This is a genomic window from Bacillus sp. FJAT-49736 (assembly GCF_018343615.1).
Lineage (GTDB): Bacteria > Bacillota > Bacilli > Bacillales > Bacillaceae_C > Margalitia.
The window spans coordinates 1-43,997 of the sequence record NZ_JAGYPI010000008.1 but is presented as its reverse complement, the minus strand read 5'-3'; the positions used below and the strand labels follow the sequence as shown (position 1 = coordinate 43,997).

33 protein-coding genes are annotated in these 43,997 nt (G+C 39.0%); 27 read left to right on the top strand and 6 right to left on the bottom strand.

The features are described from left to right. The first annotated feature begins 130 nt into the window (after positions 1–130). From KHA87_RS21505 to KHA87_RS21470, 8 genes are all read left to right on the top strand, one after another. Positions 131–430 (top strand): PTS sugar transporter subunit IIB, encoded by a 300-nt coding sequence (locus KHA87_RS21505; protein WP_213094851.1) that lies wholly within the window; start codon positions 131–133, stop codon positions 428–430. Between the two features lie 371 nt (positions 431–801). Continuing rightward, a complete protein-coding gene (gene celB, locus KHA87_RS21500; RefSeq protein WP_213094850.1) occupies positions 802–2,112 on the top strand; it encodes a PTS cellobiose transporter subunit IIC in 1,311 nt (436 codons plus the stop codon). Positions 2,113–2,199: 87 nt separating this feature from the next. Then, positions 2,200–2,907 carry a chitin disaccharide deacetylase gene (gene chbG, locus KHA87_RS21495; protein WP_213094849.1) on the top strand — a complete coding sequence of 236 codons (708 nt, stop codon included), beginning with the start codon at positions 2,200–2,202 and terminating at the stop codon, positions 2,905–2,907. A 38-nt stretch (positions 2,908–2,945) separates the two neighbouring features. Next, positions 2,946–4,265: a 6-phospho-beta-glucosidase gene (locus KHA87_RS21490; protein WP_213094848.1), complete on the top strand. Its 1,320-nt coding sequence runs from the start codon at positions 2,946–2,948 to the stop codon at positions 4,263–4,265. A gap of 305 nt (positions 4,266–4,570) precedes the next feature. After that, positions 4,571–5,449 carry an ROK family protein gene (locus KHA87_RS21485; protein WP_213094847.1) on the top strand — a complete coding sequence of 293 codons (879 nt, stop codon included), beginning with the start codon at positions 4,571–4,573 and terminating at the stop codon, positions 5,447–5,449. Positions 5,450–5,561: 112 nt separating this feature from the next. Beyond that, positions 5,562–6,422: an ROK family protein gene (locus KHA87_RS21480; RefSeq protein ID WP_213094846.1), complete on the top strand. Its 861-nt coding sequence runs from the start codon at positions 5,562–5,564 to the stop codon at positions 6,420–6,422. A gap of 23 nt (positions 6,423–6,445) precedes the next feature. Further along, complete coding sequence (manA, locus tag KHA87_RS21475) at positions 6,446–7,393, top strand: mannose-6-phosphate isomerase, class I (protein WP_213094845.1); 948 nt, start codon at positions 6,446–6,448, stop codon at positions 7,391–7,393. A 181-nt stretch (positions 7,394–7,574) separates the two neighbouring features. Further along, a complete protein-coding gene (locus tag KHA87_RS21470) occupies positions 7,575–8,012 on the top strand; it encodes a hypothetical protein (protein ID WP_213094844.1) in 438 nt (145 codons plus the stop codon). 186 nt (positions 8,013–8,198) lie between these two features. Here KHA87_RS21470 and KHA87_RS21465 read toward each other — a convergent pair whose 3' ends face one another. The 3 genes from KHA87_RS21465 to KHA87_RS21455 form a co-directional block, all read right to left on the bottom strand. Beyond that, positions 8,199–8,672 carry a YjdJ family protein gene (locus tag KHA87_RS21465; RefSeq protein WP_213094843.1) on the bottom strand — a complete coding sequence of 158 codons (474 nt, stop codon included), beginning with the start codon at positions 8,670–8,672 and terminating at the stop codon, positions 8,199–8,201. Between the two features lie 304 nt (positions 8,673–8,976). Beyond that, positions 8,977–9,876 carry an alpha/beta fold hydrolase gene (locus tag KHA87_RS21460; RefSeq protein WP_213094842.1) on the bottom strand — a complete coding sequence of 300 codons (900 nt, stop codon included), beginning with the start codon at positions 9,874–9,876 and terminating at the stop codon, positions 8,977–8,979. A 118-nt stretch (positions 9,877–9,994) separates the two neighbouring features. Next, the gene (locus tag KHA87_RS21455) at positions 9,995–10,453 is read right to left on the bottom strand and encodes an SRPBCC family protein (RefSeq protein ID WP_213094841.1); all 459 of its coding nucleotides are present in this window, start codon (positions 10,451–10,453) and stop codon (positions 9,995–9,997) included. 142 nt (positions 10,454–10,595) lie between these two features. Between KHA87_RS21455 and KHA87_RS21450 the strand changes: the two genes are divergently transcribed. The 17 genes from KHA87_RS21450 (at position 10,596) to KHA87_RS21370 (ending at position 32,147) form a co-directional block, all read left to right on the top strand. Further along, positions 10,596–11,600, top strand: coding sequence for a sugar-binding protein (locus KHA87_RS21450; protein WP_349305587.1), 1,005 nt, complete (start codon positions 10,596–10,598; stop codon positions 11,598–11,600). Then, entirely contained in the window at positions 11,597–13,036 is a 1,440-nt protein-coding gene (locus KHA87_RS21445; protein ID WP_213094840.1) for a sensor histidine kinase, read from the top strand. The genes KHA87_RS21450 and KHA87_RS21445 overlap by 4 nt, the downstream gene beginning before the upstream one ends. 2 nt (positions 13,037–13,038) lie before the next feature. After that, positions 13,039–14,577: a response regulator transcription factor gene (locus KHA87_RS21440; RefSeq protein WP_213094839.1), complete on the top strand. Its 1,539-nt coding sequence runs from the start codon at positions 13,039–13,041 to the stop codon at positions 14,575–14,577. 128 nt (positions 14,578–14,705) lie between these two features. Beyond that, on the top strand, positions 14,706–15,563 hold the full coding sequence (gene liaG / locus KHA87_RS21435) for a LiaG family protein (RefSeq protein WP_213094838.1): 858 nt from the start codon (positions 14,706–14,708) through the stop codon (positions 15,561–15,563). Positions 15,564–15,773: 210 nt separating this feature from the next. Further along, positions 15,774–17,972: a sensor histidine kinase gene (locus KHA87_RS22545; protein ID WP_213094837.1), complete on the top strand. Its 2,199-nt coding sequence runs from the start codon at positions 15,774–15,776 to the stop codon at positions 17,970–17,972. Beyond that, positions 17,950–18,597: a response regulator transcription factor gene (locus tag KHA87_RS21425; protein ID WP_213094836.1), complete on the top strand. Its 648-nt coding sequence runs from the start codon at positions 17,950–17,952 to the stop codon at positions 18,595–18,597. The genes KHA87_RS22545 and KHA87_RS21425 overlap by 23 nt, the downstream gene beginning before the upstream one ends. A 229-nt stretch (positions 18,598–18,826) precedes the next feature. Beyond that, on the top strand, positions 18,827–20,056 hold the full coding sequence (locus tag KHA87_RS21420) for an MDR family MFS transporter (protein WP_213094835.1): 1,230 nt from the start codon (positions 18,827–18,829) through the stop codon (positions 20,054–20,056). Between the two features lie 16 nt (positions 20,057–20,072). Then, positions 20,073–21,860 (top strand): ABC transporter ATP-binding protein, encoded by a 1,788-nt coding sequence (locus KHA87_RS21415; protein WP_213094834.1) that lies wholly within the window; start codon positions 20,073–20,075, stop codon positions 21,858–21,860. A gap of 165 nt (positions 21,861–22,025) precedes the next feature. After that, positions 22,026–22,961, top strand: coding sequence for a class I SAM-dependent methyltransferase (locus KHA87_RS21410; RefSeq protein WP_249310402.1), 936 nt, complete (start codon positions 22,026–22,028; stop codon positions 22,959–22,961). A gap of 387 nt (positions 22,962–23,348) precedes the next feature. Then, positions 23,349–24,215, top strand: a complete 867-nt coding sequence (locus tag KHA87_RS21405) for an efflux RND transporter periplasmic adaptor subunit (RefSeq protein ID WP_213094833.1) — start codon at positions 23,349–23,351, stop codon at positions 24,213–24,215. 14 nt (positions 24,216–24,229) lie between these two features. Next, positions 24,230–24,907 (top strand): ABC transporter ATP-binding protein, encoded by a 678-nt coding sequence (locus tag KHA87_RS21400; RefSeq protein WP_213095185.1) that lies wholly within the window; start codon positions 24,230–24,232, stop codon positions 24,905–24,907. Further along, entirely contained in the window at positions 24,900–26,072 is a 1,173-nt protein-coding gene (locus KHA87_RS21395) for an ABC transporter permease (RefSeq protein WP_213094832.1), read from the top strand. The genes KHA87_RS21400 and KHA87_RS21395 overlap by 8 nt, the downstream gene beginning before the upstream one ends. Positions 26,073–26,320: 248 nt before the next feature. Next, positions 26,321–27,565, top strand: coding sequence for an ABC transporter substrate-binding protein (locus KHA87_RS21390; protein WP_213095184.1), 1,245 nt, complete (start codon positions 26,321–26,323; stop codon positions 27,563–27,565). 380 nt (positions 27,566–27,945) lie between these two features. After that, a complete protein-coding gene (locus tag KHA87_RS21385) occupies positions 27,946–28,851 on the top strand; it encodes a carbohydrate ABC transporter permease (RefSeq protein ID WP_481748373.1) in 906 nt (301 codons plus the stop codon). Positions 28,852–28,909: 58 nt separating this feature from the next. Continuing rightward, positions 28,910–29,662 carry a carbohydrate ABC transporter permease gene (locus tag KHA87_RS21380; protein ID WP_213095183.1) on the top strand — a complete coding sequence of 251 codons (753 nt, stop codon included), beginning with the start codon at positions 28,910–28,912 and terminating at the stop codon, positions 29,660–29,662. Between the two features lie 134 nt (positions 29,663–29,796). After that, a complete protein-coding gene (gene megL / locus KHA87_RS21375) occupies positions 29,797–30,972 on the top strand; it encodes a methionine gamma-lyase (protein ID WP_213094830.1) in 1,176 nt (391 codons plus the stop codon). A 212-nt stretch (positions 30,973–31,184) separates the two neighbouring features. After that, positions 31,185–32,147 carry a 2-hydroxyacid dehydrogenase gene (locus KHA87_RS21370; protein ID WP_213094829.1) on the top strand — a complete coding sequence of 321 codons (963 nt, stop codon included), beginning with the start codon at positions 31,185–31,187 and terminating at the stop codon, positions 32,145–32,147. A 27-nt stretch (positions 32,148–32,174) separates the two neighbouring features. On the opposite strand, the gene KHA87_RS21365 is transcribed toward KHA87_RS21370, so the two are convergent. Both KHA87_RS21365 and KHA87_RS21360 read right to left on the bottom strand, forming a co-directional pair. Continuing rightward, positions 32,175–32,840, bottom strand: a complete 666-nt coding sequence (locus KHA87_RS21365) for a DUF3995 domain-containing protein (RefSeq protein ID WP_213094828.1) — start codon at positions 32,838–32,840, stop codon at positions 32,175–32,177. Between the two features lie 516 nt (positions 32,841–33,356). Next, positions 33,357–34,844 carry an MDR family MFS transporter gene (locus KHA87_RS21360; RefSeq protein WP_213094827.1) on the bottom strand — a complete coding sequence of 496 codons (1,488 nt, stop codon included), beginning with the start codon at positions 34,842–34,844 and terminating at the stop codon, positions 33,357–33,359. Positions 34,845–35,409: 565 nt separating this feature from the next. On the opposite strand from KHA87_RS21360, the gene KHA87_RS21355 reads away from it, so the two are divergent. Further along, the gene (locus KHA87_RS21355; protein ID WP_213094826.1) at positions 35,410–39,756 is read left to right on the top strand and encodes a S8 family peptidase; all 4,347 of its coding nucleotides are present in this window, start codon (positions 35,410–35,412) and stop codon (positions 39,754–39,756) included. A gap of 2,314 nt (positions 39,757–42,070) precedes the next feature. On the opposite strand, the gene KHA87_RS21350 is transcribed toward KHA87_RS21355, so the two are convergent. Further along, the gene (locus KHA87_RS21350) at positions 42,071–42,997 is read right to left on the bottom strand and encodes a nuclease-related domain-containing protein (RefSeq protein WP_213094825.1); all 927 of its coding nucleotides are present in this window, start codon (positions 42,995–42,997) and stop codon (positions 42,071–42,073) included. 131 nt (positions 42,998–43,128) lie between these two features. On the opposite strand from KHA87_RS21350, the gene KHA87_RS21345 reads away from it, so the two are divergent. Continuing rightward, positions 43,129–43,997: aldo/keto reductase family protein (locus tag KHA87_RS21345; protein ID WP_213096156.1), on the top strand; the 869-nt coding region annotated here is incomplete at its 3' end.

The following is a 43,997-nucleotide window of genomic DNA, read 5'->3' as shown; positions in this document are numbered from 1 at the left end:
TTTTTTTTTTGGTGAAAGTTTATAAATAAAAAGTTCAACATGGTATAAAAGGGTGGACACTATGAATATAATTACCTATCAAATGAAAGCGCTTACCCACACACTTTTTATTTGAATTGGAGGATTGATCATGAAAAAAATTTTATTAGTATGTGCTGCAGGAATGTCTACGAGTCTATTAGTAAACAAAATGCTGGATCATGCCAAGGATATCGGTGAGGAAATTGAGATATTTGCTCTTCCGGTATCAGAATGCGGAACGGTTGCAGATCAGGTAGATATCGTTCTCTTGGGACCACAAGTACGCTATCAAAAGAAGCAAGTGGAATCGATTGTTAGGAAGGATATTCCCGTTGAAGTCATTGATATGCGTGAATATGGGACGATGAATGGAAAAGCAGTTCTTGAAAGGGCATTAAAGCTGCTCTAAGGGTGAAAAGAGAGTTATCTCTTATCATAAATCGAGACTCTATTCCTAGACTTGTGGCTTTTGGTGAAGAAAACCTTATAACAAACCTTTATTCATTTTAAGAAAAGATGCACCAAAGCCGAATCTATATTAGGATGGAGAACAATGTACGAAAAGCAACAAGTTGAAATCCGCTTTTGGATTTTAACAAAATAGGTGAAATCCGCCTAAATTGATTTGGATGGGTGGTGGTTCAGACAAAAACTTAAAAAAGAATAAGGTTGGATGGTTGCTATTATCCTTACATTTTTCTATTTAAGCCTTCCATCGAAATTGTTTCATCCCAAGAATTAAAAAAATTGGTGTGCCTTTTAAACAAAGGGGGAGAAATAATGAGTAAGGTAAATGACATTTTAGAAAATAAGGTGATGCCTGTCGCGGCAAAAATAGCAGGGCAGCGGCATTTGCAAGCATTGCGGGACGGTATTATTCTCACAATGCCGCTCATCATCATCGGCTCGCTGTTTCTGATTTTGGGGAACCTGCCGATTACTGGTTATCCGGAGTTTATGGCTAGGACCTTTGGAGATGCATGGAGAACAAAATTATCGTATCCGGTTGGTGCCTCCTTCGATATTATGGCTCTGATAGCTGCATTTGGTATTGCGTATCGGCTCGCTGAAAAATATAAAGTCGATGCACTATCAGCGGGTGCCATTTCCGTTGCGGCATTTTTGCTAGCTACTCCTTATAGCTTTATGTTCCAGGGAGAAGGCATGAAAAAAGCAATCGAGGTTTCCGGTGGGGTTCCTACAGCTTTATTAGGAAGTAAAGGCTTATTTGTTGCTATGATTATTGCGATGGTATCGACAGAGATTTATCGATTTGTCATTAAAAAGAATATCATTATTAAAATGCCGGATGGAGTTCCACCAGCAGTAAGTAAATCTTTTGTTGCATTAATACCTGGCTTTTTCGTCTTTCTAGTTGTCTGGCTAGCCAGACTTCTTATTGAACAGACATCCTTTGAAAGCTTGCATAATATTGTCGGTGAACTTTTACAAAAGCCGCTCGGAGTTCTCGGGGGAAGCCTCATCGGAGGTATTATTGCGGTTATATTTATCCAGCTCCTTTGGTCATGCGGGTTGCATGGTGCAGCTATAGTCGGCGGTGTCATGAGTCCTATTTGGCTTACAGCCATGGATCAAAATCGTATCGCATTTGAGGCTCATCAAGAACTGCCAAATGTCATTACTTCACAGTTCTTTGATATATTTGTGTATCTTGGCGGCTCTGGTACTACTCTTGGATTTGTACTTGCGATGCTCTTTTTCTCCAAGAGTCAGCAGTCCAAGCAGCTGGGCAGGCTTGCCATCGGACCAGGTATCTTTAATATCAATGAGCCTGTTGTGTTTGGAGCGCCGATTGTATTGAATCCGCTGCTGTTAATTCCATTTATCCTTACTCCAATTGTGATGGTTATTGTCACATATGTAGCAATGAGTACAGGAATTGTTCCAAAACCAGCGGGAGTAGCCGTTCCTTGGACGATGATTCCAATCATTGGGGGATATCTGGCTACTGGCGGAAAAATTGCTGGTGCTCTCCTCCAAATCGTGAATTTGGTGATTGCATTTCTGATTTACTTCCCGTTCTTTAAAGCATGGGATAAGCAAAATTATAAAATGGAGCAAGGCTCTTGATACCTTCATGAATTGTATAAGACGTGTGGAACAAGTATGGTTTTTGGATCATACTTGTTCCTTTTCTAAAAGGGGGTTTCTATACAGATGATCCGATTAATAGTAAATGCAGATGATTTTGGCTATTCCAAGGGGGTAAATCATGGCATAGTCGACGCATTTAAATACGGTATTGTAAATTCTACCACGATGATGATGAATATGGCTGGCACCGACCATGCCATAGAGCTTGCGAAAGAGAATGCTGATCTTCCAGTTGGGATTCATTTAGTGCTTACATGTGGTAAACCGCTTCTGTCCGATGTTCCTAGTTTAGTAGATGAAAAGGGGAATTTTAAAAGGTTATCCGTTTTACAATTGGAAAAGGATATAGATCTTGATGAATTGGAGCGTGAGTGGACAGCGCAAATAGAACGTTTTTTGGCATCTGGATTGACACCAACTCATTTTGATAGTCACCATCATACACATGGAATAAAGGAATTTTATCCGGTAGTGCAAAAACTGGCTGAACGTTATGGACTTTCCGTTCGAAAATCCGTCCTCGATGAATTTGCAGGTATCCCCTCCTACACGGATGAATTTGTGCATGACTTTTATGGAGAAACAGCAACGAAGGATTTCTTTTTGCAACTACTAAATAGAAACTTGGATGGAAAATCTGTAGAGGTAATGTGTCATCCTGCTTATTTAGATGCGGAAGTAATGAGTGGATCCTCCTACAATGTTGAAAGAATCAAAGAACTGGATATTTTGACGAATACGGTTCTGCCAGAGGGAATAGTCTTGTTATGAAAGCACTACATAAATCTGATTAGAAAGGATGTTTGATCATGAAAATCGTAACCATTGGCGGTGGATCAAGCTATACACCGGAATTAATTGAGGGATTTATAAAAAGATATGAGAGCCTGCCAGTTTCAGAGCTTTGGCTGGTTGACATACCAGAAGGAGAAGAGAAGCTGAACACAGTCGGAGCTTTGGCAAAAAGAATGGTGCAAAAGGCGAATGTGCCAATGGACATCTATTTGACAACGGATCGCCGCAAGGCATTAAAGGATGCCGACTTTGTGACTACCCAATTTCGCGTTGGAGGATTAGCTGCGCGGGCAAAGGATGAAAGTATCCCATTAAAGCATGGGGTGATTGGGCAGGAGACGAATGGTCCCGGTGGTTTATTTAAAGGCTTGCGGACCATACCGGTAATATTAGATATTATTCGTGATATGGAAGAGCTTTGTCCAAATGCTTGGCTGATTAATTTCACTAATCCGGCGGGAATGGTGACCGAGGCGGTTTATCGTCATTCCAACTGGAGGAAAATTGTCGGACTTTGCAATGTTCCCATCGGTATCCGGATGGGAATAGCAAAGATATTAGGTGTCTCTGCAGACAGGATAGCGGTTGATTTTGCTGGGCTAAATCATATGGTTTATGGCCTGGATGTGTATTTAGATGGAGTTTCAATTCTAGAGGAAGTCATTGACAAGCTATCCTCTCCAGATGGCAGTCTCACAATGAAAAATATCGCAAATCTAGGTTGGGATCCCGATTTTATAAAAGCATTAAAAGTGCTTCCATGTCCATATCACCGCTATTATTACCAGACAGAAAAGATGCTGTTGGAAGAGCTTGAGGCAGCTAAAACGGCGGGAACCCGCGCAGAGGTCGTACAAAAGCTAGAGGAAGACCTTTTTGAATTATATAAGGATCCGAACCTGTCTATTAAGCCACCACAATTGGAAAAGCGTGGCGGTGCTTATTACAGTGATGCAGCCTGCAGCCTAATCGATTCCATTTATAATGACCGCAAAGATATCCAACCGGTTAATACGATGAATCTTGGAGCAATAGCCAGTATTCCAGAGGACTCTGCGGTTGAGATTAATTGTGTTATTACAAAGGATGGACCAAAACCAATTGCCATTGGCGATTTGCCGGTTCCGGTGAGGGGTCTAGTACAGCAAATTAAATCCTTTGAACGAGTAGCCTCTGAGGCCGCTGTAACGAAGGATTATCACAAGGCGCTGCTTGCGATGACCATCAATCCCCTCGTTCCATCAGACACAAAAGCAAAGGTGATTTTAGATGAGATGCTGGAGGCGCATAAGGAGCATCTACCTGGGTGGAGTATTCCTGAAGTGGCGAAATAGTAATGGCAGCCCCTATTAATAGGGGCTATTTTTGTAGGACTTCTGACTTAAATCGGGCAATTTTGAATTAGTATCGGGCCATTTTGCAGGGGATTCGTGCCAATTGAAACGGATTTCGTGCTATTAATCGCAAATTAGTACATCAAATGAAACCGAATGAATTTTTCTAAGCTATGGTACAATACTTTTAAACAGAATTTTGATAAAATTCACCATATTATGATTATCAAATGGTTATTTTTGATTTTTAGTAGGGATATCACCGAATATATTAGAAAAATAGAATAATAGAGTGGGGATGGAAAATGGCACTTATAGTATTAGATATTGGGGGAACGTCTATCAAGTATGGGCTTTGGCAGGATGAGGTCCTCAGTGGAAAGGGTTCTATTAAGACTCCAGGTAGCTGGGAAGAAATGAAGATAGCGCTTACGGCATTAAAAGACAGACTTGGAACAGGTAGAACGATTGAAGGTGTAGCGATTAGTGCGCCGGGGGCTGTAAATCAGGAAAAAGGGATTATTGAAGGAGCAAGTGCAGTACCGTATATCCACCATTTTCCGATATTTACCGAACTGAAAGAGTTATTTCAATGCCCTGTTTCTATTGAAAATGATGCGAATTGTGCTGGTTTGGCAGAAATATGGAAAGGAGCCGCCAAAGGACTACGAAATGTACTCTTTGTAGTCATCGGGTCTGGTATTGGCGGTGCCATTATAGTGGACGGGAAGATATGGCATGGTAAGCACTTATTTGGTGGAGAATTTGGGTACATGCTTTTAACCGACACGCATACATTTAGCGATTTAGGGACCGCTGTTAGTATGGCAAAAAGGGTAGCGAAGCGCAAAAATTTGCCTGAAGACGCGCTGAGCGGGAAAGACGTATTTGATTTGGCTGAACAAGGCGACCCAATTGCACAAGAGGAGGTCGATACCTTCTATCATTATTTGGCACAGGGAATTTTTAATTTACAATACAGCTTTGATCCAGAAAAAATTATTATTGGCGGAGGTGTCTCCAGTAAAGAAGATTTGCTTCCAGAGTTAATGAAGCATTTGGAAGAGATTGTTAAGCAGGTAAAAATCGCACCTTTTGTACCAGAAATAAGCATCAGTCAGTTTAAAAATGATGCCAACCTAATAGGTGCGGTATACAACTTTAAGCTTAAATGGAATCTTTAGTACTGCTCATCCTATAGTGATTTCTACAAATAGACCTTTTACTGCATCAAAATAATCGTGAAAAGAAGCCAGGATATATAGACAAGTCAACATTACTAAAGGAGTGTTGGGGATGTATTACGGAGGAATAGAAGCGGGAGGTACAAAATTTGTTTGTGCGATTGGAGAAGAGGATGGAAGAATAATAGAAAGGATCGAGCTTACAACTCTTACTCCTGATGAAACAATCCAGCAGGTCGTGGAGTTTTTTCAAAAGGAAGATATAAAAGCAATAGGGGTAGGCTCGTTTGGACCAATTGACATCAATGTAAAAAGCAATACATATGGCTATATTACAACCACCCCCAAAGTATCCTGGGCCAACTATCCTTTTTTGCATGCTTTGAAGCAGCATTTTAACATTCCAATTGCCTTCAATACAGATGTTAATGTTGCTGCGTTGGGAGAGGCAACATTGGGAGCTGCAAGAGGATTGGAGAGCTGTTTGTATATCACTGTAGGAACGGGGATAGGCGCTGGGGCAGTGGTAAATGGAAAGATTCTGCAAGGACTTTCTCATCCTGAAATGGGTCATATATTATTAAGAAGACATAAGGAGGACCAATACATAGGGAAATGCCCGTATCATAAGGATTGCTTTGAAGGATTAACCGCAGGTCCAGCAATAGAGGAACGCTGGGGGAAAAAGGGAATAGAGCTTGCGGAAGATGACAAGGTATGGGAGCTGGCAGCATATTATATTGCACAAGCATTAATGCAATATATATTAATCCTTTCGCCTGAAAGAATTATTTTAGGCGGAGGTGTGATGAAGCAATCGCAATTATTTCCTTTCATTCATGAAAAAATAGCTGCACTAATCAATAAATATGTGTACATTCCACCACTTACAGAATACATTGTCCCACCGGAGTTAGGGGATAATGCCGGAATTATCGGGGCTCTTATTTTAGCCGGAAAAATGGAGCAATAAGGAAAAGTGGAGGGGACAATCATATGATACAACCACTATTTCTAGAGGGTGTTTTTCAGGAGCGAATTTGGGGTGGAACAGCTCTCAAGGAGCAATTTGGTTATAAGATTCCCTCTGACCAAACAGGGGAATGCTGGGCGATATCGGCGCATCCGAATGGATCTTCTATTGTAAAAAATGGGTTGTTTGCGGGCAAATCTCTTATTCAGCTATGGGAGGAGAATCGCGAATTATTCGGAGGCCATCCATCAAAGGTATTTCCTTTGCTGACAAAGATTCTGGATGCGAAAAGTCATTTATCTGTGCAGGTTCATCCGAATGATGAATATGCTGAAAAATACGAAAACGGTGACCTCGGCAAAACAGAGTGCTGGTATATTATTGATTGCAAAGAAGGCTCAGAGCTTGTTTATGGGCATAATGCCAATTCAAAGGAGGAACTAGTTACGATGCTGGAAAATGGGGAGTGGAATCAATTGCTCCGCCGTATTCCGATCAAACCAGGTGATTTTTTCTATGTACCGAGCGGGACGATACACGCTTTATGTGAAGGCACACTTGTGTTGGAAACCCAGCAGAGTTCAGATACAACCTATCGTGTATATGATTATGACCGTACAGATGGGAATGGGAATAAGAGAGAGCTGCATTGGAAGAAGGCTTTGGATGTTTCAACTGTTCCACATTCTGATGGAGAGTTATATTTGAAAACAACAATGGTGCCAGGTGCAATCATTACTTGTTTTGTAAAAGAAAAGTATTTTACTGTTTATAAATGGGAAATTCAAGGGGAAGCATTATTTATCCAGAGTCAGCCTTTTCAATTAATTAGTGCAATCGATGGAGAAGGCACTGTCATTGTGGGTGGTGTAACATATCCTGTACGAAAAGGAGACCACCTTTTACTGCCGGCAGGGATTGGAGAGTTTCAGTTTGAAGGGAAATTGATTTTGATTGTGTCTCATCCTTAATAATAAATGGTGCTAAATTGACCCCACCTCCAACCTACATAACCCATTTCATAAAGCATAGTCATATATCGTATGTGTATTACTGAAAAATGCACCGAACAAGAATGAAACGTATTAATCGCTAAAAACGTCTAAATATTATGCGAAATCTAAATAATTAGTATAAAAAGGAGGGAATTTCATGGATATACAGAGGATGTTCAAATTTAGAAACTTGTTTGTTGTTACATTGCTTGCATCATTCTTTCTACCTTGGTCAGGCAGATTACAGGGGATTTCAGATATACCACTTACAGGATTTGACTATACACTTGCGATGACTTTTTTGTTATCTCCAATAGTAGGTCTTGTACTTATTGTTATTCCAATACTTTGTATTATCGTTTTAATTCAAGAACTTAGAACAAAAAATTCTTCGAGAATTCGTTTAGCAACAGCAATTTTGACCATTATTTTATTTCTTATTGCCATCACTTACCATACTGTTTCTGGTATGCATATTGGAAAAACATTAACCCATTCAATGATTGATCAGTTGTCTCAAATACGTTATGGAGTATATTTAGCACTGTTATCATCAATATTTATTATCCTTGGAAGTAGGGTGAAAAAAGGTTAAATAACCTTTTAAAAAAAGTAAAAGAGACAATTAACTACTTCAATTACTAAAAACAGGCGATTAAACGATCGGCTGTTTTCTGCTTTTTGCCAGCAGTCACTGCAATATTCATCTAGCCTCTATTTAGGAAGTGCTGTAGTAAAGCTTTTTCTTTTGTATCAATCGATATTCTATTATTTTGAAGGGCTACTTTATCATAATTTGGTTTGAAATTTGTAAATGAAGAATGAGGGCAGTTGTAATACATAGCAAACCATATATGAAAAAAAGAAGAAACAGTAAATGACCACCGACTGTTGGAGAATGAAAAGTAAAATAACTAAATAAAAATAACCCTCCACCTAAAATGGATAGAAAATATGTAAACAATTTTTTCTGTTGTTTTAAGCTATAGTACCCAATTAGAGTAAGCAAAAATAAACTGCTTAGCACCATCATAATAGGGAAAGTGGGGTGGAATTTAGCAGCGTAAATAAAGTAATCCAGCTGTGAAATGTCACATGGGTTATTTACTTGCCCATACAATAATTGTGTAAAAGGGGTGGAATATTTCCATTCCCATGGAATGTCAATAAGTTCACTGCCTTCATACCATGCGACAGCCGTGGAAAAGAAAAGAAAAATAGAGGGGACGCCAAATTGTATAATCCTCCGAAACATATTAAAATGACCTCCAATATTACATTTTATGAGTTTACCTATACACTAAAATACTAAAAGCTATATGGGGGTAAACCTTCTATTTCATTTTCCCTACTATTTGACCTTTTGCTAATTTGCTTTCCCAACCCATATATATTTTTATTGTCTCTATGGGTGCCAGGCGCCATTTAATGTATTCAAAGATAATTAGCGTAATGAATAGCTGTTCTTAAATAAGAGCACTCTTTTGTTCTGTGCAATTATTTAAATCTATATTTTTAAAAGAACAAAGGCTGCCTCAGCAACCTTAATTAAAATACTGCTACGAAATTTGGTGAGGCAGTTCAGTGTTCACAGCTTCCTTATGTAAAAAATCTATAACCAAATCGTTTGCTTTTTCAGCATCTTCGATAAATAAGCAGTGACTTGTATTAGGTAACATCACCGTTTCAATGTGAGGGATGCTTGCTTTAGCCTGGACTATTGCCCGATTAGGATTGTATATAACTTCCTTGTCACCCATTAATAAAAGAGTAGGAACCTCTATAGTCTTTAGTTTTTCAGCTGGAATCACCTTAGGAATAATCGGCGATACTTTCCACTTATAATGTAGCACCCCATAGATGAATTGATCAAAGATATCGTCTTCTATGATATTTCCTTTTGCAATAAACCAATGGCAAAAAACCCTTCGTATGAAACCTTTCCGACGGATTGCATTGATTAAAGCTAAGCGCAAGAAAAATTGTTTGTGAAAGGGAACAAATGAAGCTGCGGGTGCTAATAGAACGAGCTTTTTCACTCTGCTTTGTATGCAAGTAGCAATATTCAAGGTCATATATCCACCCGCAGAATGGCCGAGGAAATCTGTTTTTTCTATTTCCATATGATCTAATATCTCACTCATCCATTTTCCCATATCTTCTCGATTACTTATTGAACGGATGGGCTCGCTTTTATTTATGTCCCCAATCGCTTCTACAGCATAGACGCGTCGAATTTTGCTCAACGCTTCCACGTTTTTATACCAAATAGTAGAGCCCATTCCTGCACCATGCAACATAATGAGAGGCGGAAGCCCCTTATCACCTGCTGTAATGACATGGGTATCACCGTAGCTTGTCGAAATATAAAATGATTCGTAGGGTATGGGCCAACGATTCAAATTATTGTCATACGCTTGAAGAAAAAGTTTCTCGCCCTCTGCTGTTTTGAATGCCATGGTATCATCACCTTTTAAATTATCTCTATTATTCTAAATACTTCTCAATATCTTCGTATAAACTGTTTGCGAAACATAAAAGATTACATTTACACGGATGTGGTGCCTAGCATCAAGATTAAACAACGACTGCCGGCAGTGTTTTTCCCGTTTCAAGCAGGCTTTTTAGATTGGATAGAATCGCTGGCCAGCCATTATTAAGTCCTGCGAAGGTACTTTCTTCCTCTATTATATCTCCATCAGAAATATGTTCATGTTTTAAGGTTAGCTTAACCGTACCTTCTAATGGCTGAAGCTCAAAAGTAACAATGGAAGGCTCTTTTCGCATCGGTTTTTCATCCGCATGGAACCATGTAAATGCCAGCTTATCATAGGGTTTACTGATGAGAACCTTGCCAAACACATCTAATTCATCATTTTCTCGCAAATAGGTAACATCCGATCCTTCCTTCCAATTCGATACCACTTTTCTTCCAAAAAAATACTTTTCAGTTGTTTCTCCGGTTGTTAATGCATCCCAAACTTGTTCGGGTGTGGATGCGATGTAAGTTACATAGATAAATGAGGGTTTAGCCATTTTTTCCTCCTAAAGCTTTTTAATTTGATTATATGATAATTAAAGAGTTAATTTCAAAGAAGATTTATAATCTTCCGCAAGTTATTAATACCATATCTAATATTTCCCATGTTAAGATAGTCATAAGTAAGGGGGAAAGCTCGTGATTCGCTGGTCAAAACTTTTATATGTAATCGGTTTCATTCTCTTTATAGGGTTGTTTTCTGCAGCTGTGCTATATGCTTCTAAGATGAACGAGGTTAGTAAGAAAACAAATGCTGGAACAATTCCATCCTACAAATATCATTTTGTTCTTGTTCCGGAGGAAATGGATAATGATTATTGGAGATTGGTAGAGAAAGGTGCAAAGGCAGCTGCTAAAAAGCACCACGTATTACTAGAGTATAAAGGCCCGAAGCAATCTAATATTGATGAGCATTTAAAAGAACTGAAAATAGCGGGCGCCTCGAGGGTCGATGGCATTTTAACACAAGGGTACAATGATCAGCAATTTTCCCCGGTTATTAATAATCTAGAGAATAAGGGGATACCTGTGATAACCGTTGATACAGATGCACCATCCAGCAATCGCAGGGCTTACATTGGCTCGGATAATTATTATTCCGGTTTTATAGCAGGAAAGGCATTGGTTGCTGATACGAAGGGGAAAATTAATGTCGCCATCATAACAGGCAGTTTTCAAGCTAGCCATCAGCAACTTCGTGTGAAAGGATTTAAAGATGCCATCCGAAAGGAAAAGCGAGTGAAGATTATAGCTATCGAAGAATCTAAAATTACGAGAATAAGAGCAGCGGAAAAGGCGAATAAAATTATTACGGAGCATCCGGAAACAAATGCATTCTTTGGCACAAGCGCCTTGGACGGAATCGGAATTGCCCAAACAGTCGAGCATTTAAATAGGCAGGACTCCATGTACATTATCGCCTTCGATACAATCGAAGATACCATTAATGATATAGAAAAGGGTGTCATTGATGCGACTGTTATGCAGAAGCCCTATGAAATGGGATATAAAGCAGTGGAAATGATGGTTGAAATCGAGGAAGGAAAACGTACGATAAAAATAAACTATACAGAAACTCGAGTCATTCATAAAAGCGATTTGCCGACTGCCATTATGGAACAGCAAAAGAGGACATTGGAATGATTCGAATTCGGACAAAGTTAATTTTATACTTCATTATTCTCGTTTTACTCGTCAACGGTGTTGCTTTTTACTTATATAGCAGCAGTGAAACAATAATGCGTGAATATGACAAAAGCTTTCAACGCTTTTTATTATTAAATGAAATTTCTCAGCAGACCAATATTCTTGTAGAAAAAATGAATGCGTATATTGTGGAAAAGGATCCCGTTTATTTGAGGGATTTCAATGAAACAAATACACAGCTAAGAATAAATAAGAAAAGGCTTAGCAGTGAAATTGAGAATAAATCGAATTATGTAGTGTTAACCAACTATGAAAATATGCTGGAAAGCTTTTTGGATGATAGTTATATTGCAATTCGGGCATTCCAGGATAGTGATATTAACCAGTACTCCGCCTACTTTAATGAAGCAACGGATATCTCTGGGTACATTCAGGAAACCACCATGTCATTGATCAACCAAGAATTAACTTCCTATCAGCATTTTTACAGCCAAATGGCAAAACGAAATTATTATTATCGAATCACAGCAGTCTTATTCTTAAGTGCCGTGTTTATATTATGTACAATCTTAGCTATCCGCATATCTGGTGGAATTACGAATCCAATTAAGCGTCTTTCCCTTGCCGCTAAAGAAATATCCGCAGGACATTTGACCGGAGAGGATATTCAGGTAACCAGTAAGGATGAATTGAAGCTATTAACAGAAACCTTTAACCAAATGCGGAAAAATATCATTGACTTGGTAAATGAAATAAAGGATAAATCAGAATTGGATAAGCTTTTAAAAGAGCTGGAGCTGAAGAACCTGCAAAATCAAATAAATCCCCATTTTTTATTCAATACATTAAATAACATTGCCAAAATGGCCTATTTAGAAGAGGCGCCGGAAACGACTAGATTAATAGAATCGGTTTCTACACTATTAAGATATAATCTAGAAAATATTGATAAACCATCCACTTTAAAAGATGAAATAAATGTGGTGAAGGAATACTTTTACATACAGCAAACACGATTTGGGGATCGGATTACTTTTTTTACACATATTGATGAAAGCTGTATGAACGTACCTATACCAAGGCTTACTCTCCAACCGATTGTGGAAAATGCCTTTATTCATGGGGTGGAGTCGAAGGAGGAGGGAGGGACGATTACTCTTTCCATCTTTAAAAAGGGAGAGCAGATTTTCATTGAGGTGACAGATGACGGTTTAGGTATGGAGGAAGAGACAAAAGCAAGATTACTAAATTACGTAAACGATAGTGAAATTCAATCAAACGAGCTTCACAAACGGTCCGGGCATTCCACAGGGATTGGAGTGATAAACGTTATTAAGCGTCTGCAGCTTTTTTATCAACAAAAGGATATTGTGGAAATTGAATCAGAAAAAGGTAGAGGCACTACTTTTCGTTTTAAAATCAAGGGGGTATAATCATGCGCTTAGTCATTGTGGATGATGAAATGCTGGAAAGAAAGGCTTTAACCAAAATGATTCAAAAGGAAATGCCCGAAGTAAAAGTAGTGGGGGAAGCGGCTAACGGACGTATGGCGATAGACCTGGCTGACCAGCTTACTCCGGATATCATGATGATGGATATCAAAATGCCTGGCATTGATGGTGTAGAAGCTGTTAGGGAAATTCGCAAAAAGCATAAGCATATCAAATTTATTATGGTCTCCGCATTTAATACCTTTGAATATGCAAAAGAGGTCATGCAGCAAGGAGTAAAGGAATATCTTTTAAAGCCAAGCAAGCAAATTGAGGTGCTTGCTGCTTTATCGAGAGTAAGGCAGGAAATTGAAGAAGAAAGAAGTCTTCAAGCGGAGCAGCAAACATTGAAGGAAAGTCTGAGTCGTGCCCTTTCGGTAATGGAGACGGAATGGCTTTCTTCCATTCTAAATGATCATATTAGCTTTGAGGCATGGAGCGAGCTGCTTAGAATTGAGGTTAGGTCGGGAATTATCGTTATATTTTCCATTACAGAGAAGGACATTCCCGTAACTAGACAAAAGAAGCAGTTTGTATATGAGAGGCTTAAGGAACTGTTAAAAACAAAAAGCGAATGTGTAATGGGGCCAATCGCAGAAAATAAAATCCCAGTTTTGATTTTATTTAATACTATTCAAGAAAAAAGTCGTATGAAATCACAGGCGATAAAGCTTATTAGAAATGTTCTTGCAGTACTTAATGATTCAAAAATATCATTGTTTGCAGGAATGGGATTGCCGTTTCAAACTATCGAAGAGCTGCCTACCTCCTATCATGAGGCATTATTAGCACTAGAACAGCGAAAACTTCAATCTGCCACTTCATATGCTTTTCCGTCAGATGCACGGAGTGAGGGAAACTTACCACTGGAAAAAGAGAAGGAGCTGATTGATTGCATCAAAATGGGGGATCGTCACCAAGTACTTCAAGCATATGAGTGTTATATTAGCGAATTAGAGTCACAACCGGGACAAAAAGCAGAAAGGATGCTCGAGGAGCTGGTGATTATTGTTTCCAGGGCAATGTATGATTTGGGAATTCAATTTACTCCTATGTCGATTCCACAGCATTATGCTTATGATAAAATAATGGAAATGACGAGGCAATATGTATTCGAATGTACAGAGCTTGTTCAGGCTTGGAGAAGCAGTCATATGAAGGGATACCTTTTAAAAGCCAGAGAGTATATTATGGAACACTTTAATAAAAACATTACTTTAGAGGAAGTTGCTGAGTATGTGGAGCTCAGCCCATATCATTTCAGTAAATTATTTAAAGAAAAGTATGGGGTGAACTTCATTGATTACGTAACGGACCTTCGTATTGAGCAGGCAAAAAAAGAAATGCTGAACACGAACAAAAGCTTAAAGGAAATCTGCTTCAACGTGGGCTACAAGGACCCGAATTATTTCAGCCGTGTCTTTAAAAAGAAAACAGGTGTAGCTCCAACTTCCTACAGGAGTACTAAAACCCCGTCTTCTTAAAGGAAGAGATGGGGTTTTGTTTTTAAGACTCTGGTCTTAGAAATATTTAGAGCTATAGTGCATGGTAAGAAGACAGTTTCTCATTTAACATAATAGTCAAGAGAATGATAAAGGAGAAAAGAGCTATTATGAAAAAACTACTGATGTTTTTAGCTGTACTTGTTTGTTTTTATATCATCGGATCTAGCCTGCAAAAGGTTTCTTGGTTGCCATTCGGTAATAATGGGACACAGGCTGCGTCCATGGAAAATATTGATATGATTGCTATAAATGCATCTGCAGCAGATGTTACGGTTATTCCAGAAAATCGTAAAGATGTAAAGGCAAATTATAGCGGAAGAGGAAAGGTGAAGGTAACAAAAAACGGTGATATTGTCAAAGTATCCTTAGAGCGTAGTTGGCTTGGGGGTTTCAACTTTTGGGATAAGAAAAAGCTAAAGATTTATATACCTAAGAATTTTAATGAAAAAATGGCTGTTAACGTAGGCTCTGGAAGATTCCATTTTTCGGGATCATCGAAGAGGCATCCGATGAATTTAAAGGATCTATCCATTGATATGACATCTGGACTTGTGGAATTGAAAAATTTAAGCGTACAATCCTTTAAGCATAAGGGGTCATCTGGAAATGCCCAATTCCATTATTTAAAGGCAGACAAGGCAAATATTAAGATGAGCTCTGGAATTGTAGATCTAAATCACTATCAAGGACAATTAAATGCAAGGCTATCATCTGGAAAACTTAAAGCCCAATTCGACCAGTTAGATGATCCAATTGACATTAAAATGAGCTCAGGTATTTTAAAGCTAGATTTACCGGAGGATGCTGATTTTAGTCTGGATGGAAATGTAGGAAGTGGGATAATTTCTTGTAAGATTCCTCTGAAGGATGAATCTAGAAGCGGAAAAAACATAAGAGGTTCATATGGAAGTGGCAAGAACAAAATTTATGTGAAAGTTTCCAGCGGGATGGCCACGATTTATTAGACCGGGATTTTTTATGCCCGGTTTTTTTAGTGTTCTATTTTCATTTGAATAAAACCTTTTAACATTAATTCCACTCGAAAAGGTTTAACAAGGAGCAAAGTCTTGCGGACATTCGCCATTTTTTTGCGTGGTGCATGCTTGGTAGCTTCTATATAATAATCATTAAATGTATGGAAAATAAACAAGAATTAGAAGGGAGTGTGTGGTCAAGTGGAGGATGTTCAAAAAGAGTATGAGATATACAAAATAGTGGCAGATAACACATTAGATATCATCGTATTGGTAGATAATGAGGCAATCGTACAATATGTATCTCCTTCTATTGAATCAACTCTAGGGTATAGTGTCGAACAATACCAAGGTATGGATGCATTTGATGGGATTCACCCCGAGGATCAGGAACGTGTTCGACTTTTATACCAACAAGTTATTCAAACAAAAACATCAGTAGACCTTGAATACCGTATACTTCACGCACATGGTTTCCAACTATTTGTCGAAACACGTGTAAATCCAGTTTTGGACGACTGCGGTGAGGTTAAATACGTGGTTGCAGTAGTACGGGACATTACAGAACGAAAAAAGTCGGAACAATTACTGGAAAATATACTTCAAGGGGTAAATGCAGCGGTTATGTCCGGTGATAAAGATTTTACTCAATACTCATTTTGCTCGGAAAGTATTGAAAAAATAACGGGAATCCCCAGAAGTGAAATAATTAATAATCCGATTCGGATACATGATCATATCCATCCAGATGACAATGATATGCTAATGGGAGAGGCAAAGAACACCCTGGATCTGGGTATTCCTGTAAACAAAATCATTCGGTTTATCCATCGTGAAAATGAAATAAGATGGGCCAGAATGATGATTCATCCGTTTCTGGATAGCAACGGAGAGATTGAAAGATTGGACGGAATTCTGCTCGATATTACCGAAAAGAAGCGCTCCGAGTTGGCCATAGAGGAAAACGAACAAAGATATAAATCATTATTTGAAAACAATTTAGACGGTGTTTTTTCTATCGATTTAAAAGGGAATTTTGTAAATGCAAATCATTCCTTCGAAAAGATTACAGGCATCAAAATAAATAATTTGCCAGACCGTTGTTTTATTGGTCTGATATTTGATGAGGATCATATTCCTGTCTATGAAATTCTATCAGAGGTCATGAAAACGAAAGAACCTAGGGATGTAGAATGTCGTATATCCCGATTTGGACAAGGGTTGCGAATGGTTAATATAACTTTCGTGCCAATCTTTCTTTTTGGAGAGCTAAATGGAGTACATGGTATTGTCAAGGATATTACGAATCGAAAAAAGGAAGAGCAGGAATTAATTTATAGCCAAAAGAGATATAAATTCCTTCAGCAAACCATTAATCGCTTTTCAAATGATCTATCAAATGTGATGAAAGTTACGGAATTAGAAAATCGGCTTGTGGAAGTCGTAAAAAATGTTTTACCAGTGGACGATGTGTCTATAGAGGAAGTGCCAAGATATGAAAAACCTATTTTCAGAAATTTGAATGAAATGTGGTTGAAAATAGGTGAGAAAGAAAATCAGGTCTATATAAGAATTGAATTAAACCAAACGTTGCATAAAATGGAGAAGGAATGGCTAGAAACGTCAATCCATTATGTCACCATTCTTTATGATAACCTGCAGTTAATGGAGGACTTAATGAATCGTATGGAAGAGATGGTAGCGGGTAACGAGACGCCAAAATGGATGCTCCGTCTATTATTTAGACTATCCGAGAAGGAAAGGGCATCATTATCAAGTGATTTACATGATTCTGTCTTGCAGGATTTAATTATTTGGTACCGAAAGCTTGAATCCTTGCGTTCATCTTCTCTGTTCAGTGGAGATATTAAGGGAGAGCTATTTCAAATTGAAGAAGGATTACTGGATGCCATCCATCAAATTCGCATTACCTGCAATGAACTGAGACCACCATTTCTTCTTAAAATGGGGTTGGTGGAATCCCTAAAGGGTCTGTTTTCCTACGCTAGAATGTTCTCCAATTATGAGATTGAGTTTTTAGCTAGTGAAGAAAAAATGGAGCTAAATGAAGACCAGATACTAGGGCTTTACAGAATCGTCCAAGAGCTTTTGAATAATGCATCTAAGCATTCTAGGGCATCGAAGGTAACGATGAAACTTGGATATTATAAAGATAAGATTCATTTTTGTTATAGAGATAACGGAGTAGGGGCAGATTTGTCACTGATGGAAGGCTCATTTAGCCATATGGGCTTAGCTGGTATTGAAAATCGGGTTCTGAGTTTAGAGGGGGATATGTATATGAATTCTGCTCCGCATAAAGGTTTTCATGTAGATGTTTATATTCCAGCCACTATAAAGCAAAAAGGGGATTACAATGGAAATATTACTAGTGGATGATCATCGCTCAGTAGTTGAAGGAACAAAGATGTTAATAGAATCAGAGTCTGATATGAATGTAACAATTGAGACTGATGTATATTGTGTTTCAGATTTAGTTCGTCTTCATCATTTTGATGTGATTTTATTTGATCTCTATATGCCTAATATTAATGGGGCAGATTTGGCGAAGCAAGTTATCGGGCTTGTTCCGGATGCTATTATTCTGATTTATTCCGGATTTGATATTGCACCGCACTTTAATTTACTTATGGAATCGGGTGTCTCTGGTTTTATTGCCAAGACTTCAACGAGAGAGCAGTTAATTCAAGCTATCCGATGTGCTGCCAGAAAAGAGGCCATTATCCCAATGCAGCTATTAAAGCAACTAAGGCGCCAAGAGATTGTTGTGAAAAGGGAAGAGGGGAATGAATCGGCAATAATCAGTAAAAAGGAAGAAAATCTCCTTAGAGAATTGGCAAAAGGACATAGCAATAAAGAGATATCCAAAACATTATTAATTAGTCAGCGTTCTTTGGAATATAGCTTAACGGAGCTTTTCCAAAAGCTGTGTGTTAATTCAAGGGTAGAGGCGATCAAAAAAGCAAAAAGTCTGGGGATTCTTCCAGCAGAGGATCTATATTAAGGGAAAGTAGAATTAAATAATAGTGTAAAGAGCTTGAGATGGTTGATTTCAAGCTCTTTTTTCATGCCTTCATAAATAAACAAGTGTGACTTTTTTGGTGTCTCCAATAGGAGGTTCTTGCGGAGTAACGATGAAATCGTGCGGTGGTACTACGAAAGTATGCGGTTGGAGTTGCTTAAGGTCACCGTAAAATGAGACATAGAAAGAAATAGAAAAATGGGTGAGAAAAATGAAACAAATTTTATCTAACTTAAAGGAGTACCATCCAATTGTTCATTTATTAATGCTAGGTACCGTTTTTAGTAGTTTAACAAACTCTATTAGCTTAGTTTTTTTACCTATTTACTTAATGAATTCAGCCCATATAGGGCCGGTTATGATTGGAGTGATTGTGGGAGCAGGTGCTTTAACAGCTACAATTGGTGGATTTCTAGGTGGTACACTTTCCGATTTCTTGGGAAGAAATCGATTGATGTTATTTTCGTTGTTGATTCTAGGAGCTGTATTTAGTGGATTTCTTTTAACTAGTAACTCGGTGCTTTTATGTCTATTAAATATTCTTCGTGGTCTTTTTTCCTCTTTCTTCGTAACAATCTCGAAAGCTTTATTAGCAGATTTGACACCTAAGGAAAAGCGATTCAGGTTGTTCTCCAACCGATATATGGGGGGGAACATTGGCTATGCAATCGGGCCGATTATTGGAACCTACTTTGGGATTGCGGGGAACAAAACAGCTTTTCTTTTTACATCCATCATTTATGTCGGTTATTTTCTGGTAATGGGCTTACTGTTACGATACAAGAACACCTCTAGTAATGTAGGGGATGAAAATGAAGAGAAAGTAATGTTAGCAGAGGCTTGGCGAGTTTTTAGTAAAGATAAGGTCTTGCTTCTTTTTATATGTGGAAGTATCCTGCTCACAGCTGTTCATGGAGAAATGTCAGTCACGCTTTCTCAATATTTGAACAAAGCCATGCCTTACCATGGTATGGAGTTATTCGGATATTTAATGAGCATTAACGGGATTACCGTGATTGTAACGCAAGTATTGATTACGAGGTGGTCTGAGAGATTCGGCCTTTTCAATAGGATTGCTCTTGGGAGTCTATTATTTGCTTTAGGTGAAATTGGATTTGCATTTTCCCAAGGATCCCTTGGCTTTATTCTAGCTATGGTTATTTTCACCTTTGGGGAAATTTTGATTATTCCATCCGAATATGCCCAGCTTGATGAAATTACTCCTAATGGGATGCGCGGTATGTATTATGGCGCCCAGGGATTTAGTGATCTTGGCAATTTTATCGGACCTTGGCTCGGAGGAGTATTGTTAAGTTCTTATGGTGGAAGAACGATGTTTTTAACATTTGCTTTGATTTCTATATGTAGTATTGGTTTCTATGCGTGGGGACGGAATTTATATTCTAGACAATCTCAGCAGGTTACACATTACAAAAAATGATAAGGGGATAATCAAATTGAATGAATTTAGACAGTTTTTACCTTATGTGAAAAAAGTGAGCAAATTGTATGCGATTGGCTTTGTAGGTAGCTTATTTCGTTTCTTGATTCCATTGTTTGTTCCTTTAATTTTAAAATACATTTTTGATTATTTGCTTCAAAATGAAGCATTGTCTAATGAGGATAAATGGAAACAACTTGCATATATTTCTGCCGGGATGGTAACGGTTTTCTTACTGATTCGGACACCGATGGAATATGTAAGACAGTTCTGCATTCATAAAGCAAATAACAATATTATTAAGAATCTCCGTAAGGATGCCTTTAAAAAAGTGCATTCTTTGGATGCAAAGTATTTTGCAGATAATAAAAGCGGAGAAATTGGTACACGTTTTTTTGATGATATTGAAAAGGTAAGAGGTTATTTAACAGCTATGTTTGGGAACATTTGGATTGAAATGATTGCTCTTATGTTTGTTGTTATCGTGATGCTGACGATGAATATTAGATTGTCATTGCTCGCTATAGGACTCGTCGGTTTTCAGTTCGTTCTTGCACATTTCCTATCGAAACGCTTTAAAATATCGACGCGAAATATGATGAAGTACCGATCCGTTATGAGCGGCTTCATTTTTGAAAAAATACAAGGTGCGTTTGTATCGAAGCTATTTGCCTCTGAGAAACGCGACAAGGAAGAATTGGATCAGCATTTAGCCTATTTTGATCGTTTGACCGACAAGCATGCCAAGATTAATGCGTTAATGCTTTCTTTAGTGAACGTATTGAGTGATATGACTCCTTTTATTGTGGCAATTATCGCTAGTTTATTTGTTTTGAATGGAGAATTAACGGCAGGGAGCTTAATCGCCTTTTTTGCCTATGTCGATAAAATGAGGAGCCCTGTAGCCGCTTTGGTTAATGCGTATCCTGCTATCACGGAAGGGAAGGTTGCTTTACAACGGATTTTCGACTTCTTCAATACACCTTCCATGATTAGAGATAAAGCACACCCGCTAAAATTAAAAAAATTCAATGATTCTATAGAACTCAAGAATGTATCTTTTGCTTACGATGGAAAGGAAAAAGTGATTAAAAATGTATCTTTGACGATGAAAAAAGGGAAAACATATGCATTCGTTGGGGAGAGCGGCGGTGGGAAAAGTACAATCCTGCAGCTCTTGTTAAGAATGTATGATGTAACAAGTGGGGAAGTATTAATGGATGGGAAAAATATAAAAGATTATTCCCTTTCTAGTCTTCGAGAGCATATGGGGATTGTAACTCAGGAGAATTTCTTATACAGCACATCGATCAGGGACAATATTAAACTAGCAAAGCTTGACGCCAGTGAGGACGAAATAGTTGCCGCAGCAAAGAAGGCTTTTGCCCATAACTTCATCACTGCTTTGCCTAATGGATACGACACGGAAGTTGGAGAAAGAGGCATCAAGCTTTCAGGCGGTCAGAAACAGCGTATTGCTTTAGCCCGTGTATTTTTGAAAAATCCGTCGCTCATTATTTTAGATGAAGCGACTAGTGCACTTGATAATGAAAGTGAAAAGCTAGTGCAAGAATCTATCAATCGTTTTAATCATCATAAGACGGTCATTATGATTGCGCATAGACTCTCAACTATTGTGAATGCTGATACTATTTTTGTGATGAAAAATGGAGAAATCATCGAAAGCGGCAGCCATCAAAGCCTTTTAAAGAGAAATGGATATTATAAGGAGCTGTACTCGAAGCAAAATGCTCCTAGAAGTGATCAATATAAACTAGTGGCTGGAATGCATAGAGGATATTAGAGCTTTGTAATAAATCAAAATTGTCTCCGTATTTTATTTAATGTCAAATAACTTTGGTTCAGAATTCGTCGTGATGCTAGGCTAAATTTACAAAAATAGGTGTAAAATAATTTGGAAGGAAATTACTTTTGATTAGTGGTGATGTTCTTTAGAGGAGGAAGAATAATGTTTACCTTAATGGATTTTAAGAATACGGTTGAACAACAATTGATTCATAATCGAGATAAGAGTTTCTTTTATGAATTGGAAAATGGAAAACTGCTTTTAAATCCTTCTGGAGAAACTATTCAATTATTAATTCAAAAAGCAAAAGAGATTTCGATGTTTATTACTGATGCAAAAGTAATGGGAACCTATAAAAGATTAGTAAGGTATATTTCCAATCAATCCATTAAAGTATTTTTTGAAGTGAATCAGTATTTAGATTTTAATCGTGAAAGTTATCGTGTACTTCAAAATATCTATGGGAATTTATTAGAAGCCATTTGTAAACTTGCAAATCAAAAAGAAATTACTGAAAAAGATATCAATCATCTGTTCTTAGTGCATTATAAAAATCTTCAAGCATTTTTATTAGAATCCAATGGCACTGAAATATTTAAAAAGTACAGAAAAACACCAGTATTGTTCGAAGTGAAGTGTGCCGAATATACGCCTGAATTTCAAATGAAAGTATTAAATATCAATCTAGATACAATTAAACAACCTGTTTTAGATATTGGGTGCGGCCCACAAACTCGTTTGGTCCGTTTCTTAAGAAAAAACGGAATCCAAGCATTTGGAATGGATAGAAATCTAAACTCATCGAATTATTTAATTGATATGAATTGGCTTGAATGTCCTTTTAAACCAAACCGTTGGGGAACAATTATATCCCATATGGCTTTTTCAAACCACTTTACTCATCACCATTTAAAGGCCGATGGTAATTTTGAAAGGTATGCGCAAAAGTATATGGAGATATTAAATTCATTAAAGCATGGAGGAAGTTTTATTTATGCGCCCGGTCTTTCTTTTATTGAAGAAGCGCTGATGAAATCGAACAAATCATTTGCAGTAACTACGAATGAGTATTCTACTAAAGTTACTCGACTTACATAGAGAAGCTCTTTTGTATATAAAGGTCCTTTTTCCAACTGCCTTAACACATGATGTTAAGGCTATTTTTTTCGAAGTTAACATCCAATTTTTCTGAAAAACTATTCGGTGATACAACAAATTCTTGCGGGATAACCCAAAATGTGTGCGGTTTGCAAAGATTTAAAAATTAATACAATGAAAACATCAAATCGATTATGAAACGGAACATAGTTAAACAAGAAAGGAGCGATCATCTGTGGTTCATAAAACGTTCCGATTATGTCATTTTTGCAAGAAATCATGATTAGGAAAATAGCAGTCTGACATTTGGATATTAAAACCCACCAGAAGATTGACAGATTCATATGCTTTTTAAATGGAGATACATTAAATTTTGGAGGTTAGAAAATGAATACAAAACAAAAAAAGAAAAGTAAAAAGAAGATTGTTATATGGAGCATTGTGGGGCTTTTGGTTTTAACCATTGCCTCATTGGTGTTGTTTGCACCTAAAGGATATAGCAATTTCGAAGAGGAAAACGCACAAACTGGAGATATAACTACGTACTACAGTTTTTCTGGTGCAGTAGAAGCAAAAAATAGAAACACTATTATAAGTGCTGCTCCTATACAAATAAAAGAAATTAAAGTGAAGGTGGGAGATAAAGTCCAAAAAGGTGATGTTGTATTGGTAACAAATCAGGGAGAGAAATTTAAGTCGCCATTAAATGGAGAAATATCTAAGATTTATATAGAAAAAAACGCTGAAATCATGTCTGGGGCACAGCTTGTCGATATAGTAGATTATTCTGCCTTGCAAACAACTGTAAAGGTCGACGAATACGATCTTAAATATTTAAAAGTCGGACAAAAAGTAAAGGTATCCATCAATGCGCTGGAAAAAGATATTCAAGGAACAGTTTCTGCGATATCGAAGGAAGCAACAAATGAAAATGGTGTTTCCTATTTTACCGCTACGGTAGACCTTCATAAAGATCAAGCAATTAGAGTTGGGATGAGTACCGAGGCTAAAATATTGAAACAACAAGCCGCAGGTGTAACGACCCTTTCTATGAAAGCTATTCATTTTGATAGTCAAAATAAACCGTATGTATTAATTCCTTCGGAAAAAGGAATGACGACTAAAAAATATATTCAGACGGGTATTAACGATGGGACTACAGTAGAGATTAAAAGTGGGGTCGAGGCTGGCGATGTAGTAATGTTTTCTACTAAGGAGGACCCCGCTCCCATGATGATGCATGGAGGTAATTAAATATGAGGGAACAAATTCTCCAAATGAATCAAATTACGAAAACTTACCAAATGGGTGAGGAGGAGCAGGTGGTCTTAAATAATATTATTCTTACAGTTAATAGGGGAGATTTTGTTGCTATCTTAGGGCCCTCGGGATCAGGAAAATCAACTCTCATGAATATCGTTGGCTGCCTTGATTCACCAACAAGCGGAAACTATATATTGTCCAATCAAAAGGTTGATGAGCTTGATGAAGCTGAGCTTGCAGACATCCGTAATAGGGAAGTTGGTTTTGTGTTTCAGCAATTCCAGCTTCTCCCCAGGTTTAGTGCCATGCAAAATGTAGAGCTTCCCCTTGTATACGCAGGTGTTTCTGAAAAGGAACGCAAACAAAGGGTTAGAGATATGCTCATTAGGGTGGGCCTCGAAGATAAAATGAACAATCGACCTAATCAGCTTTCAGGGGGTCAACAGCAAAGGGTGGCAATAGCCAGAGCGATGGTCACCGAGCCGACAATTCTACTAGCCGATGAACCAACAGGGGCGTTAGATCAAAAAACAGGTATTCAAATAATGGAGCTTTTTCATGAAATTCATCAAGAGGGAAAAACCATTATTATGATTACTCATGATATTGAAATTGCGAAACATGCGAGTAGGATTGTAAAAATATTAGATGGCAAACTTAGAGAGGAGTACGCCTATGTTTAAGGAAAATATAAAAATGGCTTGGATGAACCTCATTCATAATAAAATGCGTTCCTTTCTAACGATGCTGGGTATTGTCATTGGTGTGGCTTCCATTATCGCTTTGATTACAATCGTAGAAGGTGCAATGAACGGAATGACTAGTGAATTTTCTTTGTTCGGGACAGATAAAATTACCGTTCAGGCAATGGGAACACCACTGAAAAAGGGCTTAGTGGACAATGACATACAAAATCTTAAGAATATTGATCAAGTTGCTGGAGTTTCACCTACCCTTACCGGTAATACAACGGTTGTTTATAACGGGAAGGAAAAAAAGGATGTTACAGTACAAGGAAAAAATGAAGTGTATTTTTCCAAAACAAAGGATTTAATCGAAAACGGTAGAGGACTGAATAATCTTGACATTCAAAATAAGAATCAAGTTTGTCTCATTGGGTCTAATATTGCAAGGGAGCTATTTTGGGGTGAAAATCCCATAAGTAAAAAGCTTCTTATAGCTGGTGTGACATATACAGTAGTAGGGACATTACAGAAGTCTGGAAGTTTTTCAGACTCCTCGAATAATGATGCAGTTATCATTCCCTATACTACTTCAATGGGTTTACTTGGAACAGGATATATGTCAAACGTTGATGTATATATGAACAATGCCAATGAATCTGAAAAAATAACAGAAAATATCGAAGCAGCCCTAAACCAGGCGTTCAATTATAAAGAGAACAGCTTCACCGTTATCAACATGCAGGATATGATTGCATCGTTTAAAAAGATTACAACGATGCTGTCGCTGATGCTTGGAGGGATTGCATCAATTTCACTAGTTGTTGGAGGAATTGGGATTATGAATATGATGCTTGTTTCTGTAACAGAAAGAACGACAGAAATAGGTCTCAGAAAAGCCTTAGGGGCAGAACCAAAACGGATACAACAACAATTTCTCCTCGAGGCAGTTTTCTTATCTCTCTTTGGGGGTACAATCGGCTTATTGCTGGGAGCATTAATAGCATTGGGTGTTTGTATGTTAATTGGAGCAAGTTTTGTACTTTCAGTGGCAACCATATTGTTGGCGTTCGGATTCTCTGCCGCGATAGGTATTATATTTGGAATCGCACCTGCTAGGAAGGCATCAAGGCTAAATCCAATCGATGCGCTGCGGAGTATTTAAAGGGCAAATTATTTTAACGATTCTACAAAGGAGATTAGACATCTAATCTCCTTTTTGGGCTGGGGGAATAAATTGCATTGGTAGTTTTTTTAATCCCGCAAAAAAATACAGACATTCGCAAAATAATGAAGGCGCTTACATATAAATTTATAGGAATAGTTTGATAAGTTTAAAGAGTAAGATAACGCTTTCAAAAAACAAAGGGGGAATATCCAGTGAAAAAGAAAGGGCTTCTCATTGCATTGGCAATGATGCTTGTCTTTGCACTTGCCGCATGTAGCTCTAAATCAAACGGCAATGACGGGAAAAAGAATAAGAAGCAAGAGCTTGAGATCTTTAGCTGGTGGACAGGTGCCGGTGAAGAGGATGGACTTAAAGCATTATTAAAATTATTTGGTGATAAATATCCGGATGTTACGGTAAAAAATGCAGCTGTAGCAGGCGGGGCTGGTACCAATGCAAAAGCAGTGCTAGCGAGCAGAATGCAAGGAAATGACCCTCCTTCTACGTTCCAGGTACATGGTGGGGCTGAATTGAATTCTGGCTGGGTAGCAGCAGGAAAGATGCAGCCATTAAATGATTTGTATAAAGAGCAAGGATGGAATGATAAATTCCCACAATCATTGATTGATATGGTAAGTAAAGATGGAAATATCTATTCTGTACCAGTGGATATTCATAGAGGAAATGTTTTATGGTACAACAAAAAAGTCTTTGATGACAATGGTTTACAGCCGCCAAAAACATTTGATGATTTCTTTAAAGTTGCCGATGCCCTAAAGGCAAAAGGAATTACACCACTTGCATTAGGAGACAAAGAGCCTTGGACAGCCACGATGATATTTGAAAATATCTTAGTTGCCAATCTTGGTGCAGATGGCTATAAAAAGCTGTGGACAGGCGAAATTCCATTAGACGATGCAAAGGTAAAGGAATCTGCAGAAATCTTTAAAAAGATGATGAGCTATGTAAACAATGACCATAGTTCACGCAATTGGCAAGATGCCTCACAGTTAGTGGCAAAAGGCGATGCTGCGATGAACGTTATGGGGGATTGGGCAAAAGGCTATTTCGTTAACGATTTAAAATTAAAATTAAATGAAGACTTCGGATACACAACTACACCTGGATCATCAGGAATGTTCATGATCATTACCGATACATTTGGTTTACCTAAAGGTGTGGAAAATGTCGCAGACGTGAAGAAATTCTTAGGCCTGCTTGGATCTGTTGAAGGGCAGGATGCTTTCAACCCGTTAAAAGGATCGATTCCAGCACGTGTGGATGCAGACCCTTCCAAATATGATGACTATGGTAAATCTACGATCGAGGACTTCAAAACAGCAGATCTTGCTCCAAGCTTAGCGCATGGTTCCGCTGCACCGGAAGGCTTCGTTACAAAGGTGAACCAGGCAGTCAATATTTTTGTAACACAAAAGGATGTCAATGCATTTATTAGCAGCTTGAAAAATGCCGCTGGTGATCTTAAATAGAGGCTGTTTTCGCATATATTTACTTTTCTTATATAGTTCTCCATCCTAATATAGATTTGGTTTCGGGACATCTTTTCTTAAGAGGGTAATTGATTCTTAACCAAGGTAAGGATGGATAAAAGGTTTTTGTAACCAAAAGCAACAAAGTTTAAGAAAAGAGCCTAAATAGAAAAGCGGAAGCGACTCGCTCATCTGCTATTTGCGCTAGACAACATTAATATGTTTGTAACAAAAGAAGTTTTTGAAAAAGAGGATGAGGGAACTCTCCCTCTTTTTCATTACAAAGCAGAAGGGGGGAGACTATGGAGTCACCTATTGCTGCCGAGAGAAATTCCTCTCCGGTCATAAAGACGAACACGAAAAGAAAAAAACGATTTTCAATGGATCACACTTTAGCATTGCTTTTTTTATTACCATCGATTATTTTCATCGCCATTTTTGTATATGGCTTTATCGGCTGGACTGGGTATGTATCCTTAAGTAATTGGAATACACTTGTTCCTGATTTTTCATTTGCTGGTTTAAAGAACTTTATTTTTTTATTTCATGATTATCGATTCCTTGCAGATGTTCGGAATACGGTTGTATTCACCGTCTTATTTATCGGGGTTGTTCTCCTTTTAGGACTTATTCTTTCGATTTTCCTAGATCAAAAAATCCGCGGAGAATCGATTTTTCGAAATATCTTCTTTTTTCCTATGGCCTTATCTTTTGTTGTTACAGGAGTTGTATGGCAATGGATATTGAATCCTTCCACAGGAGTGAATCTATTCTTGAAAAAGTTCGGAATCGAGCCGCTCTGGTATACCGATACTCATATTCTCGCAGGAGTAAAGCTCGGTCCTATTGAGGTGGGCGCCCCTGTCGCTATTATTGCTGTTGTTATCGCGGCTGTTTGGCAAATGACCGGTTTTTCCTTGGCAATGTATTTAGCAGGTTTGCGGGGGATTTCCGATGAAATAAAAGAGGCTGCGCGCATGGATGGTGCAACGGAATTTCAAGTGTATTGGAAGGTAATCATTCCACTCCTGCGTCCAATCACAGTAAGCGTCGTGGTCATTATGGCCCATATTTCTTTAAAGATCTTTGACCTGATTTACTCTATGACAGGACCCGGTGCGAACTTTGTCACCGATGTTCCTGGTGTATATATGTTTGAAACCACCTTCCGCGGCAATTACTATGCCAATGGTGCAGCCATTGCCATTATTATGCTGATAACAGTTGCCATTTTCATTGTACCGTATTTAATCCTAAGTCGAAGGGGTGAATCAAGTGGCTCTTAGACGAATATCCAAACCATTGCTGTATCTCATTCTTATCGTTCTATGTTTGCTTTTTCTGATGCCTGTATACGTTATCCTCGTTACGAGCGTCAAGCCGCTTGATCAGGTTACATTAAGTGAAATGTGGAAGCTCCCAACGGCATTGGATTTTAGCAGTTATCAAGTCGCCTTTGAAAAATTAGCGCCGAATTTCGTTAACTCACTCTATCTCGTAATTCCTGCGACTATTCTATCCGCCTTATTAGGAGCGTTAAATGGATACGTCCTTTCCAAATGGAGATTTAAAGGATCGGAAATTGTATTTACTGCTATTTTATTTGGGATGTTCATACCTTATCAAAGTATTTTAATCCCGTTAATTCAATTTTTACGGAATATCGGATTATATAACACCATTCCCGGGTTAGTGCTTGTCCATGTTGTATACGGTATTCCGATTACAACATTGATGTTCCGTAACTTTTATGCCAATATTCCTTTTTCCATGGTTGAATCGGCTAAAATAGACGGGGCAGGTTTCCTGAGAATTTTCTATTATATTATGATTCCTTTATCACTATCAGGCTTTGTTGTAGTTGCAATTTGGCAATTTACGAATATATGGAATGAGTTTCTTTTTGCTGTAACTATCACTACCTCCGATCAGCAGCCAATTATGGTAGCATTGCAAAACTTATCGGGAAGCCAGATTGTTCAATGGAATGTTCAAATGGCCGGAGCCCTGCTAGCAGCGCTGCCAACCTTATTAGTCTATATTTTCTTAGGAAAGTATTTTGTGAAAGGATTATTGGCCGGATCTGTAAAAGGATAATGGGAAAACAGTTAGCGGAGAGCTAACTGTTTTTATTATGGTCAAAATAATTCATTTAACTGAAAACGCTTTCATTTTCCAGTGAATTAACATATGATAGAAATATAGGTTAGTAGCATAGGAGGTTGTTAACGTTGAAGGATAAAAAGCGATTTGAAACAGAAGTTATTCATACAGGATATGAATCATTAGATTATCAAGGAAGTCTTGTTCCGCCTCTTTTTCAAACATCTACCTTTACCTTTCCAACGGCAGAAGTTGGGGAGAAACGCTTCGCTGGTGAATCAGAGGGGTATATATATTCACGCTTAGGTAATCCGACCGTGAGTGTTCTTCAAGAAAGGATTGCTGCCTTGGAGGGAGGCGAAGCTGCACTTGCATTCTCATCAGGAATGGCTGCTGTTTCAGCTACACTTTTCCATTTGACGAAGACCGGTGACCATATTCTATGTTCGGAAGGAATTTATGGATGTACCTTTGGATTACTTCATTTAATGCAAGAGAAATTCGGTATTCATCATAATCTCGTCTCCTTTGATAAGGAAGAGGAAGTTAGAAATGCCATAGAGGACAATACAAGCTGTATTTATATTGAGACTCCGATTAATCCAACCATGAAGCTGGTAGATTTGGAAATGGTAGTCCGGATTGCCAAGGAGAAGCAAATTCCGGTCGTTGTAGACAATACGTTTTGTTCACCATATCTCCAGCAGCCGCTTCTCATGGGATGTGATTACGTAATCCACAGCGCGACGAAGTATATTGGGGGGCATGGCGATGTTATTGCCGGTCTTGTCATCGGCAGGAAAGAAGAGATGGATAAAATAGCGTTTACCACACTGAAGGATATAGGAGGAGTGATGAGTCCATTTGATGCATGGCTTTTACTGCGTGGCTTGAAAACCTTGCCGGTACGGGTAGACCGCCATTGTGAAAATGCAAGGAAAATTGCAGAGAAGCTTAAAGAACATCCAAAAGTAAAAACATTATTATATCCAGGGGATGAAGCATTCCCGCAATATGAATTAGCGAAAAGACAAATGCGCCATCCTGGCGGGATGATCAGTTTTGAAATAGAGGGTACAAAGCAGGATGCGCAAGGCTTCTTAAATCGCTGCAAGCTTATTAAGCTCGCAGTTAGTTTAGGCGATGCAGAGACGCTCATTCAACATCCTGCTACGATGACCCATGCAGTTGTTCCGGAGGCGGAGCGATTGAAAATGGGTATTACCGATACATTGGTCCGTTTATCTGTTGGACTTGAAGCATGGGAGGATATTTGGGAGGATTTAAGTCAGGCGTTAGGATGATTTAGGCAGGATGCTTATCCTGTCTTTTCTTGTGTTATTTTATAGTTAAATAGTCCCGATTCGCGAGAATAACCACTAATTTCGCGAGAATAAGTAGAAGTTTCACGAGCATAATCATAAAATTCGCGAGATTAGAGTCCTTTTTTAAGAGAATAGCGAAGTAGTTTGATAAAATGAGGGATATAAATCAATCCTCGTGAGGTGATTCCGCTATGAAACCAAAAGTATACATAACCAGAAGGCTTCCTCAGGTTATAATTGATAAACTTTCTTCCATTTTTGAGGTTAAAATGTGGGGAAAAGAAGAGGAACCTGTTCCAAGGGAAATATTAATAGAAGAGGTTCAACAAATAGACGGGTTATTTTGCTTATTAACGGAAACAATTGACCAAGAATTGCTTGCAAATGCACAACATTTAAAAATAATAGCTAATATGGCTGTAGGTTATAACAATATTGATATACAAGCAGCCACAGAAAAAGGAATCAAGGTAACCAATACACCTGGCGTGCTAACTGAAACAACGGCTGATCTCACCTTCGCACTATTGATGGCGACTGCCAGAAGAGTGGTGGAGGCGTCGGATTATTTACGGAATGGAAAATGGGAAACATGGGCTCCGATGCAATTGACAGGTCAAGATATATATGGTGCCACAATTGGGATCATCGGCATGGGCAGGATTGGTCAAGCACTGGCAAAACGGGCTAAGGGATTTGATATGAAGATTATTTACTCCAGCCGTACTCGTAAGTCCCATCTAGATAAAAAATTAGGAATGGAATACGTGGAGCTGAATGATTTGCTTAAACAATCCGATTTTGTCAGCATCCTCATCCCATACACAAATGAGGTACACCATTTAATCGGAGAAAACGAGCTAAGGCTAATGAAAAAATCCGCCATCCTCATCAATACGGCAAGAGGCGGAATCGTAGACGAGACTGCCCTATATAATGCTTTGAAAAAGGGGGACATTTGGGCAGCAGGTTTAGATGTGTTTGAACAAGAGCCGCTAAGCTTGGTTTCTCCGCTTTTAACGTTGCCTAATGTCGTAACGCTGCCGCATATCGGAAGTGCAAGTAAAGCAACCCGACTAAAAATGGCAGACATGGCCGCGGAAAATATTATTCGTGTATTAAGTGGTGAAGCTGCTTTAACACCAGTAAATTAAAGAATTGAATATTAAGAAAGAATCTTTCTAAAAAACAAATTTTCTGTAGTCAAAAATGATTCCCAACACAAAAAATATACTCAGCAGAAGAACAAGCAGCAAAAAGGAAATGGTACATCTTCTGATCCATAACAATGTTATAGAAGATGCAAAGGCATAATGTACAGCGGATAATCCGGCAAGTATGCCCATGAGGAAAAACCATGGTTCATAAAAGAAAAGATCCCATAAGGCAAGTGCGCGAGGATCCAACTCTGCCCAACCGTAAAAATGAATGGTAATAAGTCCAGTCAAATAGAGTGCTTTGGTCAACATACCACTAACCCCGTGGGCAAGTAAAAAGGCTGTACCGAAAAGGGTAGGGGTGAGCATAACGGACGGATGAATCTTCTTCCCGCCAATCAATGGAATCCACTGTGGGATGCTTTTCCCCCATGGTTTAACTAGTCCTAGCAAACAAAAACCACATAGCATGATAAAAACTCCGGCTAAGTAGCTAGCAATGTAAAGCGATTCAGGATCTTTCACGCGACCGTATGTGTAAATAATTCCGACTCCTGCTGCTTCTAAAAACCGAACAAAAACAGCATATAGTATGGCTAAAATGCATCCAATATATGCAGGCCATACGGATTTTATTGCAAAGCGTTCAAATGAATTTAAATCTGAATACTTACGATTAATTTTGTGCATTTTTATAATCAACCTTTCATTTGATTAATGATTAAGGGAACAAAAAATTAGTGGTAGAAGTTTCTGAAGAGGAAAGTGTATAGTTTAAATTTGGTTCGATGAAATTCTGGCTAAAAAGTAAAAGTTTTACGTGTGGGTGGATAACTCTTCTACAAACGCTGGCCTATAGAAAACTCATCTAAACCCGGCAGCATGATATCAAGTATGACAAGATCCACTTCTTTCGTTTGTTGAATGGAGTCTTATCCTGAAGTAAGCCATTTCATATGATAGCGCGCGTCTGTTAAATCACTCCTGAAGCCAGGAACCAATTTCTTGGTTATCTTCAATGTATAAAAAGTTGATTGCCATCACATAAACAGTTCTTTTTATCAAGCTCATATATTCATAGTGTAACTTCCTGCCGTTTTGAAATTCAAGAATCAAATAAAAAAGGCGTATCCAAATTATCTTGGAACGCCTTTTTTATAGCTGTTTTCGTCAGCAAAAAAATATATAGTGCTAGCTTCGTACAAATTACTTTCCAGCTTGTTTAACAGCTGCTCTTACCCTAGGAATAAATAAGGATGTCAATAAGCCAATTGCGGCAATTACTGTCATGACAATGAATAAGTGATGTAGCCCGGTAACAATTACTTCTCGTAATGGACCTTGAGCTGACTCCGGAACTGCTTGGCCATAATTTGGGTTTATTAGCTTGTTAAGATTGGCAGCATTGACGTCTGCATTTTCTTTTTGAGCGGTGAACTGTGTGGTGACAATGGAATTAAAGTAGGTCCCTAATAAGGCAACTCCAACGGATTGTCCCAATGTCCGGAAAAAAGTATTGGATGCCGTTGCAGTTCCTCGCAACGACCAGTCCACAGAAGACTGTACCGCAACCGTTGTAATGGTCATCACCATCCCAAATCCAAGTCCAACCAACGCAGACATAAGATAAAACATAATCTCGTGAGTATGACTAGTAAATATCGTTAACCATATAGCGGAAATAAGGATGATGAATGTTCCGATTGCAACCGTCACCCGTTCACCATATTTAATCAGAAGTCGTCCGCCTGAAAATGAACCGATCATCCAAGTGATAGACAATGGTGCGAGCATTAGGCCGGAAATGGTCGCTCCATGACCAAGGACACCTTGTACCCACATGGGAATATAGACGGTTAATCCAATTAGAACGGCACTAGCAAGTAAGGCGACTGCATTTGCAATCGAAATGGATCGAATGCGGAATAAAGCGAGTGGGATTAATGGCTCCTTCACTTTTGATTCGATAAAAATAAATAGTACTATAAACAAAATGGCAACGATAAAAATTCCGATAATAGATGGAGAAGCCCAGTTATGTGTTTCTCCACCACGCTGAAGAGCAAACAAAAGTGCAAGCATCCCAACGGTAAACGTAAGTGCACCTGCAAAATCGATACTTTTCTTTGTTTTTTCCAGCGTTTCTTTTAATGAAAAACTGACCATGAGAATGGAAAGCAAGCCAAATGGTACATTTATATAGAAGATCCAATGCCATGACAGCTGATCGACAAAAAATCCTCCAATTAATGGACCAATCACACCTGCTATTCCCCAGGCTGCCCCCATGAATCCAAGTACCTTTGCCCTTTTTTCATGCGGATATATGTCCCCGATAATAGTGGTTGTAACCGGTAAGACGGCACCAGCACCAATTCCTTGAATTGCGCGGAAAATGATGAGCTGCTCCATTGTCTGGGATAGACCGCAAAGACCAGATCCAATTAAAAAAACAATCGTTCCCATAATAAAAATAAACTTTCTGCCGAACAAATCGGATAGCTTTCCGAATATAGGTACCGTTACGGCAGATGTAAGCAAGTATATGGCAAACACCCAATTCATGAGCTCAATTCCTTTTAAATCACTGACAATTGTCGGCATCGCTGTACTGACAATCGTTCCTTCAATAGCTGTTAAAAAAGTAGCTACAAATAGGGCGATCGTTACAGAACGTATATTTGTTGTTTGCATCATGTTCCTCCGTTAAGTGAAATCTCTATGAGTATTAGTATCTTTTTATTGTAACGTACATGTCAAATATTTATGGAATACTGTGCCAAAAGACAGAGAGACCATCGCACTTCTAATGAAAAATTTACCATATTAAAGCGGATATTCCTAATAATAAAAGGGACCATCCCCCTAGATATAAATAAATAGGATAAAGAGGGAAAATACATAATAGGAAAATTATATTATTTTTTCGAAAATTTAGACAAATTTCAGAGAACTAGAAATATTGTACTATTCACAATGCATGGGGAAAATTGGATAAACTCTTGATAATATTGGAAATTGGAGCATACTCCCGAAAATGGGTCTAGTTCTTTAGTCTATTTAAAAATTCCAATCCCACACCAATTTTACCATTTCTAAAAATCCAGACAAAAAACGACTTGCTTTGACACATTTTTTATTTCGAAACTTATACATTTAAAGAGACAACGATGACCTTCATCATGTAGATAAAGAAAAGGAGGGTTGGGGTTGTCATTTTTTTGAGCTTTTTTTTCAAAAAATGAGGGGAGGAAAAGGAATGTTGAAAAAGAAAAGGCTAAAAAAGACGACAAGTATCCTTGCAACGGTCTTGCTGTCGGCTTCACTGATTGCTCCAAGCTTTTCTAATGCTGCAACAGTAAATGGAAAACCGTACACTTCGGTTTTTGATGGAAAGAATGTAGCTAGTGCGAAGCTAAGTGATCGGCTTTTAAAGCAATTTACGAAGGCGGACGAAAAGGTAACATTCTTAATTAAGTTCAAAGAACAGGCAGATACAACAAAGGCTGCCAAAGCTGCGGCGGATAAAGCCTCGAAAGGTAAGTTATCTGCCCAAAAAACGAAGCTGGCCAAAAGATCAGCGGTTGTTTCGGAATTAAGATCCACAGCTTTGGAAACACAGCATACCGTTATTGACTACCTTGAAAAGGAGAAGAAGAATGGTAAAGTAAAGGACTTTGAATCCTTTTACATTGTAAATGGTATTGCTGTCACTGCAACGAAGGATATTGCCGAAAAGCTTTCACATTTTGAAGAGGTAGCTAAGATCCTTCCAAATGAGATTCGTCAGCTTTATGCAGGATCAGCAACTCAAAGCAGTGAGGCAAAAGGTTCTTTAGCAGTTGGAAAAACCGCTGAACAGCCAAAAGCAAATACTAACAGTATTGAATGGAATATTAACAAAATCGGTGCACCTCAAGTATGGAGTATGGGCATCGATGGTACAGGAACAGTTGTAGCAAATATTGATACAGGCGTTCAATGGGATCATCCGGCACTAAAGGAAAAATATCGAGGCTATAATCCAAGCAATCCCAATACGCCAAATAACGAAATGAACTGGTTCGATGCAACGGCAGGACGTTCTACACCATATGATGACCAAGGTCATGGTACTCATACAATGGGAACAATGGTCGGTTCTGAGCCAAATGGTAGCAATCAAATTGGTGTAGCACCAGGAGCAAAATGGATAGCTGTAAAAGCTTTCACAGCTGCTGGTGGAACGGATGCAGATTTACTTAGAGCTGGTGAATGGATTATCTCTCCTAAGGATGCTGCTGGTAATCCACATCCTGATAAAGCACCAGATGTAGTGAATAACTCTTGGGGCGGCGGTCCAGGCTTAGATGAATGGTACCGTGATATGGTGAAAAACTGGCGAGATGCAGAAATTTTCCCAGAGTTTTCTGCAGGTAATACAGATCTTTGGAACCCGGGAGGACCAGGTTCTGTAGCTAATCCAGCAAACTATCCCGAATCATTTGCAACCGGTGCAACGGACATTAACAATAAATTAGCAAGCTTTTCTTTACAAGGACCATCTCCATACGGTGAAATTAAGCCTGAAGTTTCCGCACCGGGAGTGAATATTCGTTCTTCCGTTCCTGGTGGAGTATATGAAGGTGGATGGAATGGTACATCGATGGCAGGTCCACATGTATCTGCAGTAGTTGCTTTATTAAAACAAGCAAATGCTTCTCTAACGGTAAACCAAATCGAGGATATATTAATATCAACTGCTACACCATTAACGGATTCCACATTCCCGAATTCACCTAATAACGGTTATGGTTACGGGCTTGTAAACGCTTTTGACGCAGTATCTTCTGTATTAAGCGGACTTGGAACTGTTAAAGGTCAAGTTGGTAAAGATGGAAATGACACAGAGCCTCCTACATTTACACATACTGCTCCAACTGAAACATATGCAGGAATGGATTTAACATTAAACGTAACTGTTTCAGATAATGTAAGCGTTGCTTCTGTGAAGCTGCAGTATCAAGATAAATCCGGAAATTGGCAGAATGTAGATGCAACTCGTACATCTGGCGACTACAAATCCGGTGAATATCAAGTAGTAGTTCCAGGAAATCAGATTGCCGTACCTTCTTTAAAATATCGTTGGAAGATTAATGACTTCGGCAATAACGAAGTAACAAGCAACGATTACCAAGTAAGTGTAAAACCAGGGATTACGGTAGGTTATTCCCAAGACTTTGAATCAACACCAATTGGATGGTATTCCTACGGAACAAAAGATTCATGGCAATGGGGCATACCAACCTCCGGACCAAACAGTGCCGCATCAGGACAAAAAGTATATGCGACAAACCTAGCTGGAAATTACGATAACAGTGCAAACATGACACTTGTAATGCCTCCAATCGATTTACCGGCAGGCAATGCATACCTACAATTTAAAAACTGGTTCGATCTTGAGACTAGATACGATTTCGGTACAGTATTTGTTTCAAATGACCTTCAAAACTGGACACAGCTTTTACAAGTGAATGGCCAATCAGGAGGCTGGGTTGATCAAGAAGTCAATCTATCCAACTATAGTGGCGGGCGTATTTACATTGGCTTCAATGTAAAAACAGATGGCAGTGTGCAAAAAGCGGGCTGGTATTTAGATGATGTGAAGCTTTCTGCAACTCCAAAAAATAGCTCAGGCACTAAGAATACTGGTAAGCTTGGTGTAGGCCAAAGCGATGACAAGGATTCTCTTAAAAAAGAAAAGGTAGATCCAGCTTCTATTAAGCCAGAACTACCTAAGAAGGATGCCCCTCCAGCGAAAGAGGAACAAGTAAATCCTACACTATTACCAATGGGTGCGCAAGTAAGTGTTCTTGAAACAGGACGCTCTGTCATGACGAACCCAGCGAATGGCCAATATCAATTATCACATGCTGCAGGATCCTATACGCTCCAAGCAGAAGCATATGGATATCAATCCGAACAGCAACGAGTGAATATTGAGCGCGATGGCGTTACAACAGCTAACTTCGTATTACATGAATTAGCTAAAGGCCATATCAGCGGTACGGTGAAAAATAAATCAACAGGTGAGCCGTTACAAGGTGCAACATTGCTTCTTGTAGAGGATGCTGCTGTAACTCCTGTACAAACCGATGCAAACGGGCACTATGATATTACGGCATATGCAGGTAACTATACATTAAAAGTATTGGCACCGTATTATCATAGCCAAGATATTGCCGTAACGGTTAACGGAAATACAACAACAGAGAAAAATATTGATTTAGTACCAATTATTAGCTACCCAGGTGGAGAAATCGGCTATGATGATGGCACAGCTGAAAACGCTCATGCATTCTATGATGCGGGCAATGGCTGGGCTGTGAAAATGTCCCTGCCAGAAGGTAAGAAGACAGCAATTGTAACAGCTGGAGTCTTCCGTTTCTGGACTTCTGATTGGCCAACTCCTGGAGGAACTGATTTTAAAGTAGAGGTTTGGGATGCATCTGGTACAGGTGGTGCACCAGGCAAGAAGATCGCCGGACCAATCAATGCAAAGGCGCTTCGAAATGGTGAATGGACAGTTGTAGATCTTTCCACACAAGGAATTGTTGTGAATGGAGACTTCTATATGGTATACATTCAAACAAATCCAAATCCAAATGCACCAGGTCTAGCGACAGATGAAAGTGGTACAAACGCAAAACGCAGCTGGCAGCTAGTAGGTGGAGCTTGGTCTCAATCACCTGCAGATGAAGGAAACTATATGATCCGTGCCCGTGTAAGCTATGAGGTAGATGTACCAGTTATTACATCACCAAAAGACGGCACATTCACGAATGAAGGCAAAGTAACGGTAGAAGGTACCGCTTCTCCAACAACAGATGTAAATATTTATAATAACGGAACAAAGGTTGCATCTACAAAAGTAGCAGACAACGGAAAGTTCTCTGCTGAGGTAGCTCTTTCAGAAGGGGATAACGTCTTAACGGCGAAATCTTCTGTTGCTTCCGGATCAACGGATGCCTCCGCACCTGTAAAAGTAGTATATGATAAAACGAACCCTACTTTAACGATCGATAGTCCGAAAAATAATGATAAGACTAATCGTGAAACGGTAACAGTTGAGGGTAAAGTAAATGATGCCAACCTTGACTTTGTAAAGGTCAATGGAGAAAAGGCAACAGTTACAGATGGAAAATACTCTAAGCGCATTTTGCTTGAAGAAGGTCAAAATGATATTAAGGTAGTTGCACAAGACAAAGCAGGAAATAAAGTATCGAAAAAGGTTACTGTCTTTGCAAAATACACAGCACCGGAAATCAAGAACTTAATGCCAAACACAGATAAGAACTTAAAAACAGGTGATTCCGTCAAAATCGAATTTGACAGTGAGCCTGGCTTGAAAGCAACATTTGCTATTCACATGCCACTTACAAATGTACCATCTAGTGACAACGCAACAGAATTGCCAATGATGGAAACATCTGCAGGACATTATGTCGGCTATTGGACAGTTCCAAGCAAGACAAAAGCCGATGGCGCTGTTGTTGAAGTGAAGGTAGTAGATGACTACAGCAACGTATCAACCAAATTAGCAGCTGGAAAGCTTTATATCCAGTAAAAAATGAGAGTGGTGCCTGGCACCACTCTTTTTATTGGAGATGAGGTAGTGCCTGCCACAATCTTGTTTTGTACTAATAAAGAAATTGAACTCATAATATCTTCATTGAAGGATGTATAAAGTAATCTTTGTAAATTAACTTTTAATAGGTGGAAAAGCTTTTTCGGTACTGACCCGAAATGAGGTTAAGGAGGGGTAGAGCTATAAATGAGAGAGATAGGTTCCCGAAACCGAGGTAGAGGAGCGAAAAGGGTCACCAAAAAGGAAGATAAGTGCCCGAAACGGAGGTAGAGGAGCGAAAAGGGGCATCAAAAGGGAAGATTGGTTCCCAAAATAGGGGGAGAGGATCGAAAAGGGTCATCAAAAGGGAAGATAGGTGCCCGAAATGGAGGTAGAGTAGCAAAAAGGGTCACCAAAAGGGAAGATAGGTTCCCGAAAAGGAGGTAGAGTAGCAAAAAGGGTCACCAAAGAGGAAGGTAAGTGCCCAAAACGGAGGTAGATGATCGAAAAGGGTCATCAAAAGGTAAGATAGGTGCCCGAAATGGGGGGAGAGGAGCGAAAAGGGTCATCAAAAGGGAAGATTGGTGCCCGAAAAGGACGTAGAGGATCGAAAAGGGTCACCAAAAAGGAAGATAAGTGCCCGAACCGGAGGTAGAGGAGCGAAAAGGGGCATCAAAAGGGAAGATTGGTTCCCAAAATAGGGGGAGAGGATCGAAAAGGGTCATCAAAAGGTAAGATAGGTGCCCGAAATGGGGGGAGAGGAGCGAAAAGGGTCATCAAAAGGGAAGATTGGTGCGCGAAATGGACGGAGAGGATCGAAAAGGGTCACCAAAAAGGAAGATAAGTGCCCGAACCGGAGGTAGAGGAGCGAAAAGGGGCATCAAAAGGGAAGATTGGTTCCCAAAATAGGGGGAGAGGATCGAAAAGGGTCATCAAAAGGTAAGATAGGTGCCCGAAATGGGGGGAGAGGAGCGAAAAGGGTCATCAAAAGGGAAGATTGGTGCGCGAAATGGACGGAGAGGATCGAAAAGGGTCACCAAAAAGGAAGATAAGTGCCCGAACCGGAGGTAGAGGAGCGAAAAGGGGCATCAAAAGGGAAGATTGGTTCCCAAAATAGGGGGAGAGGATCGAAAAGGGTCATCAAAAGGTAAGATAGGTGCCCGAAATGGGGGGAGAGGAGCGAAAAGGGTCATCAAAAGGGAAGATTGGTGCGCGAAATGGACGGAGAGGATCGAAAAGGGTCACCAAAAAGGAAGATAAGTGCCCGAACCGGAGGTAGAGGAGCGAAAAGGGGCATCAAAAGGGAAGATTGGTTCCCAAAATAGGGGGAGAGGATCGAAAAGGGTCATCAAAAGGTAAGATAGGTGCCCGAAATGGGGGGAGAGGAGCGAAAAGGGTCATCAAAAGGGAAGATTGGTGCGCGAAATGGACGGAGAGGATCGAAAAGGGTCACCAAAAAGGAAGATAAGTGCCCGAAACGAAGGTAGAGTCGCGAAAAGGGTAACCAAAAGGGAAGATAGGTTCCCGAACAGGAGGTAGAGTAGCGACAAGGGTCATCAAAAGGGAAGATTGGTGCCCGAAAAGGACGTAGAGGATCGAAAAGGGTCACCAAAAAGGAAGATAAGTGCCCGAAACGAAGGTAGAGTAGCGAAAAGGGTAACCAAAAGGGAAGATAGGTTCCCGAAATAGGGGTAGAGGATCGAAAAGGGTCATCAAAAGGGAAGATTGGTGCCCAAAACGGAGGTAGAGTAGCGAAAAGGGTCATCAAAAGGGAAGATTGGTGCTCGAAATGGGGGGAGAGGATCGAAAAGGGTCACTAAAAAGGAAGATTGGTGCCCGAAAAGGACGTAGAGTAGCAAAAAGGGTAACCAAAATGGAAGATAAGTGCCCGAAAAGGAGGTAGAGTAGCGAAAAGGGTCATCAAAAGGGAAGATTGGTGCCCGAAAAGGAGGTAGAGGATCGAAAAGGGTCATCAAAAGGGAAGATAGGTGCCCGAAAAGGAGGTAGAGGATCGAAAAGGGTCACCAAAAAGGAAGATAAGTGCCCGAAACGAAGGTAGAGGAGCGAAAAGGGTAACCAAAAGGGAAGATAGGTTCCCGAAAAGGAGGTAGAGGATCGAAAAGGGTCACCAAAAAGGAAGATAAGTGCCCGAAACGAAGGTAGAGGAGCGAAAAGGGTAACCAAAAGGGAAGATAGATACCCAAAATGGAGGTAGAGGAGTGAAAGGGTCACCAATAAGAAATATGATTACATTTTTATTTGGTAACCCACTGTCCTCATTTATACTTTCTATGAATATAGGATAGCTACTAAACTATTCGTTAACGGGTTGATGCTCAACAAAATGAGCAGACCTTGCACGCCCAGTAAGTGAAAAGTTCTCATTGAGTATCCTGCGTACCACTTTTTTAGAATGAATAATTTTACACCAGTCATAAATTACATTCGTAGTTATTTTTCTACTAGGAAACAAAAATTTATATTCCTCCACACTCCGCAATAATGCATGACCGTTTTCCTCGATGGTCTCACATTTTTGGCAAACAATGTTGTTTTTATTAAATCTAGTCATAAATCTATTACATTTTGAACAGGTAATTCCCTTTTTTAATTGCTCATAGCTATATTCAGGTAAATTCTTATATGGAGATTCTTCTAAAAGAATAGTAGATAACTTTTCTACGAATTTTGTGGTTGTATTAGTTTGCGTCGGTGGTCGCATATTTAACTTTTTCATAAATCCTTCAATCTGATTTGGAAAAATAATGGGTAGGTTTATAGGTGCTTGGTATAAGAAAAAATTGGGGTTTACGAAGATTACATTTGCTTCTATAGAAAATGAAAAACGCAGGTCCTGAAGCAATCTTCGGAAAAGGGACTCAGCACGTTTCAATTGAAGCAAGGGGTTTTTAATTTCTTTTCCTGAAATTGTATACCACTTGTCATCCTCGAAGTAGTAGTCACCTTCAAAATTTTTAACTTCAAATAGGTGGATAGTATCTGGAGAGATTAGAATGGAATCGAGTTGATAGATGGTATTATTAGTTTCCAGCAATAAATCATTCATAATGAGCCAATTGTCGGAAAGATTTTCTATACATTTATCAAAAACTAATTCTCCTTCAAAGCCTTTTTCTAAATTTAATAAATATCCTACAACTTTAGGCGATAATTTTATCCGAGTGTTTAAAAATCTTAGAAGTTTTAATTCAACTGGTTCATATCGAGGTTTAAACAGCATATTCCACATCCTTTCTACATTTATGGAAAATTTTGTATACATTTGTAATTATAATGCATATCTCTTTAATTTGTCTATTTAGAATTTTATAATAGTTATGATACATAATCTAAAAAACAGGGGCGATGAACATGAAATATCGTAAGCTTGGAAGAACTGGGTTAAAGGTTAGTGAAATCAGCTTGGGAAGCTGGCTCACATATGGAAATTCAATTGGAGCGGAAACAGCTGTCAAAACAATTGATAAAGCTTATGATCTTGGTATTAATTCCTTTGATACAGCAAATGTATATGCCCGCGGGGAAGCGGAAAAAATCGTAGGGGAAGCACTAGGGAAATATCCTAGGGAATCCTATGTTCTTGCAACAAAAGTGTTCGGGAAAATGGGGGACGGACCTAATGATCAAGGTCTTTCCAGGAAACATATTACGGAGCAGATTAATGCAAGCCTGAAGCGATTAAACAAAGATTACGTAGATATTTATTATTGCCACCGTTTTGATCCGGAAACTGCCATTGATGAAACACTTCGGACACTCGATGATCTAGTTCGTCAAGGAAAAGTTCTATATCTTGGGGTAAGTGAGTGGACAGCACAACAAATTCAGCTAGCATTAGGAACTGCCGACCGTTATTTACTTGACCGAATCGTCGTAAATCAACCAGTTTACAATATGTTCAATCGTTATATTGAAAAAGAAATTATTCCGCTAGGAGAACAAACAGGCTTCAGCCAAATTGTATTTTCTCCGCTTGCACAAGGTATTTTGACAGGGAAATATACCGACATAACGAATCTGCCAGAAGGAACGCGTGCAACAGATCCAAAATCCAACGGTTCTTTATCAAGAATGTTAACAGAGGATGTACTTGCAAAAGTAAAACAACTTGAAGGTGTGGCAAAAGAATTAGATGTGAAGCTTTCCCAATTAGCGCTAGCTTGGATATTACGTCAACCAAATGTTGCGAGTGCGTTAATCGGCGCCAGCAAACCTGAGCA

Excerpts from the sequence above, each read along its gene's own strand:
- KHA87_RS21490 (WP_213094848.1), top strand. The coding sequence starts at position 2,946 with ATGAAAATCGTAACCATTGGCGGTGGATCAAGCTATACACCGGAATTA.
- KHA87_RS21480 (WP_213094846.1), top strand. The coding sequence starts at position 5,562 with ATGTATTACGGAGGAATAGAAGCGGGAGGTACAAAATTTGTTTGTGCG.
- manA (WP_213094845.1), top strand. The coding sequence starts at position 6,446 with ATGATACAACCACTATTTCTAGAGGGTGTTTTTCAGGAGCGAATTTGG.
- KHA87_RS21395 (WP_213094832.1), top strand. The coding sequence starts at position 24,900 with ATGTTTAAGGAAAATATAAAAATGGCTTGGATGAACCTCATTCATAAT.
- KHA87_RS21445 (WP_213094840.1), top strand. The coding sequence starts at position 11,597 with ATGATTCGAATTCGGACAAAGTTAATTTTATACTTCATTATTCTCGTT.
- chbG (WP_213094849.1), top strand. The coding sequence starts at position 2,200 with ATGATCCGATTAATAGTAAATGCAGATGATTTTGGCTATTCCAAGGGG.
- KHA87_RS21420 (WP_213094835.1), top strand. The coding sequence starts at position 18,827 with ATGAAACAAATTTTATCTAACTTAAAGGAGTACCATCCAATTGTTCAT.
- KHA87_RS21460 (WP_213094842.1), bottom strand. The coding sequence starts at position 9,876 with ATGGCATTCAAAACAGCAGAGGGCGAGAAACTTTTTCTTCAAGCGTAT.
- KHA87_RS21355 (WP_213094826.1), top strand. The coding sequence starts at position 35,410 with ATGTTGAAAAAGAAAAGGCTAAAAAAGACGACAAGTATCCTTGCAACG.
- KHA87_RS21405 (WP_213094833.1), top strand. The coding sequence starts at position 23,349 with ATGAATACAAAACAAAAAAAGAAAAGTAAAAAGAAGATTGTTATATGG.
- KHA87_RS21360 (WP_213094827.1), bottom strand. The coding sequence starts at position 34,844 with ATGCAAACAACAAATATACGTTCTGTAACGATCGCCCTATTTGTAGCT.
- KHA87_RS21390 (WP_213095184.1), top strand. The coding sequence starts at position 26,321 with ATGATGCTTGTCTTTGCACTTGCCGCATGTAGCTCTAAATCAAACGGC.
- KHA87_RS21505 (WP_213094851.1), top strand. The coding sequence starts at position 131 with ATGAAAAAAATTTTATTAGTATGTGCTGCAGGAATGTCTACGAGTCTA.
- KHA87_RS21350 (WP_213094825.1), bottom strand. The coding sequence starts at position 42,997 with ATGCTGTTTAAACCTCGATATGAACCAGTTGAATTAAAACTTCTAAGA.
- KHA87_RS21365 (WP_213094828.1), bottom strand. The coding sequence starts at position 32,840 with ATGCACAAAATTAATCGTAAGTATTCAGATTTAAATTCATTTGAACGC.
- KHA87_RS21455 (WP_213094841.1), bottom strand. The coding sequence starts at position 10,453 with ATGGCTAAACCCTCATTTATCTATGTAACTTACATCGCATCCACACCC.
- KHA87_RS21385 (WP_481748373.1), top strand. The coding sequence starts at position 27,946 with ATGGATCACACTTTAGCATTGCTTTTTTTATTACCATCGATTATTTTC.
- KHA87_RS21485 (WP_213094847.1), top strand. The coding sequence starts at position 4,571 with ATGGCACTTATAGTATTAGATATTGGGGGAACGTCTATCAAGTATGGG.
- KHA87_RS21370 (WP_213094829.1), top strand. The coding sequence starts at position 31,185 with ATGAAACCAAAAGTATACATAACCAGAAGGCTTCCTCAGGTTATAATT.
- KHA87_RS21410 (WP_249310402.1), top strand. The coding sequence starts at position 22,026 with ATGTTTACCTTAATGGATTTTAAGAATACGGTTGAACAACAATTGATT.
- KHA87_RS21380 (WP_213095183.1), top strand. The coding sequence starts at position 28,910 with ATGCCTGTATACGTTATCCTCGTTACGAGCGTCAAGCCGCTTGATCAG.
- KHA87_RS21440 (WP_213094839.1), top strand. The coding sequence starts at position 13,039 with ATGCGCTTAGTCATTGTGGATGATGAAATGCTGGAAAGAAAGGCTTTA.
- liaG (WP_213094838.1), top strand. The coding sequence starts at position 14,706 with ATGAAAAAACTACTGATGTTTTTAGCTGTACTTGTTTGTTTTTATATC.
- KHA87_RS21425 (WP_213094836.1), top strand. The coding sequence starts at position 17,950 with ATGGAAATATTACTAGTGGATGATCATCGCTCAGTAGTTGAAGGAACA.
- celB (WP_213094850.1), top strand. The coding sequence starts at position 802 with ATGAGTAAGGTAAATGACATTTTAGAAAATAAGGTGATGCCTGTCGCG.
- KHA87_RS21465 (WP_213094843.1), bottom strand. The coding sequence starts at position 8,672 with ATGTTTCGGAGGATTATACAATTTGGCGTCCCCTCTATTTTTCTTTTC.
- KHA87_RS21470 (WP_213094844.1), top strand. The coding sequence starts at position 7,575 with ATGGATATACAGAGGATGTTCAAATTTAGAAACTTGTTTGTTGTTACA.